Origin of the sequence: Streptomyces sp. SAI-170, assembly GCF_049739565.1 — a bacterium.
Taxonomy (GTDB): Bacteria; Actinomycetota; Actinomycetes; order Streptomycetales; family Streptomycetaceae; genus Streptomyces.
In genome coordinates, this window is sequence record NZ_JBMGQD010000001.1 from 1,140,710 (window position 1) to 1,195,694 (window position 54,985).

64 protein-coding genes and 3 pseudogenes (2 of these 67 cut by a window edge) are annotated in these 54,985 nt (G+C 69.7%); 38 read left to right on the forward strand and 29 right to left on the reverse strand.

Features of this window, described 5'->3' with window-relative positions; genetic code table 11:
• Nucleotides 1–164, reverse strand: the 5' end (the start) of a protein-coding gene (locus RKD23_RS05220; RefSeq protein ID WP_424852544.1) for a hypothetical protein. It extends 682 nt beyond the left edge of the window; 164 of the gene's 846 nt are visible here — the first part of the coding sequence; the start codon lies at nt 162–164; its stop codon lies beyond the left edge, outside the window.
• Nucleotides 165–1,186: 1,022 nt separating this feature from the next.
• A complete protein-coding gene (locus RKD23_RS05225; protein ID WP_424852545.1) occupies nt 1,187–1,750 on the reverse strand; it encodes a hypothetical protein in 564 nt (187 codons plus the stop codon).
• A 189-nt stretch (nt 1,751–1,939) separates the two neighbouring features.
• Here RKD23_RS05225 and RKD23_RS05230 point away from each other — a divergent pair, with 189 nt between their 5' ends.
• The gene (locus RKD23_RS05230; protein WP_424852546.1) at nt 1,940–2,239 is read left to right on the forward strand and encodes a DUF6233 domain-containing protein; all 300 of its coding nucleotides are present in this window, start codon (nt 1,940–1,942) and stop codon (nt 2,237–2,239) included.
• Here RKD23_RS05230 and RKD23_RS05235 read toward each other — a convergent pair.
• The 19 genes and pseudogenes from RKD23_RS05235 to RKD23_RS05325 form a co-directional block, all read right to left on the reverse strand.
• A complete protein-coding gene (locus tag RKD23_RS05235) occupies nt 2,202–3,068 on the reverse strand; it encodes a DUF7019 family protein (protein WP_424852547.1) in 867 nt (288 codons plus the stop codon). The genes RKD23_RS05230 and RKD23_RS05235 overlap by 38 nt on opposite strands.
• Before the next feature lie 197 nt (nt 3,069–3,265).
• Nucleotides 3,266–4,306, reverse strand: coding sequence for a SpaA isopeptide-forming pilin-related protein (locus RKD23_RS05240; protein WP_424852548.1), 1,041 nt, complete (start codon nt 4,304–4,306; stop codon nt 3,266–3,268).
• A gap of 36 nt (nt 4,307–4,342) precedes the next feature.
• Complete coding sequence (locus RKD23_RS05245; protein ID WP_424852549.1) at nt 4,343–5,089, reverse strand: DUF317 domain-containing protein; 747 nt, start codon at nt 5,087–5,089, stop codon at nt 4,343–4,345.
• Nucleotides 5,090–5,187: 98 nt separating this feature from the next.
• Nucleotides 5,188–5,676, reverse strand: coding sequence for a hypothetical protein (locus tag RKD23_RS05250; RefSeq protein ID WP_424852550.1), 489 nt, complete (start codon nt 5,674–5,676; stop codon nt 5,188–5,190).
• Between the two features lie 30 nt (nt 5,677–5,706).
• Entirely contained in the window at nt 5,707–6,564 is an 858-nt protein-coding gene (locus RKD23_RS05255) for a DUF317 domain-containing protein (RefSeq protein ID WP_424852551.1), read from the reverse strand.
• A 35-nt stretch (nt 6,565–6,599) separates the two neighbouring features.
• Nucleotides 6,600–7,228 (reverse strand): annotated as a pseudogene (locus tag RKD23_RS05260) (HAD family hydrolase).
• A complete protein-coding gene (locus tag RKD23_RS05265; RefSeq protein ID WP_424852552.1) occupies nt 7,225–8,382 on the reverse strand; it encodes an MFS transporter in 1,158 nt (385 codons plus the stop codon). Before RKD23_RS05265 ends, RKD23_RS05260 begins: the two are co-directional and overlap by 4 nt.
• Nucleotides 8,379–9,590: an ATP-grasp domain-containing protein gene (locus tag RKD23_RS05270; protein ID WP_424858162.1), complete on the reverse strand. Its 1,212-nt coding sequence runs from the start codon at nt 9,588–9,590 to the stop codon at nt 8,379–8,381. The genes RKD23_RS05265 and RKD23_RS05270 overlap by 4 nt, the downstream gene beginning before the upstream one ends.
• Before the next feature lie 94 nt (nt 9,591–9,684).
• A complete protein-coding gene (locus tag RKD23_RS05275; protein ID WP_424852553.1) occupies nt 9,685–10,917 on the reverse strand; it encodes an MFS transporter in 1,233 nt (410 codons plus the stop codon).
• Nucleotides 10,914–11,432, reverse strand: a complete 519-nt coding sequence (locus tag RKD23_RS05280) for a hypothetical protein (RefSeq protein ID WP_424852554.1) — start codon at nt 11,430–11,432, stop codon at nt 10,914–10,916. The genes RKD23_RS05275 and RKD23_RS05280 overlap by 4 nt, the downstream gene beginning before the upstream one ends.
• Complete coding sequence (locus tag RKD23_RS05285) at nt 11,429–12,283, reverse strand: winged helix-turn-helix transcriptional regulator (protein WP_424852555.1); 855 nt, start codon at nt 12,281–12,283, stop codon at nt 11,429–11,431. The genes RKD23_RS05280 and RKD23_RS05285 overlap by 4 nt, the downstream gene beginning before the upstream one ends.
• Nucleotides 12,284–12,326: 43 nt before the next feature.
• Nucleotides 12,327–12,737 carry a hypothetical protein gene (locus tag RKD23_RS05290; protein WP_424852556.1) on the reverse strand — a complete coding sequence of 137 codons (411 nt, stop codon included), beginning with the start codon at nt 12,735–12,737 and terminating at the stop codon, nt 12,327–12,329.
• A 13-nt stretch (nt 12,738–12,750) separates the two neighbouring features.
• Nucleotides 12,751–13,200 carry a hypothetical protein gene (locus RKD23_RS05295; protein WP_424852557.1) on the reverse strand — a complete coding sequence of 150 codons (450 nt, stop codon included), beginning with the start codon at nt 13,198–13,200 and terminating at the stop codon, nt 12,751–12,753.
• Nucleotides 13,197–13,658 (reverse strand): hypothetical protein, encoded by a 462-nt coding sequence (locus tag RKD23_RS05300; protein ID WP_424852558.1) that lies wholly within the window; start codon nt 13,656–13,658, stop codon nt 13,197–13,199. Before RKD23_RS05300 ends, RKD23_RS05295 begins: the two co-directional genes overlap by 4 nt.
• 260 nt (nt 13,659–13,918) lie before the next feature.
• Nucleotides 13,919–14,641, reverse strand: coding sequence for a hypothetical protein (locus RKD23_RS05305; RefSeq protein WP_424852559.1), 723 nt, complete (start codon nt 14,639–14,641; stop codon nt 13,919–13,921).
• Nucleotides 14,642–14,665: 24 nt separating this feature from the next.
• Nucleotides 14,666–15,355 carry a hypothetical protein gene (locus tag RKD23_RS05310; RefSeq protein WP_424852560.1) on the reverse strand — a complete coding sequence of 230 codons (690 nt, stop codon included), beginning with the start codon at nt 15,353–15,355 and terminating at the stop codon, nt 14,666–14,668.
• Between the two features lie 18 nt (nt 15,356–15,373).
• Nucleotides 15,374–15,853: a hypothetical protein gene (locus RKD23_RS05315; protein ID WP_424852561.1), complete on the reverse strand. Its 480-nt coding sequence runs from the start codon at nt 15,851–15,853 to the stop codon at nt 15,374–15,376.
• A complete protein-coding gene (locus RKD23_RS05320) occupies nt 15,850–16,401 on the reverse strand; it encodes a DUF4913 domain-containing protein (protein ID WP_424858163.1) in 552 nt (183 codons plus the stop codon). The genes RKD23_RS05315 and RKD23_RS05320 overlap by 4 nt, the downstream gene beginning before the upstream one ends.
• 167 nt (nt 16,402–16,568) lie before the next feature.
• Complete coding sequence (locus RKD23_RS05325; RefSeq protein WP_424852562.1) at nt 16,569–17,324, reverse strand: DNA-methyltransferase; 756 nt, start codon at nt 17,322–17,324, stop codon at nt 16,569–16,571.
• A 507-nt stretch (nt 17,325–17,831) separates the two neighbouring features.
• On the opposite strand from RKD23_RS05325, the gene RKD23_RS05330 reads away from it, so the two are divergent.
• A complete protein-coding gene (locus RKD23_RS05330) occupies nt 17,832–18,950 on the forward strand; it encodes a C40 family peptidase (protein ID WP_424852563.1) in 1,119 nt (372 codons plus the stop codon).
• A 557-nt stretch (nt 18,951–19,507) separates the two neighbouring features.
• Here RKD23_RS05330 and RKD23_RS05335 read toward each other — a convergent pair.
• Complete coding sequence (locus RKD23_RS05335) at nt 19,508–20,374, reverse strand: SDR family oxidoreductase (protein WP_424852564.1); 867 nt, start codon at nt 20,372–20,374, stop codon at nt 19,508–19,510.
• A 359-nt stretch (nt 20,375–20,733) separates the two neighbouring features.
• Nucleotides 20,734–21,363: a class I SAM-dependent methyltransferase gene (locus RKD23_RS05340; RefSeq protein ID WP_424858164.1), complete on the reverse strand. Its 630-nt coding sequence runs from the start codon at nt 21,361–21,363 to the stop codon at nt 20,734–20,736.
• A gap of 296 nt (nt 21,364–21,659) precedes the next feature.
• Between RKD23_RS05340 and RKD23_RS05345 the strand changes: the two genes are divergently transcribed.
• The 18 genes from RKD23_RS05345 (at nt 21,660) to RKD23_RS05430 (ending at nt 35,124) form a co-directional block, all read left to right on the forward strand.
• Nucleotides 21,660–22,352, forward strand: a complete 693-nt coding sequence (locus RKD23_RS05345; RefSeq protein WP_424852565.1) for a TnsA-like heteromeric transposase endonuclease subunit — start codon at nt 21,660–21,662, stop codon at nt 22,350–22,352.
• Nucleotides 22,353–22,554: 202 nt separating this feature from the next.
• Nucleotides 22,555–22,866, forward strand: coding sequence for a DUF6112 family protein (locus RKD23_RS05350; RefSeq protein WP_424852566.1), 312 nt, complete (start codon nt 22,555–22,557; stop codon nt 22,864–22,866).
• Entirely contained in the window at nt 22,866–23,534 is a 669-nt protein-coding gene (locus tag RKD23_RS05355) for a hypothetical protein (RefSeq protein ID WP_424852567.1), read from the forward strand. The genes RKD23_RS05350 and RKD23_RS05355 overlap by 1 nt, the downstream gene beginning before the upstream one ends.
• 15 nt (nt 23,535–23,549) lie before the next feature.
• Nucleotides 23,550–24,947 carry an SCO6881 family protein gene (locus tag RKD23_RS05360; RefSeq protein ID WP_424852568.1) on the forward strand — a complete coding sequence of 466 codons (1,398 nt, stop codon included), beginning with the start codon at nt 23,550–23,552 and terminating at the stop codon, nt 24,945–24,947.
• A gap of 78 nt (nt 24,948–25,025) precedes the next feature.
• On the forward strand, nt 25,026–26,498 hold the full coding sequence (locus tag RKD23_RS05365; protein ID WP_424852569.1) for an SCO6880 family protein: 1,473 nt from the start codon (nt 25,026–25,028) through the stop codon (nt 26,496–26,498).
• Between the two features lie 92 nt (nt 26,499–26,590).
• A complete protein-coding gene (locus RKD23_RS05370; RefSeq protein WP_424852570.1) occupies nt 26,591–27,097 on the forward strand; it encodes a hypothetical protein in 507 nt (168 codons plus the stop codon).
• Between the two features lie 34 nt (nt 27,098–27,131).
• Nucleotides 27,132–27,560, forward strand: coding sequence for a DUF6238 family protein (locus RKD23_RS05375; RefSeq protein ID WP_424852571.1), 429 nt, complete (start codon nt 27,132–27,134; stop codon nt 27,558–27,560).
• A 28-nt stretch (nt 27,561–27,588) separates the two neighbouring features.
• On the forward strand, nt 27,589–29,103 hold the full coding sequence (locus RKD23_RS05380) for a VirB4 family type IV secretion system protein (protein WP_424852572.1): 1,515 nt from the start codon (nt 27,589–27,591) through the stop codon (nt 29,101–29,103).
• An 18-nt stretch (nt 29,104–29,121) separates the two neighbouring features.
• On the forward strand, nt 29,122–29,247 hold the full coding sequence (locus RKD23_RS05385; RefSeq protein ID WP_424852573.1) for a hypothetical protein: 126 nt from the start codon (nt 29,122–29,124) through the stop codon (nt 29,245–29,247).
• 43 nt (nt 29,248–29,290) lie between these two features.
• Nucleotides 29,291–30,358: a hypothetical protein gene (locus RKD23_RS05390; RefSeq protein WP_424852574.1), complete on the forward strand. Its 1,068-nt coding sequence runs from the start codon at nt 29,291–29,293 to the stop codon at nt 30,356–30,358.
• Between the two features lie 17 nt (nt 30,359–30,375).
• A complete protein-coding gene (locus tag RKD23_RS05395) occupies nt 30,376–30,915 on the forward strand; it encodes a hypothetical protein (protein ID WP_424852575.1) in 540 nt (179 codons plus the stop codon).
• Between the two features lie 166 nt (nt 30,916–31,081).
• The gene (locus tag RKD23_RS05400) at nt 31,082–31,279 is read left to right on the forward strand and encodes a hypothetical protein (protein ID WP_424852576.1); all 198 of its coding nucleotides are present in this window, start codon (nt 31,082–31,084) and stop codon (nt 31,277–31,279) included.
• Between the two features lie 286 nt (nt 31,280–31,565).
• On the forward strand, nt 31,566–32,303 hold the full coding sequence (locus RKD23_RS05405) for a glycosyltransferase family 2 protein (protein WP_424858165.1): 738 nt from the start codon (nt 31,566–31,568) through the stop codon (nt 32,301–32,303).
• Nucleotides 32,296–33,423, forward strand: coding sequence for a hypothetical protein (locus tag RKD23_RS05410; RefSeq protein ID WP_424852577.1), 1,128 nt, complete (start codon nt 32,296–32,298; stop codon nt 33,421–33,423). Before RKD23_RS05405 ends, RKD23_RS05410 begins: the two co-directional genes overlap by 8 nt.
• 10 nt (nt 33,424–33,433) lie before the next feature.
• Nucleotides 33,434–33,892, forward strand: coding sequence for a hypothetical protein (locus RKD23_RS05415; RefSeq protein WP_424852578.1), 459 nt, complete (start codon nt 33,434–33,436; stop codon nt 33,890–33,892).
• The gene (locus tag RKD23_RS05420) at nt 33,889–34,233 is read left to right on the forward strand and encodes a hypothetical protein (protein WP_424852579.1); all 345 of its coding nucleotides are present in this window, start codon (nt 33,889–33,891) and stop codon (nt 34,231–34,233) included. The genes RKD23_RS05415 and RKD23_RS05420 overlap by 4 nt, the downstream gene beginning before the upstream one ends.
• An 89-nt stretch (nt 34,234–34,322) precedes the next feature.
• Entirely contained in the window at nt 34,323–34,460 is a 138-nt protein-coding gene (locus tag RKD23_RS05425) for a hypothetical protein (protein ID WP_424852580.1), read from the forward strand.
• Nucleotides 34,461–34,626: 166 nt separating this feature from the next.
• The gene (locus RKD23_RS05430; RefSeq protein ID WP_424852581.1) at nt 34,627–35,124 is read left to right on the forward strand and encodes a hypothetical protein; all 498 of its coding nucleotides are present in this window, start codon (nt 34,627–34,629) and stop codon (nt 35,122–35,124) included.
• Nucleotides 35,125–35,160: 36 nt separating this feature from the next.
• On the opposite strand, the gene RKD23_RS05435 is transcribed toward RKD23_RS05430, so the two are convergent.
• Nucleotides 35,161–36,030, reverse strand: a complete 870-nt coding sequence (locus RKD23_RS05435) for a hypothetical protein (RefSeq protein WP_424852582.1) — start codon at nt 36,028–36,030, stop codon at nt 35,161–35,163.
• A 330-nt stretch (nt 36,031–36,360) separates the two neighbouring features.
• On the opposite strand from RKD23_RS05435, the gene RKD23_RS05440 reads away from it, so the two are divergent.
• The 3 genes from RKD23_RS05440 to RKD23_RS05450 all read left to right on the forward strand — a co-directional run bounded on the left by RKD23_RS05440 (nt 36,361) and on the right by RKD23_RS05450 (nt 38,627).
• Nucleotides 36,361–36,798 carry a hypothetical protein gene (locus RKD23_RS05440; protein WP_424852583.1) on the forward strand — a complete coding sequence of 146 codons (438 nt, stop codon included), beginning with the start codon at nt 36,361–36,363 and terminating at the stop codon, nt 36,796–36,798.
• Complete coding sequence (locus tag RKD23_RS05445) at nt 36,795–37,649, forward strand: relaxase/mobilization nuclease (RefSeq protein WP_424852584.1); 855 nt, start codon at nt 36,795–36,797, stop codon at nt 37,647–37,649. The genes RKD23_RS05440 and RKD23_RS05445 overlap by 4 nt, the downstream gene beginning before the upstream one ends.
• Nucleotides 37,650–37,868: 219 nt before the next feature.
• On the forward strand, nt 37,869–38,627 hold the full coding sequence (locus RKD23_RS05450; RefSeq protein ID WP_424852585.1) for a hypothetical protein: 759 nt from the start codon (nt 37,869–37,871) through the stop codon (nt 38,625–38,627).
• Between the two features lie 38 nt (nt 38,628–38,665).
• Here the strand turns inward: RKD23_RS05450 and RKD23_RS05455 are convergent, their stop codons facing one another.
• Both RKD23_RS05455 and RKD23_RS05460 read right to left on the reverse strand, forming a co-directional pair.
• A complete protein-coding gene (locus RKD23_RS05455) occupies nt 38,666–39,163 on the reverse strand; it encodes a nucleoside 2-deoxyribosyltransferase domain-containing protein (RefSeq protein ID WP_424852586.1) in 498 nt (165 codons plus the stop codon).
• Complete coding sequence (locus RKD23_RS05460) at nt 39,160–39,294, reverse strand: hypothetical protein (RefSeq protein WP_424852587.1); 135 nt, start codon at nt 39,292–39,294, stop codon at nt 39,160–39,162. Before RKD23_RS05460 ends, RKD23_RS05455 begins: the two co-directional genes overlap by 4 nt.
• A 392-nt stretch (nt 39,295–39,686) precedes the next feature.
• Here RKD23_RS05460 and RKD23_RS05465 point away from each other — a divergent pair, with 392 nt between their 5' ends.
• The 4 genes from RKD23_RS05465 to RKD23_RS05480 are packed head-to-tail and all read left to right on the forward strand — an operon-like array spanning nt 39,687 to nt 42,066.
• Nucleotides 39,687–40,073 (forward strand): hypothetical protein, encoded by a 387-nt coding sequence (locus tag RKD23_RS05465; protein ID WP_424852588.1) that lies wholly within the window; start codon nt 39,687–39,689, stop codon nt 40,071–40,073.
• The gene (locus tag RKD23_RS05470) at nt 40,070–40,873 is read left to right on the forward strand and encodes a DUF317 domain-containing protein (protein WP_424852589.1); all 804 of its coding nucleotides are present in this window, start codon (nt 40,070–40,072) and stop codon (nt 40,871–40,873) included. Before RKD23_RS05465 ends, RKD23_RS05470 begins: the two co-directional genes overlap by 4 nt.
• Before the next feature lie 27 nt (nt 40,874–40,900).
• Nucleotides 40,901–41,251 (forward strand): hypothetical protein, encoded by a 351-nt coding sequence (locus RKD23_RS05475; protein ID WP_424852590.1) that lies wholly within the window; start codon nt 40,901–40,903, stop codon nt 41,249–41,251.
• Nucleotides 41,248–42,066, forward strand: coding sequence for a DUF317 domain-containing protein (locus tag RKD23_RS05480; RefSeq protein ID WP_424852591.1), 819 nt, complete (start codon nt 41,248–41,250; stop codon nt 42,064–42,066). Before RKD23_RS05475 ends, RKD23_RS05480 begins: the two co-directional genes overlap by 4 nt.
• Here RKD23_RS05480 and RKD23_RS05485 read toward each other — a convergent pair.
• Nucleotides 42,041–42,562: a hypothetical protein gene (locus tag RKD23_RS05485; protein ID WP_424852592.1), complete on the reverse strand. Its 522-nt coding sequence runs from the start codon at nt 42,560–42,562 to the stop codon at nt 42,041–42,043. The two genes, RKD23_RS05480 and RKD23_RS05485, sit on opposite strands and share 26 nt — an antisense overlap.
• A 104-nt stretch (nt 42,563–42,666) precedes the next feature.
• Here RKD23_RS05485 and RKD23_RS05490 point away from each other — a divergent pair, with 104 nt between their 5' ends.
• From RKD23_RS05490 to RKD23_RS05515, 6 genes and pseudogenes are all read left to right on the forward strand, one after another.
• The gene (locus tag RKD23_RS05490; RefSeq protein ID WP_424852593.1) at nt 42,667–43,434 is read left to right on the forward strand and encodes a DUF317 domain-containing protein; all 768 of its coding nucleotides are present in this window, start codon (nt 42,667–42,669) and stop codon (nt 43,432–43,434) included.
• Nucleotides 43,435–43,468: 34 nt separating this feature from the next.
• Complete coding sequence (locus tag RKD23_RS05495; RefSeq protein ID WP_424852594.1) at nt 43,469–45,259, forward strand: type IV secretory system conjugative DNA transfer family protein; 1,791 nt, start codon at nt 43,469–43,471, stop codon at nt 45,257–45,259.
• A gap of 210 nt (nt 45,260–45,469) precedes the next feature.
• Nucleotides 45,470–46,303, forward strand: a complete 834-nt coding sequence (locus RKD23_RS05500; RefSeq protein WP_424852595.1) for a hypothetical protein — start codon at nt 45,470–45,472, stop codon at nt 46,301–46,303.
• Between the two features lie 122 nt (nt 46,304–46,425).
• Nucleotides 46,426–46,953, forward strand: a pseudogene (locus RKD23_RS05505) (hypothetical protein); the annotation flags it as partial.
• A 106-nt stretch (nt 46,954–47,059) separates the two neighbouring features.
• On the forward strand, nt 47,060–47,542 hold the full coding sequence (locus RKD23_RS05510; RefSeq protein WP_424858166.1) for a site-specific integrase: 483 nt from the start codon (nt 47,060–47,062) through the stop codon (nt 47,540–47,542).
• Complete coding sequence (locus tag RKD23_RS05515) at nt 47,539–48,885, forward strand: tyrosine-type recombinase/integrase (protein WP_424852596.1); 1,347 nt, start codon at nt 47,539–47,541, stop codon at nt 48,883–48,885. The genes RKD23_RS05510 and RKD23_RS05515 overlap by 4 nt, the downstream gene beginning before the upstream one ends.
• Before the next feature lie 31 nt (nt 48,886–48,916).
• On the opposite strand, the gene RKD23_RS05520 is transcribed toward RKD23_RS05515, so the two are convergent.
• Nucleotides 48,917–50,191: an APC family permease gene (locus tag RKD23_RS05520; protein ID WP_424852597.1), complete on the reverse strand. Its 1,275-nt coding sequence runs from the start codon at nt 50,189–50,191 to the stop codon at nt 48,917–48,919.
• Between the two features lie 579 nt (nt 50,192–50,770).
• Here RKD23_RS05520 and RKD23_RS05525 point away from each other — a divergent pair.
• The 4 genes from RKD23_RS05525 (at nt 50,771) to RKD23_RS05540 (ending at nt 53,883) form a co-directional block, all read left to right on the forward strand.
• Entirely contained in the window at nt 50,771–52,039 is a 1,269-nt protein-coding gene (locus tag RKD23_RS05525; RefSeq protein WP_424852598.1) for a DNA cytosine methyltransferase, read from the forward strand.
• Nucleotides 52,039–53,175: a DnaB-like helicase N-terminal domain-containing protein gene (locus RKD23_RS05530; protein ID WP_424852599.1), complete on the forward strand. Its 1,137-nt coding sequence runs from the start codon at nt 52,039–52,041 to the stop codon at nt 53,173–53,175. The genes RKD23_RS05525 and RKD23_RS05530 overlap by 1 nt, the downstream gene beginning before the upstream one ends.
• A 13-nt stretch (nt 53,176–53,188) precedes the next feature.
• A complete protein-coding gene (locus RKD23_RS05535; RefSeq protein ID WP_424852600.1) occupies nt 53,189–53,374 on the forward strand; it encodes a hypothetical protein in 186 nt (61 codons plus the stop codon).
• Nucleotides 53,375–53,481: 107 nt separating this feature from the next.
• Nucleotides 53,482–53,883, forward strand: coding sequence for a hypothetical protein (locus tag RKD23_RS05540; protein ID WP_424852601.1), 402 nt, complete (start codon nt 53,482–53,484; stop codon nt 53,881–53,883).
• Nucleotides 53,884–53,902: 19 nt separating this feature from the next.
• On the opposite strand, the gene RKD23_RS05545 is transcribed toward RKD23_RS05540, so the two are convergent.
• A protein-coding gene (locus RKD23_RS05545; RefSeq protein ID WP_424858167.1) for an IS5 family transposase occupies nt 53,903–54,693 on the reverse strand; the annotation gives its coding sequence in 2 pieces (ribosomal slippage) (nt 53,903–54,378 and nt 54,378–54,693; 792 coding nt in all).
• Nucleotides 54,694–54,788: 95 nt separating this feature from the next.
• Here RKD23_RS05545 and RKD23_RS05550 point away from each other — a divergent pair.
• Nucleotides 54,789–54,985 (forward strand): annotated as a pseudogene (locus RKD23_RS05550) (ATP-binding cassette domain-containing protein); its annotated part runs 812 nt beyond the window's last position; the annotation flags it as partial.

Consider the following 54,985-nt stretch of genomic DNA (forward strand, 5'->3'; position numbering starts at 1 on the left):
TCGATCACGGCAGCGCCGCGAGATCGCTGCGCCTCCTGGAGATGAGTCAGGTCGTCGCGCAGCGTGCCAACGTGCTCCGCGAGCATTTGCAGTCCCTCGGCTATGACCCCAAACCGTTGTTGCTTCGGAAGGGTGAGGATCGCGGCGAGATTTCTCGGCTTCACGGCAACAGGCTACGAGCACTGGGGCGGACCGGACTATCAGTTTTCCCCATCGGATCTGCCCGCCTCACCGACCCGCAGCCATGTTCGAACCTCGGCGGTCAGGACAGTCCACGGCGGTTAGCGGTTCAGCGTGTCCCTGGGTGGACCCAGGCATCCGTCGGCACACTTGGTCAATGGCGCCACAACCTGACAACCTCGCGCGGGCAATCGCCGGAGCTAGTGCCACCATCTCATCATTCAGCCTGCTTATCTCGTGGATGGCCTATCGGCGTGCGAAGCCCAAGGTGAAGGTAAGGGTTGAAAGATGGGGTATCAGCCCAGTGCTGCGTGAGGGCGCTCGTGAGGGTGAGGAGGCGTGATTGTCGCTTTGGCTTGCGCCTGATGAACAAGGGTTCGACGGCGGCGGGAGCAGAACGGGTGCAACTCGTCGCTCACTTGAGTTGCGTACCACGCATAAGGTCCGAGCTCCTGAAGGCGGAACGGTTCGAGGAACCGTTGAAGGTCCCTGCCTTCGACGGAGTCAAGCTGTGGATGGACCTACCCGAGCGCAAGTTGGTTGGCGGGCAGGTGCCCCGATACGTACGCTTTCGGATCTTGCTCTCCGACGGCCGAACCGTGCGCAGTAAGAAGCTTTCGAACGTCAAGGATCCTCTGCCCCGGCTTTGAGGTGAAGCCTCTCCTGCACGCCGCCGCGATCTCGTAGCACCATGGCGAGACCATCAAGGCTCCCCTGGCCGGGTGCCGTGGAATAGCGCAGGGTCGGAACACTGCCTCTTTACCATGCAAACGGTGCTGCTTACTTTTGCGAATTGATAACCGTCACATGCCTCGCTGCAGGGCGCTTAGCTCACGAGTGGGCGTCGGCGGTGTTCTCCTGGTCGTTTTCCTCGGGCCATGTCGTATCGAACCCTGGCAGCAACGCGTCGCAGGTGATTCGCGGGCCCCTGTCGCCTTGATGCGGCTGTTTGCTGAAGGCGGCATGGCTGGCCTGGTTGGGCCTCGCATTCAAGGCAGAAGGCACCTCAGACCCGGTAGCGCCAGCGCCGTAGTGAGTCCCAGCGTGGTGGGGGATCGGGCTTCTCCCAATCCCACTCCTCGGCCTCCTCATCCCAGTAGGGAACTGACGGTTCATAGCGATAGGCGAGATACACCTGCTGCTGCATCCAGATGTAGGAAGCCGCATCTTCGTCGGCGCATCCACGGTTCAGGAGGTCCGCACCCTGCCATGTGTACTGGTAGATGAAGTGTTTCTCCACGTCTTTGAGGAGGCGAGCGCTGACGCCGGGCGGGCTGGGTTCGTGGATCTGCTCTAGTCCCCTGCGTTTCAGCGCCGCGATCCACCGACCCACCGGCAATTCCCGCTTACTGCGGTGTCCCGCGAGTCGAACTCGGAGGGGGGTCATGGTTTCCCCGGCGTACCGCACGTCGAAGGGATGCAGGGGTTCGCGCAGCAAGTACACCGTCCCCGCCCGCAGCTCGAGTTGGGCCGCACGCATGGCCGTGAGGAGCCTCCGCTCGTCTAACAGGTCAAGCCCTCCGTCGAAGGCTTCCAGCCACGCAGCAGCCTCATCGCGCACACGGGCCACAGCTGCTCGCACTTCATTCGGGCTGGTCCTCGACCTCATCCGCACAGATGACAAGTGGGCACAGAGGCAAGGGCATCGAACAGGCGCGCCCCGACCGCCGCCTCAGCCCCAGAGGCCGAATAGCGCACTCCTGGAATACCACCTCTTCACCAGTAGGACGGAGTCGAGGCGGCCGAGTACACGGTCTGGGTGACCGATCGGCAGCTGACGCCCATCAAGGGCGTGGATCTGTCCGGCGTGCCGACGCGTCGTCTGCCAGGTCATCCGCCGCGGCCGGCTCCCGGCTGGGTGGTCCGTCCCGCCCCCGAGCGCCGGGGGCGTACGGTCGTGCATGACGCCATGTGCCGGCACGCCGCGGGCGGCGGGACAGAGCTGGGCACGCTGGAGGCGGTGAACGCGCTGATGCGGGACAGAGCGCGCGCCTGCACCGACTGCGACGCCTCCGCCGTTCTCATTCCGGCGCTCGAACTCGGCCAGGAGCACGGATAGCGGCATGGGCCGACGGGCTCGACGGCGCTGGTGCCGGGCGCCGACCAAGCAGACGGCGGAACCACCCGGTGGCTCCTGCCTGGTAGCGGACGATGGTGTCCGGCCGCAGTGCCCGCACCCATAGAGGAGCACCAATCACGATCCGGTGTGCGTCGGCCATGCCCAACTCGCCGTCGAGATTCCACCGAGCGTCGTCCAGAACGACATCCGCGTAGACCTCGGCACACCAGTGGGCCTGACGGTCGTGTCCCAGCGTGTACCCGCGGGTCCATGGCTGGCCCTCGTGTTCATGGCCGGGACGCTGCCCCTGCTGAACCGCGATCTTCAGGGCTTCCACGGCACGGGACTGGTCGTCGTCCCACTGCCAGGTGTTCTCGGTGCCCCGGCTGCGCAACAGTTCCTCGATCGCCGGGGCGGCGGACGAGACCCAGCCAGCGTCGAGCGCGTCGCCGGAACGGAAGCCTTCGACGTGCTCCATGCTGCCGAAGAGGACGACGTCCACCGGTCGTCCCTCCGCGCAACGGGTGCGGATGTGGCAGAGCACGGCCTCGTTCGCGGCGTAGTTGCCAACGAACTCGGCGAACTCCACATGGCCCGTGCCCTGGACGTAAGGGGCGGAAGGAGGGGCGTCGAAGGTGGAGGCGGCGAGCGGCCCGAGCTTGCGCAGGAGTCGTTGTGCGATCCGCAGGCGGTTCCTGGCGCGATTGGCCTCACCGATCTGAAGCTGCGTCATGGGGAGGCTCAGGGTGAACGACCACTGCCAGCGGCGCTCCAGGGCAAGGCCGATCTCCTCGGCGACAGCGCGGACCCGGCGGTCGGACCAGTACAAGTACCGTCCGATGTCACCACCTCGTGTCACGAACCTTCCTCTGCTCTCGCACGCCTTCACCTTCGGCCGACTGTAGGGGTTTCGCCGGGCGGTGTGGCGGTCTTGGCGCAGGTGGACCCAGTGGGCACGCGGCGGTAGACGAGAGCAGGCCCCCGGGATGACGTCCCAGGGGCCTGCTGATGGTGGGTGATCTTCGGCTAGCTGGTCTCGCTGGTGTCGTCCGGCTCGGGCTCGGCCGACGTACGACGTCGGGTGACGACCAGGGCGACGGTGCCTGCGGCGATGAGGAGACCCGCGCCGCCGGCAATCCACGGGGTGGCGTCGGCGCCGGTGTGGGCGAGGGAGCCGGCCGGAGGCTTCGGTGTCGTGTCGTCGTCCAGCCCCACCGCTGGGGTGGGCGAGGCGACTGCGTCCGGCGTGCTGGTGCCCATCGGGGAGGGCTTCGATCCGCCGGTCCCGCTGCCGCTCGGCTTGTCCGCAGGTGTGGGCGGGGTGCCGGTGGGCTCGTGTGTCGGCTTGTTCGAGGGGTTGGGCTCCGGCCTGGTCGCGGCCTCCGCGTTGGTGACGGTCACGGTGACCGGCGCGCCTGGGCCTGCCGTGAATGTCTTCGACAGCTTGTAGAGGTCGTAGCCGGCGGGGGCCTGCACCTGCTTGACCCAGAATTCTGTCTTCCGGCTCGTCACGGGCAGCTCTCCCGTGGCTGTGCCCTGCGACCCGGTGGTGAGGGTGAGCAGGATCTCGCTGCCCGTACCGATGTTCACGGTGGATCCGGGCAGCAGCTTTCCAGTCTTGTCGTCCTTCGCCTGGAGGAGAACCTTGGTGGCCTTGAACGGGTCGACGATCGTCAGGCGGGCGGTGGCGCCCGGGGTGACGATGACGTCCTGGTCGGCGACTACGTCGTGGAGCGGGCTGCCGGAAAAGGTCTCCTTCAGCCGGTACACGCCGGGGGCGAGGTCGGTGAAGGTCAGCTGCCCTTGGGCATCGGTCTTGCCGGTTCGCGCTTCCTGGCCGGTGGCGTCGAGAAGGAGGAAGGCAGCACCAAGGAGGACGTCGCCGGCTGGGTCCTTCTTCACGATGGAGACGCTGCCCGTGTCGGAGACGGGGGCCTCGGTGGAAGTGGCGGAGGGGGTCGCCTCGGGCATCTGGGCGCTTGCGGCCGGGGCCCAGGTGAGACTGGCGGTCACCGCGGCAGCGACGGTGGCGGATCGGACGGCGCCGCGGACGGTACGAGCATGCATGAGAAAGGGGGATCCTTAAATCAAGTGGTGGGGAGGTCATCGGGTCCGGCCAGGGCCAGGTCCCGCAGGAGGGGGGACGATGGGTGAGCTGCCGGGTGGCTTCTCGACCGTCGCTGCGGCGATGTAGAGGCGGTTGCGGGTGTGGAAGGGAACGTCCCTGGCGGTGCGGTGTACCGGCTCGGTGGAGCTCAGCGAGGCGGTGAAGGCCGCGACGAGCGTGGTGGGCGTACCGAATGAGAAGCGCGCCTGCCAGTACGGCTCGCTCGGGTATCCGCCCCACGCTGTCCAGGTCGGTCCGTCGGAGCCGGTGGTGGTGTACCGGTGCCTCACGCCCCCGAGCCCGTCCGGCGCGAGGAAGATCTGCGTGCCATCGGTCTTGACGTCGTGGCTCCAGCCACGGGCGAACAACGGTGCGTACGCCTCGTGCGGCGCCGTCGCGTCCTCGTACAGCCGGTCGCGGTCGCTGTGCCGGTCTTCCAGGTAGAGGTCGAGCAGCTCGGCATGGACGTCGTGCAGCAGCTCGACCGGCGTAGAGGCGTCGAACGTGATTTGCCACGCCGCCTGGCCGAACGGGACACGGTTCGCGCCGATGGTCCACGTGCCCTTGCGGGGCTTGTCGGGCTGGGGGTCGAAGCTGGTCCACAGCCGCAGGCAGGGACTGGTGGCAGAGGCCGTTCCCTCCTCAGCCTGGTGTATTGACCAGTCCTTGTCGAAGGGGAAGGGCCAGGCAGTACGGGGACTTGCTGGGCCGGGTCCTGCCAGGTGGCGGGGAAGGACCTTCACGGTCTGGGCGGGGTCGAGATTCTTGAACGGGTCGGATGACAGGGAGTGGCTCCTGGAAAGGCCGCGGGGAACACTGGGGCAGGACGGGAGACTGCGGCTCACCGGGTATGGCCGCCGCTGCGGGCGGCCAGCGGGGCGGGAGCCTTGTGAGCGGTGCGGCCTGCGGTGCGGTGCGGCGCCGACGCTGCCCAGGCACCGGGGAACCAGACGGCGGTGTACTGCTCGATGGCATCACGTAGCCCGGTGGTGACAGCGCCCTCCCACGGCGGCATGCCGGGCCGGTGGTACGTGCCGAACGTGCCGTAATGCTTGCTGTTGGCCGAGGTGTTGTGGGCCTCGTCGCGGCGGTGAAAGGTGCCGTGGTCCACGAAGCTGAGCGCCACCGCATCGATCTCGCCCCTGTCCGCGTGGACGATTGCCAGGCGCAGGCCGCCGTACGTGTCCGCGTGCATGGTTCCGGTGAAGCTGATCCGCAGGCGTAGCGGTGCGCCCGCGACGGGGGTGGCGTAGTAGGTGCTGCCGACGACCGTGCTGTCGGGGAAGGGGAGGCACAGTTCGGCGAAGAACTCGGGGGCCTGTAGGGACAAGAGGTGTCTCCGGTCGAGGTCGGGCTGGCGTTAGCGGCGCTGGCCGGGCAGGGCTGGGCGGCTGGTTGTGCTCCAGCGCGGGACGCTGGGGGCGGGGAGCGTGGCCAGTCGGCGGGAGACGGCCCGCTGCACGTCGAGTGGGGTCGGGTGCGGCGGGTGTGACGGGTGGATAGGGGTGAGCAGAGCCTTGCCCTCGACGTAGCTGTAGGTGGCGTCCCGCCAGCGGGCCAGGGGCGCGGGGTCGGAGAAGCTCTCGGTGACAGCCTTGAGCAGGGCCACGGGCGTGTCGGTGGTGGCGGTGGCGTACCAGAAGGGGCGGTCTGCGGTAGTGCCGGCCCACAGCTGCCAGCGGGCTTCGCGGGTGGTCAGCTCCACTTCCGGGTCGAGGTCGCCGGTGGTGTACTCCAGCGCGGCCAGGCCGTCGGGCGAGTGGACGGCGAAGACGCCCCATCGAGGGCGGTCGATCAGCCAGCCCCGCTGAATGAGCGGGGCCACGGCCAGGAAGGGATCACGGTCCTTGCTCCCCGAGACGGGCCGGGCGAGGTAACTGCTGGGGCCCTGCTCGTATGCCGCAGCCAGGGCTGTGGTGAAAGCGGTCACGAACTCCGTCGGGCAGGAGTCGTTGAAGCACACGCCCCAGACAGGCGGGCCGAAGCGGTCCTTGTAAGCGTTGATGCGCCACAGGCCGTCGTCGTCGCCTTCGGGGAGGTAGCCGAGGCGGACCTTTCGGTCTGGGGCATTGAGGTAGGCGTTGCCGAGGTCGTCGTTGTGGAGTTCCCAGCCGAGGTTGCGGAGCGGGTCGAGGGCGGGGTCGCCGGTCTCGGTGGTCCGGGCGAGGTAGCGCGGGGAGACGTAGACGTCTCCGTCGATGTCGTCGTGGAGCGGCACGGGAGCGATCCAATGAGGGTGGGGTCTGCGGCGGGTCAAGTTGTGGGCAGCAGAGCTGCTTCCAGGGCGGCGGGCCGACCGGTGTAGTGCAGTGCGCGCAGTCCGAGACGGCGGGCGGCGTGGCAGTTGTCCTCCCGGTCGTCGACGAACAGGACACGACGGGGATCGACAGCGCCGAGCGCCTGGAGGGCGTGCTGGTAGGCGGCAGGAGCGGGCTTGCACACCTCCAGACGGGCCGAGTACAGGGTCTGGGCCATCAGGGGACGCCAGTCCTGGCTGTCCAAGACGTCGCTGAGGTGCCGGGGAGCATTGGACAGGAGCACCATCGGCAACCCGGTTTCATGGACGCGGTTCAGGACGTCCAGGACGCGGCCGTCGGTGGGGGTCCACATGGCGGTGTCGACGGTGCGCAGTTCGCGCAGCAGGCTCGGACTGGGTGGGAGCCGAGGACCTTGGCCCAGTACGCCAGGTCGCTAAGCTGGCCGGCGTCGTAGGGCTCGCGGGCGCTCCAGAAGGCTCGCTGGAAGGCGGTGAGGCCGTCCTCGGGCCATCCGGCGGTGCGGGCGAGGTTGAGCCACTGGCTGCGGGTGGGCTGGAGGCCGATGACGCCGTTGTAGTCGAGGATCACGGCGTCGGGGCCGGTGTGGGCGGTAGTGACGGTCAAGGGCGGGGTTTCTCCAAGGCGCGATGGGACAGGCCGGCGACGGCGGCTGCGAGTAGGGCGGGTAGCAGCAGGGCCGTGGACAGGGTGGTGGCGCTGGCGAGGGCGCCGATCAGGGCGGGTCCGGCCAGCAGGCCGAGATAGCCGGTGACGGAGACCGTCGCCACGGCCTTCGGGCCGCCGACGCCTGCGGCGGTGATGAGCGAGGGGACAGTGGTGGACAGCCCGAGTCCGAACACGGCCCAGCCGGTCAGGGCCAGCGGCACGCTCGCGGCCAGGGCGCCGGTGGCGAGTCCGGCGGCGGCGAGCAGCGCTCCTGCCCGGGCCACGGCGGGGGCACCGAAGACGGCGGTGAGCCGGTCGCCGGTCAGCCGTCCCAGCGCCATGGCCGCGCTGTAGAGGGCGAACGCAGCCGCGCTGACCGCGGTCGTGGCGTGCAGGCTGTCCAGGTGAACGGCGGCCCAGTCGGCCGCCGCTCCCTCGCCCAGCAGGCTCGAGGCGGCCAGCGCGCCCAGCAGCCACAGCTTCCCCGGCGACAGCGCCGGCCGATCCTCATCCAAGCGGAGCCGACCGACTCCACTGGGTTCCTCAAGTCGGGCCAGGGCGCGTGCTCTTGGTGCCGTAGCGAGTGCGGCAGTGGCCACTACCAGTGCGCTCGCGAGGAAGAGGATGCTGTGCGTGGTGTTCGCGGTGGCCGCAGCCAAGGCGGCGCCGCCGAGTGCGCCGAGGGAGTAGGCGGCGTGCAGAGAGGACATGATGGGTCGGCCGGCCGCGTTCTGGCAGTGCACCGCCGCCGAGTTGACCGCGACATCCAGGACACCGTGCACGGCGCCGAATACCAGCGCGGCCGTGAGCAGCGCGATGAATGTGTGGCATTGGCCCAGCAGGGCGAGGCTCCCGGCGAGCGTGACGGCACTGGTGGTGAGCAGGCCGGGTAGCCGTACGGGGCGGACGAGGTGACCGCCGACACGGAGTCCGGCGACCATGCCGAGCGCGGCGGCCAGGAGCACCAGGGACAGGCGGGCGGTGTCCAGATCGGCGGCCCGCTGGACCGCCGGCATCCGAGCCCCCCACAGGGCCATCACGACGCCGAGGCCGAGGAAGTAGCCGGTCAGCAGGCGGCGGCTGGCCCGCACGGCCGCGTCTGTTTCGCTCACGCGGCCTGGTCCGCGTCGGTGGGCTTGCTGACCTCAATGGTCAGGGCGCGAGCGGCCTGCTCGGCGCGGGCGTGCGCCACGGCCCCGGTGGGGCCGGTTGTGATGACGTAGCCGATGCGGGCGGTGAACATGTCTCCTCCGGCCTCGGGGAGGAGGAGATGGTCTCCGGGTTGGTGCTGGAAGTGGACGCGGTGCAGCCAGGGCGGGCGCGGGACGTCAGTGCGGAGGGTGGTGAGCGTGCCGGAGCGCTGTGGGTAGATCAGCCGGATTGCGGCGGCCGAGCTCCTTGTTGGGGTGAGGTCGAGCGCGCGGTCGCAGGCGACGTCGGCCGCGGCTCGGGCCAGGTCGATGCCGGTGGCGAGGCGGACCAGGTGGCCGATCATGTCTCCGGCGAGGCGGCCGTTGACCTCGATGAGGCGGGGCTGGCCGTCGACCAGCCGCATCTCGATGTGGCTGACGCCGTCGGTGATCCCAAGGGCGTGGATCGCCGCTCGGGCCGCGGGGGCGACGACGTCGAGGAGCGGGTTGGCGGCGTCCACCGAGTGCGCCAGCTCCTCGAAGAACGGGGGTGCGCTGACGGTCTTGCGGGTGACCGCGACGACGGTTGTCTCGCCCCGGTGGGTGACGCACTCGACGGAGACCTCCGGCCCGTCGAGGTATTCCTCGACCAGGACGCTCGTACTCTCGGTCCCCTGTGCGGCAGCTCGGGCAGCGAAGTCGTAGGCGCTGGCGAGCTGTTCGGGAGTGTCGACGCGGATCACACCAATGCTGGCCGCGTGCGCGGAGGGCTTCAGGACGACCGGGTAGCCGATCCGCTCGGCCGCGGTGTGCGCCTCCTCGCGAGTGCGCACACTCGCCGAGGCGGCCGACGGAAGCCCGTGGCGGCCGAACAGGGCTCGTGCGGTGGCCTTGTTGCGGCACGCCTGCATCACCTCGGGCGCTGTGGTCGGCAGGCCGAGCTGGCGCGCGAGGCGGGCGACCGGGACGAGGTACCACTCGGTCCACGTGAACACCCCAGCCAGGTCGTAGCGGTCGGCCAGCGCGCGGCCTGCGGAGGACAGGGCCGCCTGGTCGGTCGGGTCGGGCACGACCACGCAGTCCCGGATGTACGGGACCTCCCACGAGGGTTCCTCGCCGGTGATGAGGACGACGTCGTAGGCGGCAGCCACGGACTGCAGGCAGTAGCCGCGATATGCCTCGGCTTCCATGTCGGCCGCGGCCACGACCAGGACAACAGGACGGTCGGTCAAGGGCAGGTTCCTCAGGAGGATCAGGGTGGGAGGGGAATGGCTGGTCGGGGGGTCAGACGGGGGTGGCGCGCAAGGTGCGCAGTCGTGTGAAGGCGGTGGCGAGGCCGATGGCCTGCAGTACGGCTGCGGCGGTGACGGCGTTCCCGAGCTGGGCGGGCGGGAGGACCGCGACGAGCAGTCCAGCGGCGGGGAAGGGCAACAGGAGGAGCAGGATGGTCAGGCTGAGGGTGCTGCCGAAGACCTCGCTCGGGATCAGGTGGGAGCGCAGGGTGCGCAGGACGACGGTGAGTCCCCCCTCGCCGGCCATCAGAAGGGCGACCAGCAGCAGATAGCCGCGGTAGGTGCCCGCTTGGGCGACGGCGAGCGTGGCGCTGGCGGCGACGGCGGCTGCTGCGGCTCCCACCGGCCACAGTCCCCAGCGGTCGATCGCGCGGCGGGCGGCGGTGATCGCGAGCAGAGACGCGAGGGCGGCGATCGACCAGATCAGTCCGGCATCCGCGCTGGAACGTCCCAGCTCTGTCACCACGATCACCGGCATGGCGGCCTGGAGCAGGCCGATGGCGCAGTTGGAGACGACAAGACCGCCGACCAGCCAGGCGAGCGCCGGCAGCGAGCGCAGCGTGGTCCAGCCCGTGCGCAGCCCGCTCTGCCCCCACTCGCTACTGAGCGGGCCATTCCTCCCGCGGGTTCCGAGCGCGGCGGCAAGTACCGAGAAGCCGGCGAGCGTGCCGAGCATCACGGCTGGCCCGCCGTGCTCCAGCAGCAAGCCCGAGACCAGCGGTCCGGCGAGCATCGCCGTCTGGTCGATGCCCAGCAGCACGGACTGCACCTGGTGGGCGCGGCCTGCGGCCAGGCGGCTGGCCTCACCGCCTGCGGTCTCGGCTGCCACATAGCTGAATTCGGTGGCGACGCCGGTCAGTGCGGCGAGCGCCAAGACCGTGGCCGTCGCCGCCGGCGCTCGCTCGTCCACAACCGTCAGCAGGAGCGCGGAAGCGAGGACGATCACGGCCCGGACGACGCACGCAACGCGGAAGATCAGGCCCGTGCCGTACCGGTCGACGACGGTGCCGGCCACGGTGAACGCGCCCAGACGCGGCAGCCACTCCAGGGCGAAGGCCAGGCCGGTGAGGGTTGCGGAGCCGGTGGCCGCCAGGACCAGGAGGGGGATGCCGTAGGTGGTCATCGCGAACGCGGCACCATCGGCGGCGCGGGGCAGGTAGATGCCCCGCAGCAGGGCGGATGCCGCCGGGTGCCGTGCGGCAGGAGTGTCGATGTTGTCGGTCACGCGGCTGATCCGGCATCGGTGCTCTGAGACGCCTGGTGGTTCGCCTGCAGCCACTGGATGAGCAGGTCGCGCGGCTGGTCAAGGTCCGCTGCGGCCTGAGCACTCGGGGTACGGTCGCTGGTGGCGTCCGGGTGTCCGCCCTGCTCGGCATGGAGCGCAGTGTCGGCCAGGAGAGCGAGGGTGTGCTGGACACGGCTGGTGAAGTCGGCGACCGGCGCCGGGTACGAGTGGCGCCGCGCCCAGCGGGCGGCTGCGTCGTACACGTCCGCCAGTTCCACGCCGGGCGTGGACAGGCACAGGCCGACGCCGGATCGCACCCGCAGAAGACCGAGAGCGCGTGCCTGGTCGGTGGCCCGCCGGAGCTGGTGCGGGGGCTGGTCGGCGAGTGTGCGGGCCAGTCCGCGAAGCGGGACGGCGCCGTTGTCGTCGATCTCGGTGATCAGCCGGATCAAGGCCGGCGAGGAGAGCACGGTGCAGGCGTGCTGGACGTCGGCCGGAGCGAGGGAGGAGGTCATCGGCGCGGTCCTCCCGCCAGGAGGGCCGCCTTCGGGCGGGCCGGGGTGGCGTGGGAGAACAGATCGCCGTGGCGCCATGCCGGCCGTGAGGAGTGGCCGGCCCCGGTCCTCGCGGGTGTCGGCTCCGATGTCCGGGACGGCAGGCGTGACGGGTGGCTGGTCCACTTCTGCGGAGTCGGCGTGGCCGTTCGTCCCCAGAGCGGATGCTGTGCGGCCTGCGTGAGGGGCTGCCCGGCGGACCAGGCGGACAGCGCCCCGAACACGGTCCCGAGCGCGTCACCGGCTGCGGACAGGCGGTAAGGCTGCCCGACGCCGTCGGTTTCGACGAGCCCGTCGGCCGCGAGCTGGCGAAGCGGCGGATAGATGTTGGACCAGTCGCTGCTAGGCATGACAAGCCTGGCCAGAGCCCGGCCGCTGGCCTCGGCGCGGGCCTTCAGCACCCACAGGATCGCGGCGGCATGCCGGCGGGTGAGCAGCGTCAGGCTGTCCTCGATCTGCTCAATCGGCGGCAGCGGCCGCTCCGGCTGCTCCAAGTGTGCTTCGGCCCAGGCGACGATCAGCGGCAGGATGGGCAGCAACGCGGTCCCGCGGTCGGTGTGGCCGTAGGTGACGTGCCTGGCGGAGTGCTTGGTCCGCTCGACGAGACCGGCATCGCACAACGAGTGCAGCTTCGGGTGGAGCTGGCCGCTCTGCAGCCAGGGCAGCCGGTCCGCGAGCTCTGTGTAGCGCAGGGGCCGGCCGGACAGCGCCAGCAGGATCCGCACGTTCCATCGCGGGGTAATCATGGCGAGCGCCTCGGTGACCCGGGCGATGTCGGCGTCGGTTTCCGGGGGCAGACCGGTGGTGGCCAAAGGGGGAACTCCTGGGGTGAATGAACGGGAACAGCCCGCGGGGTCAGCGGCTGGGTGCAGGGCTCGCGGCCATGGCGGGCGCGGCAGGTACGGCATGCACCGGGGCGGTGGACGGCTCGGGCGGGTGGACGCGTCCGAGGCTGCGCAGCACTGCGGAAGCGGTCTTGGCCTGGACGTCTCGCACGGCGACGGCTTCGGCGAGCCGCCGCGCGCAGTCCAGGACGTGCGACACCTCGTGGGTGCCGATCTCCCAGTCCGGGGCGACGAGCTGGGCGAGACGTTCGCGGTGGAAGGCGATGCTCCGCTCTGCGAGGGCGATGTCGTGGTGGCTGCCGAGGAGGGCGGCGAGCATGCCCTGCGGCTGATCCTGTGCGTGGGTTTCGAGGGCGGCGAGCGGGGCGCCGTACAGCTCCTCTATCCGTCCGGCGAACTCGGTGGACGTCAGGTGGGGCACTCGGGTGGGGCTTTCAGGGTCGGCTGGCCCGGGCCGCCCCGGCACGCTGCGGTGCCAGGGCGGCGATGGCGGGGGGCATGGCGGTGGTAGCCGTCTGCTGGAGCGTGCGGAGGGGCTGGGGCCGCTGGCCGGGAGGCGGCATGGTGCGCATCAGGTTGTCCAGGGCGGCGCGGTAGCCGTCGCGGGACTCGAGCGCGGCCTCCAGCCACTGCGCGTCCATCCGCAGGTCGTCGGCGGACAGTTCGTCCATGTCGCGGTCGGCGGCCATGGCGTGGTGCACGCGGTCACGCACGCGGGCGACCTGCTCCTCGGCTAGGGCGAGGAAGGAGCGCAGCTCAAGGGCACGGGCCAGCGCGGCCGAGCAGTCCGGGCCGGCCGCTGCCGTGTACAGCTCGGCGACCGGGGCGCCGAACATCTCGTGCAGTCGTCTGTCGACGGTGCTGGGCTTGTCGCGGGCGCTCACCGCAGGCCGCCGCGCACGGGTGTCGGCGTCGTTGCAGGACGGGTCGGCGCGCTGGTCTGTACTGCCGGCCCCTTGCGGGCGCCGTGGCTGAATCGGGGCAGCCGCTGGGTGGTGAGGTCCTGCTTACCGGGGGCTGCCGGGTCCAGGAGCCACCGCACCACCATGGCCCGCCCGTCCCGCGCACCGACGGCGGCATTGACGCGCTGGGCGAGGTCCATGGTCGGGTCGTCGACCTCGCTGGGCTGGGTCTCCAGCGCGGCCAGCAGCGCGTCCTCCGCGCGCACGAGTGCCGCCTGGGACTCGACGAACAGACCGTGCCACTTGACGATGTCCGTGGCTTCGCGGTTGGCGGCCGGTGCCGCCGCAACCGCGGCCTTCAGCTCGTCCATGGTCATGGAGAACCGTGCCTCGATCTGCTCGGTGAGCACGCCCACGACATCCTCTGTGCCGTCGGACAAGAAGCACTCCTTTCTTCCGCGGGCACCGTGGCCGGCTGGGTCAGGGAAGGGGGAAATCAGCGAGCGGGCGAGTAACGCGGTTCTGCTGGAGGCGGGATGGAGCGCATGCGGAAGTAACCTCCGTACGTGAAAGGGGAAATGCTTAACAGATTCGGAGTGGGGGTGGTGTCCCGTTGGCCGAATAAGAGTCCGCAGATTCGCCGGTTTGGCTAACCGGCGATCGTCGCCTATATTTCGGCCCCGCCATACGGGGTTGAGCTTCAACGGCTGCGGCCCGAAGGACGCGTCGCAAGGGCGGGGACCACAGGGGTCAAGTGCCGGGTGAACCGGGCTGAGGGCCTGACCGGCGGCAGAGGTGAGGATTCGCCGGCGAGGCGGTCCTCGCACCACTGGAGTGCATCGTCGACTGAGTCGAAGCCGCCCTCACGCAGGGTGTGGGTCCACGCGCTGGTGTCGACCTCCTCGTGCAGTACGCGGAACGGAGTGGGACTGCGCTCGTCGAGGGCGCGGAGGACCACGACGGTGACCGCGTTGTCGGGGCCGTCCTCGGTGTAGCTGTGCAGAAGGGCGAAGTGGTCCCCATCGCGCATGAGCCGTTGCTCCAGCGCGCGGGTCAACTCGTCCGCCGGCGCGGTTCCCCTGCCGGGCAGCAGGCCGATGGCGTCGGGGGCGCATCCGCGGTGGATGAGCCATGCCTGGGCCATCGCGGGCAAGGGCAGTTCCGCGTGGTCGAAGCGGAACGTCTTTGTCTGGATGTCTCGCCGCAGGTGGAGGGCTACGAGCTGCGGGTCGCCGGGAGCGCCCCAGGTGACGGCTCCGTTGTGCAGCACGAAATAGCTGTGGACTCCGTCTGGGGTGTGGTGTTCGGCGAGCGCGGTGAGCATGCCCAGCTCGCTCCCGGTTGCGTGCCAGAACGCCTCTTCCGTTCGCTCGTCGGCGGCCTCCAAGCCGTCCAGGCGCAGGTCCAGTTCGGGGGAAGGCATAGATCCTTTGGGTAGGCGGCAGGGTCAGCGGCGGGGCCGTGCAGCAGCGGGCCATGTGCCGGGCCGAACGGGGGTCGGGGTGGGAGCCGTACTCGCCTGGCGGCTGCCGGTGAGGGCGGCACGGCCGGCGTCGGTCAGTGAGACCGGCTGTCCGGCGTGCAGCGGGTGGCTGGTGTCCCGGGAGACGAGGCCGGAGGACTCGAGCTGCTGGAAGCGTGCGTAGGTGATCCGGGTTCCGGAGGCGGTGACCACCGACAGGCGTCCGGTCAGGAGGTGTTGGTGCAGCTTGGCGCTGCCGGCGATGGCCAGCAGGGCAGCGTGGTCGGTGGGCGGCAGTGGTGTGCGTTCGCCGCGTGTGCTGCGGTTGGCTGTCTGGATCGCTTCCAGGGCCGTGATGACGCGAGCCGCGGCGGCGTCGCGTTCGCCGGCGGCCTCCCGCATCTGATCGACGGTGCGGTCGACCCGCGCGAGCAGAGCCGCGTCGGTGGGGAACTCGCCGCTGCTGAGGCGGTGCAGGAGGGTGCGGAAGAAGGTCACGCTGGCTTGGGCCCTGGCCAGCTCGCGGTGCAGGTCTACCAGGCGGGCGTGCGGCTCATCGAGGATGCCCCGGTCCCGGTGCGCCCACAGGGTGTCGACATCGTGGCCGGTCGCTGCCTCGATGCGGTGGTCGAGATCCGAAACAGCTCGGCGAACGAGCGCCGGATCAGAGGGCATAGGCAAGTGCTCCTTGTGTCAGCGAGCGTGGTGGTGTGCTGGGCCATGGGCGGGTCGGGGCAGGCCCGGCATCGTGGAGGGCAGGGGGCCCGGCTTCGGCATCGGGCTGTGTGCCATGAGCTGCGGCGAGCGGGCGCGGGCCGCGTGCGTACGCGCGCTCAGGGGCCGGCGGGTCATCCCCAGGCGACGACCGACTTCGTCGTAGACGTCGTTGTTCGCCCGCGGTCGGATGGCGACCACGTGGATCTCCCGTTGATGGACAGAGGTCTCAGGGGCTGGCCGCATGCCGTACACGACGCGCCAGTCCTTGCGGGCATCCACGAACAGCTTGCGGTAGCCCTCCAGGTCGCCGGTGAGTTTGATCCCGAAACGTTCGGCGTTCACCACTTCTTGCAGACGGGCGAGGGTGAGGTCCCGGATGTCGCTCGGGGCCTGCAGGAGGTCGCTCAGAGCCCGAGGGTCGAAGCTGAGGCCGAAGGCCGGCTGCCCGCCGCTCATGACGTCGGCTCGTCAGGCAAAGGCTCCTCGGCTCCCGCCGTGTCCGCCTTCTCCGTACGCGTCGAGGGCGGCGGCCCGGGCAGGATCCGGTGTGCGGGCCGGTCCGGGGAGGTCATGCAGGCCGACAGCGGGCCGCCGGGTGCGCGGATCGCGGCGATGGCGTGGGTGAGGAAGTCCCGGTGCCAGACGAACAGGCCGCTCAAGCCGGCCTCGGGGTCCTTGTGCTGCTGGTAGGCGAGCCACAGGGCGTGCAGCCACGCGACGACGTCGTCGTGCTCCTGCCACCGCAGACACCAGGGTGCGGCCGTGGTGACCTCCGCCCCGTAGACGGGGAGCAGGAAGTCGTCGGCCCAGTCGCTCAAAGCGTCGATTTCGTCCTCGTACGCTTCGCCTTCGAGTTCCAGGATCGGGCGCGGCTCCGGCCCAGCAGCCGGGCCCGGTCCGCCGAAGCCGGGCATGCCGAAGGCAGCGAACGACGAGGCGCCGCCGAGGACGGGGGCGGAGGCCAGATGGTCAAGCTGCTGTGCCTGCTGCGCCGACTGCTCCATCAGTCGCCGGACGCTGGCCTCGATGCCCTCCAGGTGAGGGTCCGGTACGCGAACCGGCTCCAACTCGGCACTGGGCAGGGGGTCTACAGGTTCAGACATGGAAGGGCTGGCCTCCTAGAAGCCGGTGGGAAGGGAAGCATCACGGAGCAGGCAGCGGCAGGTTGAGCTCAGGCCGTCAACGTCATGTGCTCTCGGGCGAGGGTTTCGCGGAGAGTCTCCGTCAGCCGGTCCGCAGCGATGGAGGCGTAGTGCTCTGTCTTCTCCACGCCGATGAAGTCCCGGCCCTGAAGCAGGGCCGCGACGCCGGTGGAGCCGGAACCGGCACAGAAGTCGAGCACGGTTCCGCCCTCGGGGCAGATCTTGACCAGCTCACGCATCACGGAGACCGGCTTCTGCGTGATGTGCTGGCGCTCCTTACCCGACGGCTGGGAGGCGCTGTAGAGCCCGGGCAGGTAGACCGGATTGCGGGAGCCGTCGATCGCTCCCTTCGAGGCCCACACGATGAACTCGCAGTTCTGGGTGAACCGGCCCTTCTGCGGCCTGGCCTGCGGCTTGTGCCAGGCCAGCACACCGCGCCACAGCCATCCGGCCGCCTGGATGGCATCCGTGGTGACGGGGAGCTGTCGCCAGTCGGTGAACAGCAGGGCCGTTCCCCCGCTCTTGGTCAGCCGGTGGGCTTCGGTCATGATCTGCGTCAGCCAGAAGCCGTAGCTGCGCTGGTCCATGTTCTCGCCGGTGAAGTCCGCCAGGCCGTGACTGGCGTCGGCGGATGTGTACTTCTGCTTCGCGCTGCGGGAGGTGCGCTCCTTGGCGGTCCGGCCGCCGGAGTTGTACGGCGGGTCGGTGATGACGGAATCGACACAGTCGTCCGGCAGGCCGGCGAGGACGCTGAGAGCGTCACCCTGGTGAAGGGAAAAAGGCAAAGAGGAACCCCGATTCGGGAAGGTGCAGAACAAGTAACCCGTCACATATCTGGGTCCAGGGGCCGGAATTGGGCATGCAGAAGCTCCGGGTGCGGACCGGGTAGGCGAGGGGAGTCCCAAAACTGTAGAGGCGATTCGGCGGCCGGCCAAGAAGTGCCGGACAGGGGTGCCGGATTCCGACCCCTCGCATCCGCTTTTTGGTCGGCCGCCAATCTGCGCCTACTGTTTTGGAACTGCCCGGCGCACCCCGCCGATGGCCCGTATTCCACCGTGCCTCGCGGAGGTGTTCCCCTGTTCCGGCATACCTAGGTCGCCCCCTGACCTGTCAGGCGAGCGGCAACTCGCCTGTTCCGGCCAGCCGACTGATCGCCCGCCCCGGCCGCCGCGTCCTTTTCCACCATGCCCCTGCGCAGGCGGCGGCCCGGACACTGCACCTGAAGGAGCGTCCATGACGTCTCGTTGCCCGCCTCTGCCCGAATCCGACACCGCGCGAGCGGGCGGGGCCGGTTGAAGGCGCTCGCCGCCGGCATCGGCGTCGTCTTCCTCTCCCCGCTTCTCCTCGGCGGTTTGGCCATGATGCTGGCTTCGTCCAGCGAAGCCGCCGAGAGCACCACCTCGTCCCTGCAGTGCCTGCACGGCCTGGACACCGACAAGGTCGTCGATCAGGTCACAAAGATCCTCGACGGCGCGGACGCCTCCCATGTCCGCGTCGAGGGGCTGGAACTGCCCACCGAGCAGATCCCGAACGCCCAGACCATCGTGGCCACCGGCATCGGCCTCCACATACCCAAGCGCGGGCAGGTCATCGCGCTGGCCACGGCCATGCAGGAATCCCGGCTGCGCAACCTCTCCGGGGGCGACCGCGACAGCCTTGGCCTGTTCCAGCAGCGTCCGTCACAGGGCTGGGGCATTCCCGACCAGATCCGCGACCCCGTCTATGCGAGTGAGCGGTTCTACAAGGCGCTGCTGCAGGTGAAAGGCTGGCAGCAGATGACGGTCACGCAGGCGGCCCAGGCCGTGCAGAAGTCCGGCTACCCGGACGCCTATGCACAGTGGGAGCCGCTCGCGACCGCACTGCAAACGGCCATCGCCGCCACGTTCCCCGGCGCCGGCTCCGACAGCTCCGGCACGGACGCCGAGGACACCGCCATGTCCGACTGCGGCACCGCGCAGGACGGAACCCAGTACGGGCCGATACCCGAAGGCGCCGTCCCGAAGCGCTACTCGATCCCCAAGGGCACTGACCCGCGCGCCCGTACGGCCATCGTCTGGGCGATGCACCAGCTCGGCACGATGTACCAGTGGGGCGGCTCCTGTACCGCTCCGCAGGGCCCGGACCCGATGGGCCGATGCGACTGCAGCTCGCTGATGCAGCAGGCTTACGCCAAGGCCGGCATCCAGCTCACCCGCAGCACGTACACGCAAGTCAACGAGGGCAAGGCCGTCTCCGTCAAGGCACTCAAGCCCGGTGACCTGATCTTCAGTCGCGGCACCTCGGCCCGCCCGGAGCACGTCGGCATGTACATGGGCGAGGGTCTCGTCATCGAGGCCCCGCGCACGGGCAAGCCCGTGCGGATCACGCCGCTGAAGGACTGGGATGTTCTGGCCGCCCGCCGCGTCGTCTGACGCCGGCCGGCCTTCCTGTAGGTTCCGAATAGAGATGTCGTTGTCCAAGTGATTTGTCATCAACTTGTCGTCCGACTCGTCCAGCTGAGTCTCTACTGCTGTCCTGTCGCACTGAGGCTGTCGGATTCTCAGTGCTTCTCGTTTGCGCTGGCGGATTCTCACTGCCGCGCGGTGAGCGACGATGTTTGCCCCGTACGTGGGGTTTGATCTCATTTCTCTGGTCCGGTTCTCGCTGTACCTGTCACGGTCGCTGCGGCAGGTACGCGGAGCCGGGGGTGGCGATGGATCTGGGCCTGGCCGATGTCGAGTGGGCTGAGGGTGAGGGCGGCGGCTGCGGAAGTCCGTGCTGGAGGCGGCGTCCCGGGTTCCCTTCGAGTCGGTGCTCCCGGTGCAGCGGTTCACGTCGCACCGCGGGCAGTGGCACTTCATGGGCTGGTGCTGGGCGGCGACGATGGAGTTGCTGGTGGGGTTCGAGTCGTGGCTGGAGCGGGACCGGGCCAAACTCCTCGATCACACCGGGATCCACGCTGCTGCGCCGTCCGCCACCTGCTGCGGCATCAGCGGGTCAGGAGCGGTGCCATGAGGTCGTGGGCGAAGTCGGCGACGGGGCGTGGGTCGTGCCCGGTTAACCGGCGCACTGAGTCGGTGGTGTCGGCATTGATGCCTTCCCGGAGCATCTGGAAGATGCCCACCACTCCCTCGGCAAGCCAGGACGGCAGGCCCGCCTCGAGCATGCCGGCCAGGGCTGCCTCGTCGGGTACAGCGACATACTCCACCGTCCGTCCGAGGGCGGTGGAGAGCCAGCGGGCGACCTCGGTGAAGGTGGGGGCCTCGGGGCCGGTGATCAGATGGGTCTCTCCGTCCCCGCTCTGCCCGGAGAGCACCGCGACCGCGCAGGCGGCCACGTCACGTGGGTCGATCATGGCGACGCGGGCGTCGGCGGCGGGCAGGAAGATCCGCCCGGCCTGCCCGATCGTCGGCAGTGAACCGAGGAGGTTCGACATCAGGAAGCTGGACCGGAGAATCACGAACGGGATCCCCGCCGAGCGCAGGCGGTGCTCGATGCGGCCGTGCTGATCGGCGAACGTCTTCGCGGCCCCGACCTCGGCACCGACCGTGGACAGCAGGACGATCTGCCGGACACCGGCCGTGGCTGCGGCCTCGATCGCGTTTGCCGCGTTCTCGACCTGCCGCGGGTCGTTGGCGCAGCTTAGGAAGGCCTGCTCGGCGCCCGCGAAGGCGTCACGGAGCGATTCGGGATCGGTGAAGTCCCCTTGCGCAAGGTCGGCGCCGGGGCCGAGTACGGCAGCGGCTCGTTCCGGGTTGCGGGTGAGCGCGCGGTGGGGGATGCCTCGTCGGCGCAGCTCGCTCACAACGTGTCGTCCGACGTTCCCGGTCGCGCCGGTCACCACTACGGTCGTCATCTCGTCGCGTCCTCACGCCGATTCCGGGCTGTCCACCCACGATGTGCGGCACGACCGTCCTGAGCCCGTCAGGACACGCGCACGTTCACTCGTCAGGACGCCCGCACAGGCTGCCCCGCCGGACTGGGAGTCCTGTCCGGCAGCACGATTCTGTGAAAGCCATGTTGATTGAGAACACCGAAGGCCAGCGTTCGCAATCAACAGGGCACCCCAGCAGGTCAGCAGCCCACTGTCTGCCAGACGCGCTACGACAGGACAACTGCGGCCTGGCCCGTGACCATATGACCGGGTCTGGGGACCAGATGCGGATCGAGGCGACGCCCACGATGCGCTGGCAGATGAGCTGGCGTTACCCCGCTCTAGGGGAGGCGGGCCAGCAAGTGGGCATCGAGGAAGCCCCGCTCGGAGGCCGGGTCGTGGATCAGCCGGGCGACCGTGACGAGCCCAGCCCCGGCCAGCAATTCGGCGAACCGGTCCACCGGCCAGCTATAGGCAGGCGTCACCTTGTGGTCGAAGCGGACGGGCTCCGGTCCGTCGGTCGCGAAGAATGAGACCAAGAGCAGGCCCCCAGGCGCCAGGACACGTACCTGCTCGGCAAGCAGCGCGGGCAGTTCCCCAGGCGGGGTATGGATCATTGAGTAGTGGGCCAGCACGCCGCCGAGCGCGCCGTCCTCGACTGGCAGGGCCTCCATCCGCGCCTCGTCGAACCGCAGCGCCGGATGGGCCCGCCGGGCGTGGTCGACCATAGCCGGGGAGAGGTCGAGTCCGAAGGCGTCCAGCCCCAAGTCGTGCAGCATGGACGTCAGATGTCCGGGTCCGCACCCGACGTCGGCCGCCCGCGGGATTCCCGTCCCGCGCACCAACTCGGCGAAGGTGCCGATCATGTTCCGCGCGAACGGCTGCGTCTCCAGCCCATTGGCAAACATCGACGCATACAGCTCGACGACTCCGTCGTAGGCCACCTTGGTTTGTTCCTGGTGCTCCACGATGGGAAGGAAGCTAACATCCGCGCGCCTTCGCAGCTTCTCCGGCCCCGTGCCGCCCCCGCCTCGGCGCCAGCGTCACGCTGACGGTCCGCGGTCCAGTCTTTCGTTTGGTTTGTCCGCCTTTCTGCTCGGGCTAGCGCTGGTGGTGGCCAGTGTCCTGGTGTCGAAGACATCGGACACGAAGGGGCGGCTATGGGGATGGGTGCAGGCGGCGAGGACGCGACAGATAGCCGACAGTCCGGGTCACGTATCGGCGGGGCAACAGACGGCTGGTCGAGGCCACGCTCGACCGGATTCCGGTGGTCGAGGTCGCCAGAGGACTGCCCGTACGCGAGTTCCGTTGGTACAGGGGCCGGAAGCACTATTCGGGCTGGTACCACGCCTCGACAACGGGCCGGATGGTGGCCTACGAGAGCCGGTTGGAGCTCGCCCGCATCCTGATCGCCGACTTCGCCAGGGACGTCACGGAGATCGCGGCCCAGCCCTTCCAACTGGTCGGCTGGGACGGTACGCGCGTCCGCCGCCACGTTCCTGATCTGTTCCTCGTCCATGCCGACGGTCTGGTGACCGTCGTGGACGTCAAAGCCCCCCACCTCACCCGCCTGCTGGTCAGCGACCTGCCCGTCTCCGTGCTGCGAGAGCTGGAGGTCCGCACCGGTCTCCCGGCCGGCCGTCTCGATCAAGCCGTGATCGGCGGCGACTTCCCCTTCAGCCCCAGGCGGCAGCGACGATGCCGGTTCTGTCCCCAGTGCCTCGCCGAGCGAAGGACGCTGGCTGTCGCACGCACCGGACTCGACCCAGGAACCGTCTATCCCAAGCTCAAGCGGCTCGAACGAGCAGGCTGGGTCACCAGCCGGCTCGAAGACGACGCCACCTGGATGAGCAGAGCCACCCCAGGCCGCGGACCCGGCAAGCGCCGCACCTTCTACACCCTCACAGCCGAGGGCCACCGCGCCGCCCGGCACGAAACCCAACACCGCACCGCGGCCTGAAGAAACCGACAGATCGGCCGGACAAAGCCCCGACAAAAGGCCCGGACAGCACCCTAAAACACCAGGTCACGTCGCCACCGGCCGACAAATCAAGTCGGAACCTACATGCCTTCCTCGCCGCTCGCGCACCTCTCCCCTCCTCTCACCTTTCTGTCCGCCAAGCCCTATTCGGCCTGCGTCCGCAAGGAGCACCGCCTCACCCGTGTCACCACTCGCCGACCACTTCCTCCAGCTCGCCTACGACCCCGGCATCTCCCCCAAGGGCGGCGGCCTTCCGGGCCTTGCCGTTCTGAAGAACGTCGTCAACAGCATCAACCTCTTCTGCATCGTCGCCGTCGTCGGCTCCCTCGCCGTCAGCCTCGCGGTCTGGGCTTGGGGCCACTTCACCGGTGGCCACCAGGCCGAGGCCAACGGGAAGAAGGGCGCCACCGTCGCCGCCGGCGCGGCGCTCGGGCTCGGCGCCGCCAACGGCATCGTCGCCTTCTTCTCGGCCCTGGGGTCGCAGGTCCACTGATGAAGAACCGATTCCCGGGCTACGGCATCAACTGGTCACCGAACCGCCGCATCGCCCTCGGCGCCCTCGTGCTGGCCTGCCTGCTCGCCGTCGCCGCCACCGCCGCCTACATCACCGGACGCGGCGAACAGCACCGCGCGCCCACCGCCTCCCCCACTCCAGCCGGCAGCGCCTCCCCGGCGACCAAGAAGCCGGTGGCGGAGACGGGCTCGGTGCCACCGCCGCCGAGGGTCTCCGACCCCGTGCAGTTCGCCAAGGCCGCCGCCGCGATGCTCTGGTCCTACGACACCCGCACCACCAGCCACGCTCAGCAGCTCGCCGGCATGGAGGCGTGGATGACCAAGGAGGGCCAGTACAGCGACTGGGCCTCGGTCTCCGCGCAGATGCCCGATCCGCTGTTGTGGTCGCGGATGGCGGACCAGCAGCAGCACGCCACCGCAACCGTCACCGAGGCGCACTACCCGGCCGCGTTCAAGCAGGCACTCGCCGATGATCCGGCCGCGATCACCGATGCGTACATCTACGCCGTGACCGTCACCGGCAAGCAGACCATCGCCTGGTCCAAGGGCGGCGGCGGTGCCGAGGACCGCTCGATCACCCTCGCCGTCCAGTGCCGGCCCTCCGCCGACTGCTCGCTCGTCGCCATCGCCCCGCGCGTCGCGCCCTGACCGGAAGGAGTCCTCATGGGGTTCTGTGATCTCCCCCTCGCGGACAAGGTCTGTGCGGTCGGCGAGGCCGTCGACTTCGCCTCGGATCCGGGCAAGGCCATCGGCGACTGGATGGCCAAGAGCGCCGGCGAACTCGCCGCCGCCGCCGCCGACCTGGCGTCCAAGGCCGTCGATGCCACCACCGGCGTTGACCTGAACGCCGGCTGGTTCCGGGACAACTACGAGACGCTCTTGCCCATCGGTCTGATCGTTCTCGTGGCCACGTTCTGCGCACAGCTGGTCCGGGCGGCATTCCGCCGCGACGGGCAAGCCCTGATGCAGGCGTTCACCGGCACCGCCTCCGGCGTGATCTTCACGTTCGCCGCCATCTCCCTGACCACGGTTGCGATCGAAGTGGTCGATGCCCTGTCCGCCGGCCTGTTCAAGGCCGCGAACATGGACATCGCATCCGCGGTCCGCCGCATCGTCAAGGTGGGACAGATCCCCGCGCTGTCCGGGCTCGGCTGGCTCGTCACGGTCTTCGTCGCACTCGGAGCCGCCATCGGCGCCGTCCTGTACTGGTGCGTGATGATGGTGCGCAAGGTCGGCATCCTCGTCATGGTGACCTTGGCGGTCTTCGCCGGAGCGGGCGGCGGCTGGGAAGTCGCACGCCGCTGGCGCAAGGGCTGGATCGAGGCCACCGCCACCCTCGTCGTCTCCAAGCTGCTGATGACGATCGTCTTCGTGCTCGGCATTTCCGCGATGGGCAAGACCGAGGCCAGCGACGGCCTGGCCGCGCTCGCGGATGTCCTCGCTGGCATCGTGATCATGATCCTGGTCTTGCTGTGCCCGTACGCGACCTTCAAGTTCGTGCACTGGGCGGCCGAAGGATCCGACGCAGAAACACTGCACCGGGCCGGCGGCGCCGGAGCCCAGCTCGCCAAGCAGCACGCCGAACGGGCAGCCAGGAAGGCCGCCTCGATGGCCGCCACCGCCTCAACCGGCGGTGCCGCAGCCGGAGCCGGCGCGGCAGCCGGGATGGCTCCAGAGGGACCCGATGCGATTCCCGGTGGGGGCGGATTCCCCGGCGACATCGCCTCCAGCCCGACCGGCGGCAGTGATGAGGGTTCGCAGGGCCAAGGCTCCGGTGTCTCGTCCGGCGGCAGCTCCGCCATGTCCGGCCTGGAGAAGGCCGTCCAGCCGCCGCCGACCAGCGTCACCGACGACACCAGCGGGCAGGTCGGTGGCAGCCCAGGGGCCGGCAGCACCGGCTCGGGCGCCGCGGCCGGTCAGGGGGGCGGATGGCAGACGACCCCGCCGACCACGGCCCCGCCACCGCAGGGTGCCCCGCCGACCTCGGGCTCGCAGACCGCAGGTTCACCAAACCTCGGCACGAGCGGGACGGCTTCCCCGCCACCTCCCAGCGGCCTCTGATCCACTGCTCGCCCTCTGGGAGCGGGTGGCGCCGAGCTGCCCGCCCCCAGATTCCCCCGCGCCTCCAGGACCCGCCCCTTGTCTGATCTCTCCGTCGCCCCGGTCACGGTGAAGTTCCCGCACCGGAGCCGCCGTGGCATCCTCCTCGGCCTCAGCCTGCCCCAACTCGTCCTCGTCTCCTGCGCGCTGGCGCTGTTGCTGGTAACCGTCGTCACGACCGGGCTGCTCGGCGCCATCGCCCTGACCCCACTGTGGGCGGCGGTCGCCGCCCTGGTAGCCGTGCGCCGCCATAGCCGCTCTCTGATCGACTGGGCGCCGATCGTCGCCCGCTACAGTCGGCGCCGCCGCACCGGGCAGACGCTGTGGCTTGCCCGGCCCGTCACCCGGCCCCGGCAGGACGGCCTGCTCCATCTGCCCGGCACCGCCGCCTCCCTGCGCGTCGTCACCCCTGGCGACTCGGCGAACGGCGCCTCAGCCGTCTACGACCCGCACCGGCAGACCCTGACCGCCATCGCCCGCGTCAGCAGCCGCGCCTTCGCCCTCCTCGACCCCGCCACCCAGCACCACAACGTCAACGGATGGGGACGTGCGCTGGCCGGCATCGCCCGCACCGGGCACGTCGCCACCGTGCAGGTCCTGGAGCGCACCGTCCCCGACTCCGGCGACACCCTCGCCCGGCACTGGGCCCAGCACGGACAGGCCGACGCCACGGTCGCGGGACAGATCTACTCCGAACTGGTCGCCTCCGCCGGGCCCGCCGCCGCCCCGCACGAGACCTACCTCGCGATCTCCCTCGACCTCAAGGCCGCCAAGCGCCTCATCGGCCAGGCCGGCGGCGGTCTGCCCGGCGCGTTCACCGTCATGCAGCAGACCACCGCCAGCGTCGCCCAGGCCGCCCGGAGCGCCGGACTCATGGTCACCGGGTGGCTGACCGCTCGGGAGATCGCCGCCGTTATCCGCACCGCCTACGACCCCAAGTCCCTTTCCGCGCTGCAGCAGTGGTCCGCCACCGGCCGTGCAGAAGCCGATCCCGCAGCCGCCGGCCCTGTCGTCCAGGTCGAGGAGTACGACCGCCTCGCCACCGACACCGCCCGCCACGCCACGTACTGGGTGGAGAACTGGCCCCGCACCGAGATGGGCGCCGGGTTCCTGCATGGGCTGATGTTCACTGCTGGTGTGCGGCGCAGCCTGTCCCTCATATACGCGCCGCAGGGGCTGGAGTCCGCGCTGCGCGACGTCCAGCGCAAGAAAGCCGCGATCATCGCCGACGCCAACGAACGCGCCCGCCGCGGCCAGGTCGACAGCGAAGAAGACTCCGTCGAATACGCCGACGTCAAACAGCGCGAGCGCCAGCTCATCGCCGGGCACGCCGACGTCGCCCTGACCGGCCTGGTCACGGTAACCGCCGACACCGACGCCCTCCTGGACGCGGCCTGCGCCCAGATCGAAACCGCTGCCGTCACCGCCGGCGTGGACCTGCGCCGCCTCAACTACCAGCAGCCCGACGCCTTCACCCTCGCATCCCTTCCCCTGGCCCGCACCGCCCTGTAAGCCGACCACCCGGACGCACACTGACACGGACCACCGAACACGAGAGACTCCTCGGCGAACTGCGGAGCCTGCTCGCCTCCTGTCAAGAACTGTTGAACCGCCACCGCACCCGCCTCGATCAGTACCGTGACAGCGACGGATACGTGATCGAGGAGAAGCAGGCCGACTACGACGAGGCCAGGATCAGCACCGCCTTCGAGGCCAGCGACCACCTCGACAACGTCCTGGACCGCCTGGCCGACCTCGTGGGCCCGCCCGCTCCCCGCGCCTTCACCCTCACCTTCGCCGGAAGTGAGCGGCACGACGGTCAGGCGCCGACCAGCTTCGTCGTCAACGCCATCAACCTCGACGACGCTGCCCGAGTGCTGGCCACGCTCCCCGGCTTCCTCGACTGGTACCTGGCCGACGCCGCCGCCTGCGATCACGGCGTGGACATCGTCCACGTGCCGGAACAGAGCCACCCCGGCGTCCCTGCCCCCGGCAGGTACGTCGACCTGCTGCCTGAGCAGGGTGCTTCGGCGGCTCCCGCAGGCATCGGCACGACCAGCACCCCTCCCCCGGCCGCCGCCCCTTCCCTACCTCCGAGCCTCAGCCGCTGACCGTGCCGCTGAACCGCTGCTCCCAAGGACTTTGTTGAACGCTTTCGCCACCACCGGGTCCGACGCGCACCCCTACCTGCGCGCCGCCACCGCCGGCCTGCGCCATCACGCCCGCACGACCGCCGCACCCGCAGACCGCGTGCACCTCGACACACTGCACGCCCACCTCACCGCCGCCCACCAGCTCCTCGACCGGCTCGCCGACGTCACCCGGCCCCCACACCCAGCCGCTGGACGCCTCCTCGCCACCGCACACCTACAGCTGTGGCAGGCAACCAACGCGGTACACGACGCCTTCCACACCGTCCCACCGACAGACGGCCCCCGCGAGCCCTGCATGCCCGAGCGCCTGCCCGAAGGGCCGCCGGTGCTGACCATCTGCCAGCGGCACCTGGCCACCGGGCACGCCATCCGCCGTAAGACAACCCCCGCCGACCTGCACGCCAGCACATGCGCCATCTGACCGCGCGCCGCCGAAACGAGCCCCACCCATGAGCCACCGGCCCGCCCGCCGCGCCCGTCGCGCATCAGCCTCTCCCCTGTTCACCCCCCACGGCACCGACCGCGCCAGCCGCAAAGCGGCCCGACGGCAACTCGCCGAGGCAGCCGCCAAGGCCCGCGCCCAAGCCAGTTCCCCCGAGCCCGGTGCCGTTCGCGCCGAGCAGGAAACGCCCGCCGCGCACTTCCCTCCCAGCGGGCGTCCAGGACCGGCATCCGCGCGAGGGAACCGGCTGAAGCTGCCCGCCCACCGGATGACCACGGCCATCGCCGCCGGCGCGTACCCGTTCCTCGCCGAAGGCGGTCTCGGCGCCGAGGGCATCTACATCGGCCGCGACGTCCACGCCGAAGCATCCTTTGTGTTCGACCCGTTCGCGTTGTACGGCCGCATCGAGGGCTTCACCAACCCCAACGTCCTGCTCGCCGGAGTCATCGGCCAGGGCAAGAGCGCACTGGCCAAGAGCTTCACCCTGCGCAGTGTGGCCTTCGGCTACCGCGTCTACGTCCCGTGCGATCCCAAGGGCGAGTGGACACCGGTCGCCCAGGCCCTGGGCGGCACGTCCGTCGCCCTGGGCCCCGGGCTGCCCGGGCGCCTCAACCCGCTCGACGCAGCGCCCCGCCCCGAGAGCATCCCGGAGGCGGACTGGGCAGGTGAGATCCGCAAGCGTCGCCTGCTGCTGCTCGGCTCGCTCGCCCGCACCGTGCTCGGGCGAGACCTGATGCCCATGGAGCACACCGCGCTCGACGTCGCCCTCGACGCCGCGGTCACCGGCGCCGCCGCCACCGGCCGCACCCCGCTCCTCGGCGACGTCGCCACCGTCCTGAACAACCCCACCGCGCTCGACGAAGCCGCCGGAATCATGTCCGGCCGCCTCGGCGACGCGGCCCGCGACCTCGCCCACGCCATGCGCCGCCTGGTCCACGGCGACCTCGCCGGCATGTTCGACGCACCCTCCACCGTCAGCTTCGATCCCAGCGCCCCCATGCTCACGATCGACCTGTCCCGGCTCGGCGGCTCCGGCGACGACACCGCCCTCGTCCTCGCCATGACCTGCACCTCCGCCTGGATGGAGTCCGCCCTCACCGACCCACGCGGCGGCCGACGGTGGATCGTCTACGACGAGGCATGGCGCCTGATGCGACACGTCGGTCTGCTCCAGCGCATGCAGGCCCAGTGGAAGCTCTCCCGCGGTCTGGGCATCGCGAACCTCATGGTCATCCACCGGCTGTCCGACCTGCTCACCGCCGGCGACGCCGGATCACAAGGACGCGCCCTCGCCGAGGGACTCCTCGCCGACTGCTCCACCCGCATCATCTACCGCCAGGAAACCGACCAGCTCCATGCCGCAGCCTCCCTGCTCGGTCTGACCTCCGTGGAGGTGGAGGCCATCGCACACCTCAACCGCGGACGCGGCCTGTGGAAGGTCGCCGGACGGTCCTTCATCGTCCAACACCTCCTTCACGCACAGGAATTGGCGCTGTTCGACACCGATGCCCGCATGCATTGAGAGATCCAGGATCGCTCGATGCTCATCGACAGCCGCTTCACCAAGGTCGGCTACTTCCGCCGTGCCGCCACGTCGCCCACCACGTCTCCACGCCCGCCCGTGCCCGCAGCGAGCAACGCCTCGCTCCCGGCGCGCCATCGGTGATCCGACCGGCCTCCCTGCCGCCGTCCACCGCAGTCCTTCCCCCATGCCCCAGCAAGGAACACTCATCCGTACTGCCCACCGAACTCTGTCCCTGATCGCCGCGGCCCTCACGGTCGCCCTGGCCGGAACCGCCTGCACCAACAGCGACACCGACAACGGGGCGCCGAAGCCGACGCCCAGTGTCACCGCCGCGCCGAAGCCGGCCCCGGCACTCACACCGGCGCAGGCGCGACAGGCCATCGTCCACTACTCGCAGACCAACAACCGCGCGAACATGCAGCAGGACCGGACGCTTCTCGACACGGTGGAGGGCGGTCCCCTCTATGCAATGTCGCTGGCCGACTTCAAGCAGGACGAGGCCCTGCCCGAGACGGACCGCGAGCCGTACCGGCCGTGGTCGTACGACCTGGCGGCCACCGACCTCTACATCCCCCGCCTGAAGCACGGGCAGCAGCGGTGGTTCGCCGCGGTCAGCCGCGGCGGCAGCCGGCAGCAGTACGCCCGCGTGCTGATCCTGGCCGAGAACACCAAGTCGCAGCGGTGGGAGATGGTTGCCGCCGTCGACATCGACGATCCCAAGCTGCTCCCCAAGATCGTCCTCGACCAGGACGGGTACGCCACCGCGGTCGACGCCTCCTCGACAAACCTCGCCGCTCCTGTGCGCGTGCTCCGCTCGGCCGTCACCGACAACTTCACCACCGGAGGCGAGGTCACCGGGAAGAAGGTCTTCACTTCCACTGAGTCCTCCCGGCGGCAGATCAAGGTCCATGACGAGACGACCCGGAAGTTCGGCCCGCGGGGAACCACCCGTTTCGCGCCCGCTGACCCGCAGTTCACCGACGCGTATGCGCTGAAGACCACCACGGGCGCGCTCGTGGTCTTCTCCCACACGCACACCCAGCACGATGCCGTCGCCTCCCCGGGCCTGGTGATCGTGCCGGAGAAGGAGGACCGCGCCTGGCTCGGCACCAGCCCGACGCCCTCCGTGACCTACACCTTCACCTGCTCGGACATCGCCGGGGTCCCGAGTGTGCCCGAGCCGTCCCGTCTCCTCGGCTATGGCTGCCGCCGCACGGACGCCGAGGCCACGGGCCCGAGCACCGCTGTCTGAAAGGCCCGCCGCGCCCGATGCGAGATCCCGACTTCGAGCTGTACGACAACGTGGGCCGCGACGCCGACCAGATCGCGGCAGCCCGCTATGGCATCGCCACCCGCCACGACCTCGTGCGCTGGGCTAGGCGGGACGCCGAGCTCTTCCTGGACCAGCACCCGCTGCCGAAGAACCCCTTGCCGAGCCCTGACCTGTCCCCGTACCTCGACGCGCTCGCCGCCGCCGAGACACCCGCGCAGGCCAGTGCGGTCACCGAGCATCTTCTGGACGCCGCCGAACCGGTGTTCCGCGCAGTGAGCGACTACCTCGTGGCTGCCGCCCGATGGCGCGGCCAGAATCGCGGGGCAGAGAGGGGGTCACCGCCGCACCTGCTGATGACAGCGGCGAGCCGCTGCTTGTCCGTGTTGGCCATCGCGGACGAAGCCGACATGAAGGCGCTGCGTGCCGAGTACGATCCCACGCCGCCGCTCCCGTCGGCAGGCCCGGCCCAGGCGTCGTCCGGCCTGCCCCCGACTCCGCCGCCCGCTCCGCCCGCCGGCCCCGCCCCGAACCGGTAGACCTCAGAGCTCTGGAAGGCACCCTCTGTCGACTCGCTGCTTCATCGCCCGCCCTACCAGGACGGGATACGACGGCATCTACGTTCATCTCGACGGCCAGCCGAGCGAGAAGCTGCCTCTGCTCCTTGCCGCCTACCAGTACCGGTTCGGCCGCGACGCCGAGGCCATGGCGCGGCACCTCGTGAACGGCGTCGCCGTCGGCTGGGAGGAGCTGGGCACCGACCTGCTCAACGGAGCCCCGCCCGAGATCGTCACCGCCCTGACCGGCGGAGAGCGGTGGTCCCAGCAGCGCCCTGGATCATCTGATCACGCCCGACGGCTCCCGGCCGACCCGCATGGTGGTCACCAAGAAGACCGCCGCTGACCAGGACATGCAGTGGGGCTACATCCTTCGCCCGACAGGGATCGAAGTGATCAGCGTGGTCCACGCCGACGCCGGTCCCCTGATCGCCTGGGACACCGACCCCCACACCCCGTTCAGCGACCACCCGGGCCACTGGCCGGCCCCGTCGAAGGCCCCCGTCGCTGCATCCGCAGCCCGTCCACCGCAAACCGCACCGGCTCAGTCGACGGGCCCTCGGCCCAAGGCCGCCCGCCGCTGACCCGCTCTCCCCTGCTCGTTTCGGAGATCTCCCCTGCCCACGCCTTCGATCACGGTCGTCATCGCCACCCACCTGCGCGAAGACCGCCTCAACTACCTGACCGCCATGCACACAAGCCTCACCCGGCAGCCCGTGCCGTGGGAGGCCGTGATCGCCCTCGACGGCGCCGACCCCGCTCGCCTGCCCGCCCCACTCGCCGCCGACCCACGCATCCGCACCCTTGCGCTGCCGCGCCCGGTCGGCGCCGCGTGCGCCCGCAACCTCGCCCTCACCCAGGTCCGCACCCCGTACGTGAACTGGGCGGACGACGATGACGAGTTCACCGATAGCGCCATGCGGGCCCGGCTCACCGTTCTGGAATCGACCGGCGTGGGCTGGTGCGCAGGCTGGAGTCAGGACCTGCACCCCGACGGCTCAACGACCCTGTGGCGCTGTCCCACGCCGCCCGGTCGGCACGCAGCCGGGGACGTGTGGACGTACTGGCACTCGCCCGACACGACCATCCCCATCGGGCCGACCACCATCCTGGCGCGCACCGAGCTGGCGCGCGCCGCCCCGATGGGCGGCCTCATCCAGGGCGAGGACTATATGACGGCCGTCGGCATCACCAGCCTCGCGCCCGGAATCCTGCTGCCGCTGCCGGTCTACCGCTACCGCAAGCACCCCGGGCAGATGACCGCCCAGCCGGGATATGACCAGCTGGAGGCAGCCGCCCGCGAGCACGCCTGGCAGTACGGCCGGAGCCTGCGCTCCGCGACCCGCTCGGGGCTGGCCGACCGTGGCTGACGCGCAGATCACCCTCGCTTACAGCCGGAACGTCGGCATCGTCGCCATCGCGACGGGCGAGCAGTACGAGGTGGCACAAACCGCGCTGGTCAAGGCAGGGTTCCATCGTGGCGAGGCCGGGGTTTATCGCCTTCCGTCCGAGCCGGCGGATACGGCCCACATCGCCATGGCCGGCCTGATCCGCTCTGCTGAAGCGCACCGGATGGTGGTGACGACCAGCAGCCGTCGGTTCATCGGGGACGCCGCCCGAGACATCGCCGGCCTCCTGCCCGGCCGGTGGGACACGAAGGTCGAGATCTACTCCCATCCCGTGTGGCAGCAAGACCTCGTGCCGTGGCTGTGGGACAGCGGCGAACTCGCACAGGTCGTTCACAACGAACAGATCCCCTACGCTGCCACCCTCACCGACGCGGCCTTGGGCACCACACTGCTGCTCGTCGAGCATCCCGGCAGCCAACTCGGCTACCTCCTCGGGGCCTTCGCGCCCGAGCTGTTCGGTGAGGGGCACGGTGATCCGCACGCGCCCAGCAGCATCGTCCTGCCGCCCTTTCCCGGCCGCGCAGCACGGGCCATCACCGAGCGGTACCTGCCCGCCTACGACCACGCCGTCCACGTCCGCCGGACCGCTGCCGTGACCGAGGCCCTGGACCTCATCCGCGCCCAGTACGACACCTGGACCGCGCTGCGCATCTCCCGCCACGACAGCGCCACCACGCCGCTGGCCGTCGATGCGCTCGGCGCGGCCACGGCCGACTTCCTGGACTGCGCCTGGCGGGAGTTCCCCACCGTCCTGGACCACGCTCCGGCCGTGCTCGACCGGTGCCGCCCTGCCACCACCCCCTCCCCGCAGGACGCCCGAGTCCTCGACGACCTCACCACCGCGCTCCTCGAAGCAAGCGACACGCGCAGCAGCGACGTACACCTTTCGCGGACCGAACATCACCAGCAGACCTGGCGGGCGATCGAGTTCTGGCTCGCCCACGCAGACGTCTTCCTCCGCCAGGCCCGCGCGGCTTCCCCGCGCGCACGCTCTGCCTGCCCATCAAGGCGCCACCCCTCGCCCTGCCACCGGCACGTCCCGCTCCCCGCCGCTGACCTGCGGCGCCCCTCACCGTGTTGAGACCCACTCTTTGGATCCTGGCAACCAATTCGCTTTCGGCACCCACCCCCAGCACGGCTTCGTCGCGGCCTTCACGTCATCCGTGCCCGCTCACCTGGCTGACTGGTTCCTCACCCGGGAGCGCTTCGAGCCGGTGCCCGACACACCGGGCCTGTTCCGGCTCACCGAACCCGAGCACGACGGAGCGCGCCGTACCCGCCAAGCCGTCCAGGACCTGCGCCGCCTCGGCTTCGCCGTACAAGCCGACTTCGCTCTGGACCTGGCGCCTACGGCCCGGCCGCCGCGCCCTGCCCCCGCCAACGGGCTGATGCAACGTCGCAGCCGCATCGCGCAGGCGGCCGCAGGCCGGTCGTCCCAGCGCCGGTTGGCGCCCACCGCCGTCGTGCCGTCCGCGCGACCGATACCTCCCAAGCCCGCGTACGCGCCGACCGTTCATCTCACCGCCTCCGCGACCGGGCGGTCCCGGTGAAGCCCGCAATCGAGCCGATCAAAATCACCAGAGGGCGGGGCGGCGAGGTCGAAGTGGCAGGCGTGCTCGATTCCTTCGCCGCAGAGATTCTGCGCCGTGCCGGCTTCCTGTTCGAGCCCACGCTGCGCGGGCACTGGATCCGGCTCCCGTTCGACCTGGGGCCTGACTGGGAGAACGAGCACGCGACCTGGGCGGCGAGCATGCTCACCGCCGCCCGCTACCCGGTACGTCTCGACCCTGACCTGCGTGCCGACGCGCCCGAGAAGGTGACGCCCGCTGGACCGGCACGGCCGCCGGCCATGACCGCGCAGGCCCCTCCCACACGCCGAGCCAGCCGCTGAAACTGCAAGAGGTCGTCGAGGCTCGTACCGCGGGCGATGTCTCCGAGACGCTGCTCGCCGCGACGCAGCGCGGACATGGCGCGGGGCCAATGGTCCGCATGCAGGGGCTGCTCGGCGTGGCCGCGCAGTTCGCGAGCGCGCTGGAGACCGTGCGGGTCCGGCAGATCGCCGCCCGGCTCACGGTCCTCGTTCGGCAACTCGACTTCTCGCCCAGGAAGTACGCGTAATCTCCGAGGATCTCGGTGCCACCGTCGCCGTCCTGTCACCGCACCGCACCCCCCGCCCGTCGGGCAGCCGCTCACCTCCCGCCCTGCTCACCACGCCCCCGGCGACCCCGCCGCGCACCACGGCCCCCGCATTCCCCTAACCCCCTGACCTCAAGGAGACCCATCTATGGCTGTCCGAACGAAGTGGAGTGTCACCCACTCCTGCGGCCACGAGACAACTCATGACCTGTCCGACCAGGCCGCGGACAAGCGCGCCGGTTTCGCACGCTGGCTCGCGCCCCGTGACTGCACCGACTGCTGGAAGGCCACGCGCGACGCCGACTCCGAGTCCAGGGAGCAGTGGCTCGCCTCCAAGCACGCCGAGGAGCAGCACGCCGCCGCCGAGTGGGCCGCCCAGTTCGACATGCCGCCGTTGGAGGGTCCGGAGCGAGCCCTGGACTGGGGTGAGCGCTCGCGCCACCAGCTGATGGTGGCCGCGCACACCGCGCTCGTCGTCGAAGGCACCTGGGACGAGGCGGACTGGGCCCCGCTGGAGGAGAAAGCCCGCACCATCACCCTGGCCGGATGGTGGATCGACCAGAGGGACGCAGAAGGCGCTGACCTGCTCGAACTCCTTGAGGCGGCAACCGAGGCAGACCGCGGGACGGAGAATCCGTACCGCTGATGTCCGCGGCCAATCGCCCGGCGGGTCGTGACACTCCTAGACTGCGCGTTGCTTCCGCCGTTTCTCAGGAATCACCTCAAGGAGACGGTCGGCAAGTCCGTCCGCGTGATAACTCCACAGGCCGGCCTCTGTCACGAGGTGGCGATAGCGACTGAAGTCCGCCTCCGGATTCGCGGTGATCAGCGTCGCGACACGCTGCAAAGTCACGTGTATTTCGCGCGCTTGACGTAGCGCCAAGTGCAACCGCTCACGCAAGTGATCATCCGGACTCGGATATGTGGGTGGCGGCACGAGATCGAAGTTGGCGCGATTCCCTTCTGTCAAGGCGCCATTAATAAGCAGAGGAATGAACGAGCACTCACTGTGATGCCGTTGGAGCGCTTCCATGACCTTCAAGTGGTCGTCCCTGAACTCCGTACTGATCCAAACCGCGTGACTTGCGTTCACTTCGGCTGCGCAGGTAATTAGGCGCCCCAGGTGGTCCGCGTCTGTTCGCTCCAACTGATTCTCGATGACAACGAAGCGATCACGGCCATCCACTTGCGTCTTGGCGAGGATATCAATGCGGTAGCCCGCGATCTTCTGCTCCGTACCCACCAGCGTGAGGGGGTTCTCGAACCAGGCAGCCCGTTCGAGTATGTAGAGTCGCTCCGCAAGCCATGGAGTGAAGTCGGCCGCCTCGTGGCCAAAGTAGTTGCGTATGTTTTCGACTGGGCGCAGCCACTGAGCGCGCTTCTCGTCCGTACCTTCGGGTTCAGCAGCATCAACTATCGCCGGCTCGACTTCCTCCTCTGTCCGCCCCTCATCATGCAGTAGGTAGTCGCTGCACTCGAGCTCGGTGTGCGCGGCAGCGAAGGACTGGCCCAGCAGGGTCCAATCAAGTGCGGGGGAAGCATCGATAGTCATGTTGCGGAACCTTAGCCTCCGCCACCGACAATCCCTTCCGTCTCCCCATCGTAGTAGTTGACGGCGGCCCAGCCGCAGGCAGCCACAGCCGGACGTTCACCATCATCCAGGATTGGACCAACTGGGGAACGCACAACGGCGGTTGACGGTACGACTTGTTTCACCGTGTGCAGTCTGGAGCTGCGCGGCCATCTCTCCTGTTGGTCCGGACGAAGTCAAGTTGCGGAGCGGCAGGGCCGGAATATAGGCGACGATCGCCGGTTAGCCAAACCGGCGATCGGCCGGACCATTGTTCCTCCACCGCCACCCCGCGCTGCGTGGAAGGAACCCATGCTCCCGCCGTCCTGGACCCCTGCGAACCCGCCGGTCCTCAAGCCGATACCCGACCCGCTCACACCCGAGCGAGACATCACCCACCAGCACTTCCAGCCCGGCGACCAGGTCGTCGTCCTCAAGGGTGTGGTCGCCGGCGACCTGTGGGGCGATGCCATGCAGGTGGTGACCCCGTCCTGGCACACCCCGACCGACGAAGACGGCTGGCGGCTTCGTGACCCGGACGGCGGTCAGCAGACCTACATCACCGCCCACCCCCGCTACCTGGTCCACCTCTCCCGCCGCTGCCCGGACTGCATCATCTACATGCGAGCGCTGAGTGACTACCTGCTGCCGAAGTTCTCCACCACGGAAGAGGTAACCGACTGCGGCTGGTACACCACCACCGCCTTGAACCAGCTCGTGCACATCTGCGACGCCCGGAGCGACCGGTGATCCCCCGCGTCAACGAGCGCACCCACACCCCGCACGGCCCGCTCAGCGAGGCACTGGGACGCCTCGTGACACCGGAGGTAGGGCTGACCGAGCACACGGTGATCGCCCACTGGCCGGGCCTGGACACCTACACCCTGGACGGCGAGCAGGCGCAGTGGACGCCGTTGCAGTGGGCCGAGCACCTCGAAGGTCCCCTCTTGGCGCACCCGTTCGCGGCCGGCCCCGGCGGGGACCGGCGCGCGGTCTTCCACCTCGACGCGCGGCTCCACCCCGACGACCGCGACCTGTCCGGTGCGGAGTGGGCCGAGGTCGCCCACCGCCTCGCCCGCGCCGCCGGCGTCGAGACCCCCGGCGACGAGGACGGTTGCTCCTGGATCGCCGTCCAGGGACAACCAGGACGACTCGACCTGATCGCCAATCTCATCCGGCTCGATGGCACTTGGCAGCAGCAGCCTTCCAACCTCCTGCGGCGCATCACCGACGAGGCCCGCCGCATCAAGCAGGATCTGCGCCTCATCCCCGTCACCGCCGCCCCCAGAGAACCATCCATTGCCCCAACCGTGCCAGCAGCGCCCGCGCAGCTCGCGGCAGTTCTGGCACAGCTCGCCGACGAGCACACCGGCCCGCTGGCAGCGGCGCGAGGACTCGTCGAGAACGTTGCACACCGGATCGCCCGGCATCCGGGTTCAACCGGCCCCTCCGCGGCTCGGGGCCTGGAGCTGATCGCCCTCCGTCTGCACGGCATCCAGCACGACCTCACCGCAGCAGCAGCCGGCCTGAACGCTGGCCTCAGACCTCCGGATGTTGCAGCACCGGCCGCCGCGCGGCACACCGCACGCCGAACGCTGTAGGGCCGGGGCACATCACGTCGCCTGTGACGAGGACTTCGACGCCGAGCACCGCCCGGTCCCCGACCTCCCCTGAGCGCCCCAGTCACCCACCCCGCTCGCCCGCATCCCGCGACGCGCTCACCGCCCGGTAACCGGTCCACCGCCTCGCCAGCACCGCCAGCACCGCCCCCACCGTTGCCGGGCTGCGCCACCAACCCCCTGCTCCCTCCCAAGGAAACCATGCACGACCACGTTGACAGAGAGCGCCTCGCCTCCTTCGCCGACGTCCTCGCCGGGGAACTGCCCGACACCTGGGCCAGCGCCTACCACTCACTCGAGCACAAGGACGACCTCACCGAACTCACTGAGCGAATCTGGGACTTGGACCTCGTCGCCGAGTCCCTCGCCCAGCACCCCCTTCAGCACGCGGTCGTGCTGACCCGACAGGACGGTGCCCAGCTCGCCATCCTCGACCGGCACGACGAGCGGGACGGATTCCTCATCGCCGCCGTCGCCCCCCGCAGCCTGTCCGACGAGGCGTACAGCGGCGTACCGGAACCGAACGGCATCGCCCTGAGCGACGACCCCTTCCTCAGCGCCGAACTGATCGCCGGCGACCTGCTGGCACGCTACGACGCGGCGCTCGCCCAAGCCCGCTACAACGCAGCCGCAACTGTCCATCCATCGCAGCCGGACCGGATCGTCCTGACCTGGCAGTCCGACGGCAGCCTCGCCGCCATCAACGTCAGCGACACGGCCTCGGCCGTTCTGACCCGCAACGGCTTCGTCCACAACGAACAGACCGGCATGCACCGCCTGATGGGCAACGACACCTTCGAGCAGGCCCGCGCTGTACGCGACGCGGGCCAACAGCTCAGGGCCCAGGGCATCGACGTCGCGCTCCAGCACCCCTCGGGCCGGATCGCGCCTACCGTCACTTCGTCGACGGCACCGCCGGCCCCGACCGCAGTCCGGAGCACGACCACCAGGGGCCGGTGAGACAGACCACCGGGCCATGAGCGCCGGAGGGCACTGAGTCAGCGCTGCTCAGCGGAAGACACATTGCGTTCCGCGGCTGCCATGTCCGTGTCGAGAAGTGCTCGCACCTGATGGACAGTGTCCTCCAGCGTGCTGTGCACGGTCAGCCCCGGCCTCGCGAGGCTGAGCTGGACCACGACGTTGTTACGGCGGACATACGCTGGGTCGGCGCCGACAGCGAGCGGCGTCGGCCCGGCAGCCATCATGCCCAGCTCGTACAGGGCGATCGGCTGATGCGACTCCGATGCGGGCAACCAGAACAGCACCAGGGACGCGCGGTGCAAGTGCCGGTTTTCCCACCGCACTTGCTGCGCCTCTGCGTCCGGATCGTCCACCGGGAAGCTGGACCTGCGCGGGTTCAAAACGGCCACGTCCATGTCGCTGAAGCTAAGGGCCGCCTCATGCTGCCAGTTCGCGTATTGGCCGATGCCGCCCGCCAAGAACACCGACGGCAAACCAGCCGGGGCGTACTCGTTCGGGGCCTCGATGTACCTCACCGGGCCGCCAGCGCACCGTGACTCGGACAGAACGCAGCAGGAAGGGCACCGAGCGTGCCGTAGGTCCAGCCCTCCGGCAGCTGCACGGTGCCGTCCGCCGCCACGACGAGCAGGGTCGAGTCGCGAGACATGCAGGCGCCCTCGGTGCCATGCCCATATGCGCAGCGCACCGCCAGCGTCACGTCCCCCAGCCCGGCCCGCCTGCGCCTGCCGTCGTCCGGACCGCAGTCTCCTCATTCCCCAACTCTATGGAATGGCACGCCGACGAGTCGATGCCCCCAGAGCCCGGAGACCGTTCGACCCCACTTTGTCTTATGGAGCTTCCGTAGCAACCCACACACCTCCACCCGTCTCCGCCCACCGCAAGCCGCGTCTGGCCGTCCTTCTCTTCCGCCGCTACCTGCGCGCCTGCGTTGTCACTGGCCCCGCTCGCGCCGTCCCCTCGGCTGGCAGTCGTCCCGAGGCCGCGCTCGATGAGTCCCGGCGCCTCGCCCATCACCTCTGGCCACCCACCAGGAGGACCATGCACCCTTCCCCTCCGTACGCAGTCCGGCTCGCAGACGAGATCGCCCGTCAGATCCAGGTGCTCAACAACCACCTGGCCCAGCTTCCCGCCGGCCAGGCAACACAAGTACTCGGTCGCATCCTGGACGCCGAGGACGGCCTGCTGGGCCGCGTCACCTCTCTGGTGATCACCGGCTCGCACTTCGCCAAAGACCATGCCGAGCGCGGCGCCCTGCCGGCCGAGGTGTGGCTCGCCCTGGGCCGGGCCGCCAACCAACTGGATGACATCGGCCTGGACCTCGACGAACACGCGGACACCATCAGAGCGCTCGACACCGGGCCGACCACCGGTGCGGCTGCGGTGCAGCCGGCCGCCTCCGCGCTGGTGGTACGGCGGCGCCGATGAAGAAGAAGCAGTGGACCGGCTGGGGGCCAGGCGAGCAGGCCGAGCAGCACTACCTGGTCGAGCCGCGAGCCCTCGCCGGCGGGGGCGACCTGCGTCACGTATCCGAGTTCCTGCGGGCGTCCGGGTGGAAGGACAAATCCAAGTCCGGCGGCCCCCTGTCCCTGGAGAGCCCTGACCACGAGATCCGGATCGCCTACGACCCCTACGCCCTGCCGGGCGGCTGGACGATCCACGGTCGGGCGAGCGGACACCAGGACGAGTGGACGGTGACCCTGGGCCGGCAGACGCCGGTGGAGATTGTCGCCGGGCTGACCGACGCCCTCACCCGCCCACGCTCCGCGCACGCCCCGAACGTATGGGCCCCGTTGCGGGAGCAGCGGTGGACCAGACCGCCCAATGACGAGCACGTCACCGCAGTCAGCGCCGACGGATCGGCCTGGATGCAGTTCCGCCAGCATCCCGACGGCCACGCGATGTGGTGGTCCGGAGCCCAGGACGAGCAGGGCCACGGCTGGACTGCCTCTTTCACCGCCACCACCCCAATGCACCTCATCGAGAGCTTTTCCACCGCGCTCGCCAGTCCCGAGCCCGTGATGCGTCCGCGCGGACGCGTGCCGTACAGCGCGCGGATCCGGACCACCTCCGTGTCCGTCCTGCCCTCTCAGCTCAGCGCCTGGCAGCAGGCCCGCATCACCGCCGCCCGCGCCGCCACCTGGGCCCGCAACTCCGTCCGCAACATCCGGCCTCACACCACCGCCCGTCCCCGTACCGCCGCCGGCAGCCCCCGTTCGCGCCGCTGACCGACACCAACGCCCCCTAGGAGACCTGTGACCGTGCTGACCGCGGACGACATCCGCACCGCCACCGACACCTTGGCCCGGCTCACCGAGTACCTGCGCGACACGCCGGATCCCGGCCAGGCGCTCGCCCTGATTGAGCCCCTGCTCGACGAATACACGGGGCTGCCCATCCAGCTCGGCGACACCCTGCGCGCCTTCGCCCGCGCCATCCTCGACCACCCGGACACCCACCACAGCCCGGCCCTGCATACGCTGATAGCAGAGCTGCGCACCGCCGCGTGGCAGCAGACCGATCAGTACGACCTGCACTACACCCTCGATGAACTCAAGGCCCTCCTGACCAAGGCGCCCACGCAGGAGCACTGCTCGTGCCGGTGAGTGAACGGCAGCTCGCCGCCTTCGCCGACAAGCACGCCTGGCGGATCCCGTTCGACACCACCCCGCGCCACCTCGCCGGCCCCGGTGACGCCCGCCACGTCACCCATGGCCTGGCCGCCGCCGGATGGACCCGCACCTCCGATCCGCTGAGCCCCGAGATCGTCCTGACGAGCCCCGATCACCGGTACATCCTCCAGTTCGACCCGCAGTCCGCCACCTCCGCGTGGTGGCGGCTGCGGGCCGAGCCCACCGACCCCGAGCCGAGCTGGTACGCCGAATTCGGCGAACTGGTGCCCGCCGAACTCATCGGTCACCTGACCGACGCCCTGCTCGACTCCCCGCCGACCGAGCAGCCGGATGCACTCCAGGTGCTGCGCGCGGCCAACTGGGAGACCGACGAGCAGGGCACAGCCCACTCCCCTGACGGCATGTGCCGCCTTCAGCTGCGGCACCTCGGCGGGCACGATGCCCCGTCGTGGTGTATCGAGACCCGCGACCGCGGACACGACGGCTATGACGGGCCGCTGATCTGGCACGCTTATCTTCACAGCCGCACTCCGACCCACCTGGTGAACGCCTTCGTCACCGCGCTCGCCAGCAGCGACCCTCTCCAACGCGGGATGCATGACCGCACCGCCCACTACGGCGTCGTGCAGCAGCCCAGCCCGTTCACACAGCAGCAGGTCGTCGAGGCACACACCGACCGACTCCGCGCGATTCGCGCCCAGGCCCGCGCCGCCCGCCAGCATCAACGACTCGCCACCACCGCCGCGGCGTCCGCCGCGAGCGCTACCCGTCCGGCCGCACGCCGCTGAACCGAGAGGACCGCAACCCATCTCCTTCGACCCGCTCGCACACCGCGAGGCCCTGCAACACCTCGACGGCTACATCCGCGACAGCAAGAAGATCCTCGACGCCTGGGACGCGTACTCCGACGAGCACACCGACCTCGACGGCTGGCCGTACGACGACGACACGTACGGACGGCGTCAGAGCCGGCGCGACGCCGACACCGCCGCCGCGTTCGAAGCCGTCCGCGACGGTGCTCATCACCTCCTGTCCACCGCCGACGTGCAGCTGGTCTCCTTGCCGCCGTCCTCGGGGCAGACCCGCTGGGTGTACCAGCTCGGCGTCCTGCGGGGCGCACTCGAGAGGCTCGACGCCCTGCACGAGGAGTGGCTGCGTACCCGTGGCAGTCTCCCTGCCGACGCCAAGCCAGGAACCCCCGCGTTCGACGATGCCCTTGCCGCGCACTATGCCGAGTGCTGGAGCTACCTCGACGACTGGGCCATTCACGGCCATGTCCTGCACGAGATCAACGCTGCTGCCCAGTACACCCCTTCGCCGCTAGCACCACGGCCGACGACGCGGGCAGCTCTCGCGGCAGGGCGGACCCACGCGGTGCGGAGGTGACCATGCCCAGCGCCGAGACCGTGGAGGTCGACTTCATCGCACCGCGGCATCTGGCTGGGGGTGGTGATCTCGCCTGGATCACCGTGCCCCTGCACCGCGCCTGCGGCTGGAGCCACGGCAACGACCCCCTCATGCCCCGCGTCATCCTCTCCAGCCCCGACCAGAAGGCGCTCCTGCGGCTGGAACCCGACCCCGACAGCCAGTGGTGGACGCTCCAGCACGCCCCCGAGCCGGACCGCCCCGCCTGGTACGCGAGCTTCGGCGCCCGCACCCCGGTGGAGATCATCGCGGGTTTCATCGACGCCCTGACCGATCCCACCGCCGCCCCGGCCCCCCCCCAAGACGCCCTGCACCCGCTGCTGAACGCTGGCTGGTCCGCGGCTTACAGCCATCACCGGTTCGCTTCCCCTGACGGCACGGTGAGCGTCGACATCCACGAGACGACAGGCACCTGGTGGATCGGCACGCTCCTCGAACACGCGCAGCCTCCGGTATGGCAGGCCCGCTTCGGCGAGCACACACCGCCCCATCTGATCGCCGCGTTCACCACGGCGCTCGCCGACCCCCGTCCGGTGCTGCGTACCGGCATTCCACATCTGCCGACGCGGGACCCGGATCTCGTCACCCATACGCGCCAGGAAGTACCCGCGGTCCAGCTCGCCTCCGCCTTGGAGGACCGCATCCGCACGCTCGCCGCCCGTCACACCACAGCGGCGGCAGCCCCAAGCGTCCCTCGGCGGCCGCCCGCCGGCCCCAGCCACACCCGCTGAGCCCCTTCGTCCCCGCACCGAACCACGTAGCCCATTGCCTCCTTCCTCCAGCAACTCCACCGACGGCTACGACATCGCCTTCCGACTCTTCCTGGGAGTCCTCGCCGTCGCCGTTCCCCTGTCCCACCTGGCGTGGCTGTGCGGCAACATCACCGCCTACCTCACAGTCGGCGCCTGGGCGCCGTACAAGCCGAGCGCCACCCTCCTCCACCCCGACCAGCTCTGGCCCCACGCCGGAGAAACGTCCCTGCTGATCAGCACGCGGATCATCCCCATCGCCATCCTGATGACACTGGGCAGCGTGGCCGGCGTTCTGTGGGCCCGCCACAAGAACAGCGGCGGCGGCCGGAAGAAGAAGATCACCGGGATGGCCAAGCCGAAGGACATCGAGCCACTGATGGCCAAGGCAATCACCGCCAAGGCCCGCAGCCTGCGCCCGAGCCTGAAGAGCGCCAAGCACATCGACGCCCGCGACACCGGGATTCTCCTCGGCAACCTCCAAGGCACCAAGCACGAAGTCCGCATGGGGTACGAGGACGTCGCCGTCGCCATCATGGCCCCCCGGTCCGGCAAGACCACCTCCCTCGCCATCCCCTCGATCCTCAACGCAGCGGGCCCGGTCCTGCTGACCTCCAACAAGGCAGCGGGCGACGCCTACACCGCCACCCTCGACGCCCGCGCCGCGGCGGGACGGGTGTGGTCGATGGACCCGCAACAGATCGCCCACGCGGACCGCGAAATGTGGTGGAACCCCCTGGCCGACGCCAAGAGTTTGGAAGGTGCCGGCCGCCTGGCCGGCCATTTCCTCGCCGCTTCCGTGGACGCCTCGCAGCAGGGCGACTTCTGGTCCAAGGCCGGATCCAACATCCTCAGCCAGTTGTTCCTTGCCGCCGCCCTCGATGAACGGCCCATCACCGACGTCATGCAGTGGCTCGCCTTCCCCGCCGACCGGACCCCGCTGGACATCCTGCGCGACCACGCCTTCACCGCCGTCGCCGCCCAGCTCAAGGGCACCGTCGAAGGCCCGCCCGAGACCCGTGACGGCATCTACGAGACCGCCCGCCAGTATGCCGCCGCCCTCCTCAACTCCGAGATCGCCGCCTGGGTGACCCCGCAGAAGGACGTCCCCGAGTTCCGGCCCGCCGAGTTCGTCACCTCCACCGACACCCTCTACCTGCTGTCAAAGGACGGCGGCGGCGGAGCCTCAGCACTGATCGCCGCGTGCGCGGACTCCGTCATGCGGGCCGCGACCGCCCAGGCCGAACGCGCCGGCGGACGCCTCGATCCGCCGATGCTCGCGATCCTCGACGAGGCCGCCAACGTCTGCAAGATCAGCGACCTTCCGGACTTGTACTCCCACCTCGGCAGCCGCGGGATCATCCCCATCACGATCCTCCAGTCCTACCGCCAGGGCCAGAAGGTGTGGGGCGACGCCGGCATGGACGCCATGTGGTCCGCCTCCACGGTGAAGGTCATCGGCTCCGGCATCGACGACCCCGACTTCGCCGACAAGCTGTCACGGCTGATCGGCGACCACGACGTCGAGACCACCTCCACCTCCACCTCCGAATCCGGCAAATCGACCTCCGTGTCGATGCGCCAGGAGCGGATCCTGCCCGCCGACGCGATCCGCGCCCTGCCCAAGGGCACCGCCCTGTGCTTCGCCACCGGCATGCGCGCCGCCATGCTCGACCTGCGCCCCTGGTACCTCGAACCGGGCGCAGACGAACTGGCCGCTGCCTCCGACCGCGCGTCGAAGGCCATCACCACCCGCGCCATCGCCAAGCACACACCCCAGCAGGCCGACTACGGCACCGCCACCTGACCTGCCCCCACCCGGCCAGGCGAATCCCTTCGTCGTCAGCGGGGCCACTCGCGCCACCTTGGCATCGCGAGCCCGCAGGCGACCCGCCACCACCCCGGAAAGCCTCCAGCACCCTGCCAACGGACGGACCGCGCATCCACCATCCGCGGCCCACCAGATCACCCACTCCAACTGGGCCAGGCAAGCCCACTCCCACCCAAGAGCTGCCCGATGACGACACCGCCCGACGACGCCCTCCTGTTCGACGTCCATGCCCCCGCGCCGCCCACCCCCGTGGAGCGGCTCCTGGCGCTCGCCAACCTCTACACCCAGCACAACGACCGGATCGACCTGCTGTTCTACGGCCGTGCCGATCTCGTCCCAGACACCTACGCGGCCTCTTCCCTTCATCTGGAACGCGAGGCCCTTACCTCCATCAAGGCGGTCCGGCAACAGCCCCTGCCCGCCATCGAGCCGGTGTCCAGCGCCATCGTCCGGCTAAAGCAGATCGCCTACCTGACCGGCGGCGCCACGCGCTACCTCACCGCCGCCCGGCAAGCCCTGCCTGCAGACGAGGCTGAGCATGCGCGCCCCGATCGCCGCCACGGGTTCGGGCAATTCATATGGCTGGCCCGTGAACTCACCGCCCTCGCTCCCCAGGCCATCGTCGAGTCTGCCGCCCATATCGCCGCCAGGCTGCCCGACAGGGCGCGCAGCAACACCACCGTGTCCGGCATGGACGCGGCCAAGCGCGAGCTCTTGCTCGAAGTCGCCCGCGGCCACGTCATCGTCAGCCAGCAGTACGCGGAGCGCGGCTACGGCCGCACCGGGACGGTGGACGTGGAGGTGCTGCGCCGCTTGGAAGACCAGGGCCTGGTGACCTGTGAGCTCGCGTCCGCGCCTCCGTTCTTCCCCGGCGGACCATCGCTTGATCGCGCGCGTCTGACCGCCCTTGGAATCTCCGTCCTCAGCACGGTCCTCCATTCCCCCCTGCACGTCAGTCTGCCCGCGGCCGGCCCCGTCCCCGCTCCGGCCGCAACCAGCACCGTCCGCGCACATCGCTGACAGCGGCCATCCGTTCCCCGGAGCCTGCCAGCCGCCTCCTCCGTTCATTCAAGGAAGTTCCGATTCCCGCATCGCCTACGCTCACCTGCATTTCGCTCGGTGCCGGCATTCAGTCCAGCGCCATGCTCGCCCTCTCCGCCAACGGCATGCTCCCAAAGGTTGATTACGCCATCTTCGCCGACACGGGATGGGAACCCAGGGCCGTCTATGACCACCTCGACCGACTGGAGAGGGAAGTAGCCGCTCCCGCAGGAATACCGATCCTGCGTGTCTCCTCCGGCAACATCCGCAACGACGCCCTCAATCCGACGCACCGCTTCGCCTCCATGCCCCTGTACATCCTCAACAGGGACGGCCGACCTGGGATGACCCGGCGCCAGTGCACCGGGGAATACAAGATAAAGCCGATTAAACGACAAGTTCGGGAACTCCTCGGATACCCCTACCCGCAGCGCATCCCGAAGGACGTCTTCGTCGAGCAGTGGGTCGGCATATCCACTGACGAATTCCACCGCGCCAAAGACGCCGACGTCCGCTACATGCACAACCGGCATCCCCTCATCGACATGGGCTGGTCGCGCACTGACTGCATCCGTTACCTGAACTCACTCGGCCTCGGCGACACTCCGAAATCCAGCTGCCTGGGGTGCCTTATGTGGAATCGAGTGGGTCTAGCTTGGAGTCATGGTCGATGTCCCGTGGGGCAAGTACCCACACCTGGCAGCGGATCAAGAAGCCCGCAGGTGGTTGCAGTTCATGGCGAACATCGGGCGGGCACCGAACACGATCGACGCGTACGGCCGAGCCGTGGACGACCACCTGCGGTTTTGCGCCGCGGAGGGTGCGGAACCGCTGTACGGGAAAGCGGACACAGTGGCGGCGTGGATCGGGGAGATGCTGGAGCGCCCGCATGCTCGGCGACGTGGGAAGGGTGCGAGTCGAGCGGGCCCGGGGCTGGCGAACGCGACGGTGCAGCAGCGGCTCGTGGCGGTTCGGTCCTTCTACGAGTTCCTTGTCGAGGATGGGCTGCGGGAGCGTAACCCGGTCCGCCGCGGGCAGGCCGGCAGGCGGGGGCGGCGGCCGAAACAGGGTCTGGTCAGGCGCATCGAGCAGGCTCCGTGGATTCCGACGGAGGCTGACTGGCAGCGGATCTTGGAAGCAGCCCGTTCCGAGCCGTTGCCGTCGCTCCGGAGCACTGGACGCGCGACATCGCGGCGGAGTACATCGCCGACACGATGACCGCGAACGTCGGACAGTGGGCCGGGCACAGCCGCAACCGGGCCCGCTTCGGCCAGCCGCTGAGCCCGCGCGGGAAGGCGACCCGGATCGACAGCGTCCGCGGCTTCTTCAACGACCTGATCGAATGGGAGTGGATCAAGCCTCGGTTCGACCCGCGGCAGGTGCTGAGCATGCCTCTGTCGCTACGGGCCTTGATGGGACCCAACCCGCGGATCATCGACGATGCTACCTGGGCCAAGCTCATGGCCGCCGGGCTGACGCTGAACAGCGAGGACCTCAAGCCATACGGAACCCCGAGGGCCCGCTCCGCGGGCTGGCAGGCGACCTACTACCCCGTCGAGATGGTCCGGTCCATGGTCGGCGTCTGGCTGTTCGCCGGGTGCCGCATCGACGAACTGCGCCGCCTGGACCTGGAATGCATCACCTGGGACGAGGGAACCGACGAGCGAACCGGGGAGAGCTACCCGATCTGCCTGCTGCACATCCCGCAGAACAAGACCAGCGGGCCCTTCGCCAAACCCGTCGATCCGCTGGTCGGGGAACTGATCGACGCCTGGAAGCTCGTCCGCTCGCCTCAGCCGGACCTCGCGGACCGCAAGACCGGCCTGCCCCGTCAGCACCTGTTCTGCCACCGCGGCCAGCTGGTCGGCAGCGCCTACCTCAACGAGAACATCATCCCGGCTCTCTGCCAGAAGGCTGGCATCCCCGCAGCGGACTCCCGCGGCGCCCTCACCAGCCACCGGGCCCGCAGCACCATCGCCACCCAGCTCCTCAACGCCCGCGACCCACTCACCCTCGGCGACCTGCAGCAATGGCTCGGCCACAAGCATCCCGCCAGCACCCGCTACTACGCCAAGATCCTCCAGCGGACCCTGACCGCCGCCTACCGGAAAGCCGACTACTTCGCCCGCAATGTCCGCACCATCGAAGTCCTCATCGACCGTGACAGCATCCTCACCGGTGCCGCTGCCGGCGGCGAACAGCCCTGGAAGTACTACGACCTCGGCGACGGCTACTGCAGCTACGACTTCTTCGCCAAATGCCCCCACCGCATGGCCTGCGCCCGCTGCCCCTTCTACGTCCCCAAGGAGTCCACCAAGGGCCAGCTCCTCGCCGTCAAAGAAGGCATCAACACCATGCTCGAACAGCTCGACCTGACCGATGACGAGCGCGAGGCCCTCGAGGGAGACCGCGACGCGGTCACGGCCCTCACCCAGCGGCTGGCCGACATCCCCACCCCAGCCGGCCCGACCCCGAAAGAGCTCGGGACCGACCGCGCCTTCATCCCCCTCACTTCGCTCATGGGCACCGTTCCGGCACGCACCGATCAGCGAGAGGAGTGAAGCCTTGGACAGGACGAGGCGAGCAGGCGCCTCAGCTCGGGGAGCCGTTGACCGTGGCTTTCCTCACTCCGTACACGGCAGCTCCGAGTACGAGGACGGCGGCGCCGGAGATCACGGAAACCACCGGCAGAGCGAAGGCGAGGGCCCCGCACCCGGCGAGTCCGACGAGGGGCACGAGACGGGGCGGACGCCCTTCTCCAGGGGTGAGAGTCCACGCGGCCGCGTTGGCGACGGCGTAGTAGGCCAGGACCCCGAACGAGGAGAAGCCGATCGCGCCCCGCACATCAACCGTCGCGGCCAAGATGGCGACCACGGCACCGACGACCAGTTCGGCACGGTGGGGAACCTGGAAGCGGGGGTGCACCGCCGCCAGCGCATGCGGCAGGTGACGGTCGCGGGCCATGGCCAAAGTGGTGCGCGAGACCCCGAGGATCAGCGCGAGAAGCGACCCGAGCGCCGCAACGGCCGCCCCGACCCGCACCACCGGGGCCAGCCCCGGGATGCCCGCGGCACGTACTGCCTCGGCAAGCGGCGCGGCGCTCTGAGCCAGACGGTCCGGTCCCAGCACGGCCAGGACGCCCACAGCAACAGCCGCGTACACGACGAGGGTGATCCCCAGCGCGAGAGGGATCGCGCGGGGAATGGTGCGGGCGGGATCCCGAACCTCTTCGCCGAGGGTGGCGATCCGGGCGTAACCGGCGAAGGCGAAGAACAGCAGGCCGGCCGCCTGGAGCGTCCCGCCGACGGTCACGTCCGCGCCGATGTCCAGGCGTGCGAAGTCCGCGGTGTCACTGGTCAGGCAGGCGGTCACCACGGCGGCCAGGACCGCGAGAACGACAGCGACGATGACACGGGTCAGCACCGCTGACTTCTGCACGCCGCTGTAGTTGAGGGCGGTCAGCGCCACCACCGCGGCGACCGCGACGGCGTGGGCCTGGTCCGGCCACGCATAGAAACCGACCGTCAGGGCCATCGCAGCACAGGACGCAGTCTTGCCGACCACGAACGCCCAGCCGGCCAGATAGCCCCAGAAGTCACCCAGGCGCTCACGGCCGTAGACGTAGGTCCCCCCGGACTGCGGGTAGCGGGCGGCCAGCCGGGCCGATGACGTGGCGTTGCAGTACGCCACGATCGCGGCCAGCGCCAGGGCGAGCAGGAGTCCGGAGCCGGCGGCGTCGGCTGCCGGGGCGAACGCGGCGAAGATGCCGGCCCCGATCATCGACCCCAGGCCGATCATCACCGCGTCGGGAACCCCCAGGCGGCGCTTCAGCTCATCCGAGCCCGTCGAGGCCCCCACCGTGTTCATCACTTGCTCCTCCACTGCACCAGCCGTCGATCTCGGCGCACGGTAGCCGAAGAAGGTGTCCAGCAGGGGTGGCCGGACCGCAGCCCCTCAGCGGGAGCGGGCCGGTCGCGATCCCGACGGCTGCACCGCACACAGCGGGGCAAGCAACAGCCCAGCGATTCCAGGCCCTATAGAGCGGCCTGCACACATCACCAGAAAGGTCACAACACTGTCTCGATTCTCAATAACTTGCCCCTTCCACGGAAACGCCCAATGGCGGCACATCAGGGACACAAGCCCGGACGAATGGCAGGACGTCGTCGCCTTCGACGCGGCCATCCGCCGGGGCAACGCCCGTGCGAACGCCAGCGGCAACCAGCTGCTCGGACAGGCGTTCCTGCACCGCTCCCGAGTCCCCCTCGACCGGGCCCCCATCGATCACGTCACCGCAACCGAATGGGCTGCACGGCAGAAAGAACCCGCCGATGGCCAGGCCGACCTGGATGAACTGGAGCAGGGCGTGGTCGACGGGTGCTCGCCCTGGGCATGCCGAGGTACTGCGGACGCAGAGCCAACGCCGGACGACTTCGGGCTGGCCACTTGATCCTGGATCTGTTCGCAGGACCCGGTGGTTGGAGCCATGCTCTCTCGGCGCTCGGGGTGCGCGACGTCGGCCTGGAGTGGGACGAGTGGGCCTGCAAAACCCGGGCGACAGCAGGTCAGTTGACGCTGCGCACGGACGTCGCTCTCTATCCGGTGTGGCCGTTCGTCGGGCGGACCCAGGGGCTGATCGCCAGTCCGCCGTGCCAGGCGTGGTCGACGGCCGGCAAGCGGCTCGGGTTGGTTGACCAGCCACTCGTCCACCAGGCGGTCGCTGACCTCGCCACCGGTCGCGATTCCCGCGAGAGGCTGCTCGCCGCCTGCCGGGACGAGCGGTCCCTGCTGGCCGCCGAGCCCATGCGCTACCTGCACGCGCTGAATGCGGCGGGCGAGCCGGAGTGGGTCGCGATGGAGGAGGTCCCGGACGTCCTGCCACTGTGGCGCCAGTACGCGGCCGTACTGCGCGGCTGGGGATTCTCCGTGTGGACCGGCATCCTGAACGCTGCCGATTACGGCGTACCGCAGACCCGCCGACGAGCGATCCTGCTCGCATCCCGAGTCCGCACAGCCCAGCCACCCCCGCCGACCCACGCCCAAGTCGCCGAGCCGGAGACGCTATTCGGGCCAGGTCGCGCTCGCTGGGTGAGCATGGCCGAGGCCCTCGGCTGGGGAGCCACCGACCGTCCCGTGCCCACCGTCTGCGCCGGCGGCGGCCCAGGAGGCGGCCCCGAGCCGTTCCCGTCCGGCTCCCGCAAGACTCTCTCCGACGCGCGTGCCCACGGCTCCTGGAGACACCGGACCGAGCCAGTCGTGTTGCAATCCCGCCGGGAGGGAGCGGGGTGGGCTGCCCCGGACGGCACGCGTGACAACCGGCCCGGCGATGCCCCAGCTCCCGCGTTCGCCGCGGAGGCGCATCGCTGGTCGTGGTCCCTGCGGAGCAACAACCAGGCCAACGCCACCATCCGGCCTGTCGAGGAGCCGGCGGGGACGTTGTTCTTCGGGCACCGCGCGAACGAGTGCACCTGGGTCGCCGAACCCATCACTCCACAGCGCACGGATGAATCCGAGGCCACACCGGAGCCGATACGGATCACCGCCCACGAGGCCGGCATCCTTCAGACTTTCCCCGCCGACTATCCCTGGGCCGGGAACAAGGGCCAGGTCTTCAGCCAGATCGGCAACGCGGTCCCGCCGCGCCTGGCCGCCCACATCCTCGCCCCTCATATCGGCGTCCCGTTCAACCCCGACGACTTCACCCTGGCCGCTTGATGCCCCACAACCCCAATGGCGAGGACGAGGCGCCGTACGAACCGACGGAGCGTCCGCCGGTGCACTATGCCGAACAGGCTCTCCTCGGAGCCCTCCTGCTCGACCCCACCCTCCTTGAGGGCCTGGCCGAACTCGAGCCGGCGTCCTTCGGCAACCCCTTCCACTCCGCTCTCTTCGCCGCGATACGCACCGCTTCCGCGCTTGGTGAGCAAACACCCCGGGCCGGACTGGACTGGTTGAACACCGTGCTAGCCCAGGCCCAAACGGAGACTGCTGGCCTGGCTCCTTCGTTCCTGCACACCCTGATCTCCGCCTGCCCCCGGTCGAGCCACGCGCCTGCGTACGCGGCGATGATCCGATCCGAGCACGCCCGGCGCACCATTCGCCTCCACGCCGAGAAGCTCGCCCAGGCCGCCGCGGACAGCACGGTCCCGGATCGCCCTGGACACGCCCTCGAAGCTGCGGACGCACTGGAGCGACACCTGGACGAACTCGCAAGCCGTTTGCCCTCCCACTCCGGCCCTATGCCCCGCACGCCGCCACCGCCGTCGGACCCGCCGCCGACGGACACGGAAGAGGCTCTGGAGGCCGAGCAGTGGCTGCTCGCAAGCGCCGTTGCCTGGCCCACACAGGTGAAGGAGATGCGCTGGCTCAGCGCCGACGACTTCCTCCACCCCGTCCACGCCGAGCTGTGGCCGTGCGTGGCCACGCTGGCCCACCGAGGGGATCCGGTGGATCCGGTCACCGTGCTGTGGGAGGCCCAGCGCCGCGGTGTCCTGGCCGCCGGCATCACCTCGGTCGAGGCCGTCACTCTGCTGTCGATGCCTGTCGGCTCCCCGGAGTACTGGGGCGAGCGGCTCGTCGAACGCACCCTGCTCGCCCGAGCCCGCCACGTAGCCAACCGGGTCACCGCCTACGCCGACGACCCGGCAAACAGCGTGCATCAGCTGGTCACCGGCAGCCGCCGGGCGCTCGCCGACCTGCACGCCGTCCGCAGCCGCTGGCAGCGGGCCACCCGCCCACCCGCAGGCCCAACCGCGCAAGGCGAAACCACAGCCGCCTCACGTGCCAGCCCGCGCAGACCTCCCGTCATCCCGACCACCCCCGCCCGGCCCACCCCCGGCCGGGTCCCGTAGCCGAAAGACCCTGATGTCCCGCACTCCCACCGACGCCCATGTGCACTTCACCCTCCACCCAGAACACCACCCCGGCGTGATCGCCGCCACCAGCGGCCCGACAGCCGACGCCGCGCGCTCCCACCTGCACGACTTCGGATGGCACAGCACCAGCCCGACCACCATGGTCCTGGCCCGCATCGACCGGGAAGAGCCTTAGAGCTCGTAACACGATCATGCGACCCAGTCCCAGCAGTCGTGTCGTGGTGGACAGTGGGAGCGTGGCCCTGGATCGTGGGCGATGACCTGTGTGGGGAAGAGGGCTGGATGAGCGTGGTGTGGGCGGCGACGTCGCCGGAATCGGGACTGTTCCATCCGGTTGAGAGACGTTCAGAGATGAAGGATCTGTCAGACCGCTTCAACGACCTGCGTTCCCGTGGTCAGGGGTACGTCGAAGTTCGGTCGCCGAACCGGGAGTTCCCGGTGCTGATCCTGACCTTCCGAGATGATCACGCGGTCGTCCATCTGATGAGTGACACCGAGCGGATGTCTCTGCTCGTAGGAGACGGCACCGTGCCCTCGGGTGCCGAGGTCGAAGTCCCGATTATGGATGACCTCGCCGCGTTCACGGGCGACTTTGTCCTGGATATCGATCGGGCGTGGGACCTGGTGCACGACTTCACCCAGACGCGGGCGGCCGGCCCTCTGGGTGAGTGGTGTGAGTTGTAGCCAAGAGCTCGTGACACGGTCATGATCGGTGCTTCATCAGTCGCCTCCAGCAGATGAGGCTGCAGGCCAGGGAGACGAAGGCGTCGTGGAGTTCGGTGCGGCGTTCCCATCGGACGGTGAGTCGTTTGAAGTGGTGAAGCAGGGCGAAGGTCTGCTCGACGACGTAGCGGAGCTTGCCCATGCCCTGGATGTTCGGGGCGCCCTTGCGGGAGATGACAGGCAGGATCCGGCGCTTGCGGAGTTCGTCGCGGTTGGGGTTGGAGTCGTAGCCCTTGTCGCCGAGCAGGGCTTCGGGACGTTTGCGAGGGCGGCCGGGGCGGCCCGCCACCGGCGGGATGCCATCGACCAGGGCGAGGGTCTGGGTGACGTCGTTGACGTTCGCCGCGGTCGTGATGACCTTGAGCGGATTACCGCGGCCGTCGCAGATCAGGTGGTGCTTACTGCCCGTCTTGCGCCGGTCGACCGGCGACGGACCGGTGTCGGCACCCCCTTTTTCGCGCGGATGTGAGAACCGTCCACGCACGCCCGTGACCAGTCGAGTTCGCCGGCCGCGTTCAACTCGGAGAGCAGGATCCGGTGCAGTTGGTCGAAGACGCCGGCCTGCTGCCACCGCTCCAGGCGACGCCAGCACGTCTGCCCGGAGCCAAACCCCAGCTCCAGCGGCAGGTGTTGCCAGGCGATGTCGTTGTAGAGGACGTAGAGGATGCCCTGGAGGCAGAGCCGGTCTGCCACCGGCCGTGGACCCGGTGACCGCTCGGGCCAGGGTGGCAGCAGCGGCTCAATCAGCGCCCACAAGTCGTCGTCCACGATCCACGGCCGAGTACTCACACCATCACGAACGGCCGAATCGTCTGACCGGTCACGCCCGACCAGGGCATCTCAACAAGATCGTGTTACGAACTCGTAGGGTGAGTCTGGCCGTGGCCGGGACCGCCGTCATCGCCGTCCGGTCCGGCTCGGCGAGCCTGGGCGCGCTGGTCATGAACGTCAACCAACTGCACGAGGAGTCCCTCTACGTCCGCGACCACGCCCGGTTCCTAGACGAGGCGGCACGGCGCACCATCCCCAGCGGGGGCGACCCCGTCCCGGCACGGGTGAGGCA

What these genes read in the sequence shown, in the direction of transcription:
- RKD23_RS05240 (WP_424852548.1), bottom strand. Translation starts at nt 4,306, where the DNA reads ATGCATGCTCGTACCGTCCGCGGCGCCGTCCGATCCGCCACCGTCGCT.
- RKD23_RS05270 (WP_424858162.1), bottom strand. Translation starts at nt 9,590, where the DNA reads ATGGAAGCCGAGGCATATCGCGGCTACTGCCTGCAGTCCGTGGCTGCC.
- RKD23_RS05280 (WP_424852554.1), bottom strand. Translation starts at nt 11,432, where the DNA reads ATGACCTCCTCCCTCGCTCCGGCCGACGTCCAGCACGCCTGCACCGTG.
- RKD23_RS05305 (WP_424852559.1), bottom strand. Translation starts at nt 14,641, where the DNA reads ATGCCTTCCCCCGAACTGGACCTGCGCCTGGACGGCTTGGAGGCCGCC.
- RKD23_RS05310 (WP_424852560.1), bottom strand. Translation starts at nt 15,355, where the DNA reads ATGCCCTCTGATCCGGCGCTCGTTCGCCGAGCTGTTTCGGATCTCGAC.
- RKD23_RS05315 (WP_424852561.1), bottom strand. Translation starts at nt 15,853, where the DNA reads ATGAGCGGCGGGCAGCCGGCCTTCGGCCTCAGCTTCGACCCTCGGGCT.
- RKD23_RS05320 (WP_424858163.1), bottom strand. Translation starts at nt 16,401, where the DNA reads ATGGAGCAGTCGGCGCAGCAGGCACAGCAGCTTGACCATCTGGCCTCC.
- RKD23_RS05335 (WP_424852564.1), bottom strand. Translation starts at nt 20,374, where the DNA reads ATGACGACCGTAGTGGTGACCGGCGCGACCGGGAACGTCGGACGACAC.
- RKD23_RS05355 (WP_424852567.1), top strand. Translation starts at nt 22,866, where the DNA reads ATGAAGAACCGATTCCCGGGCTACGGCATCAACTGGTCACCGAACCGC.
- RKD23_RS05360 (WP_424852568.1), top strand. Translation starts at nt 23,550, where the DNA reads ATGGGGTTCTGTGATCTCCCCCTCGCGGACAAGGTCTGTGCGGTCGGC.
- RKD23_RS05380 (WP_424852572.1), top strand. Translation starts at nt 27,589, where the DNA reads ATGAGCCACCGGCCCGCCCGCCGCGCCCGTCGCGCATCAGCCTCTCCC.
- RKD23_RS05385 (WP_424852573.1), top strand. Translation starts at nt 29,122, where the DNA reads ATGCTCATCGACAGCCGCTTCACCAAGGTCGGCTACTTCCGCCGTGCC.
- RKD23_RS05390 (WP_424852574.1), top strand. Translation starts at nt 29,291, where the DNA reads ATGCCCCAGCAAGGAACACTCATCCGTACTGCCCACCGAACTCTGTCC.
- RKD23_RS05395 (WP_424852575.1), top strand. Translation starts at nt 30,376, where the DNA reads ATGCGAGATCCCGACTTCGAGCTGTACGACAACGTGGGCCGCGACGCC.
- RKD23_RS05400 (WP_424852576.1), top strand. Translation starts at nt 31,082, where the DNA reads ATGGCGCGGCACCTCGTGAACGGCGTCGCCGTCGGCTGGGAGGAGCTG.
- RKD23_RS05425 (WP_424852580.1), top strand. Translation starts at nt 34,323, where the DNA reads ATGGTCCGCATGCAGGGGCTGCTCGGCGTGGCCGCGCAGTTCGCGAGC.
- RKD23_RS05430 (WP_424852581.1), top strand. Translation starts at nt 34,627, where the DNA reads ATGGCTGTCCGAACGAAGTGGAGTGTCACCCACTCCTGCGGCCACGAG.
- RKD23_RS05435 (WP_424852582.1), bottom strand. Translation starts at nt 36,030, where the DNA reads ATGACTATCGATGCTTCCCCCGCACTTGATTGGACCCTGCTGGGCCAG.
- RKD23_RS05440 (WP_424852583.1), top strand. Translation starts at nt 36,361, where the DNA reads ATGCTCCCGCCGTCCTGGACCCCTGCGAACCCGCCGGTCCTCAAGCCG.
- RKD23_RS05450 (WP_424852585.1), top strand. Translation starts at nt 37,869, where the DNA reads ATGCACGACCACGTTGACAGAGAGCGCCTCGCCTCCTTCGCCGACGTC.
- RKD23_RS05460 (WP_424852587.1), bottom strand. Translation starts at nt 39,294, where the DNA reads ATGTCTCGCGACTCGACCCTGCTCGTCGTGGCGGCGGACGGCACCGTG.
- RKD23_RS05465 (WP_424852588.1), top strand. Translation starts at nt 39,687, where the DNA reads ATGCACCCTTCCCCTCCGTACGCAGTCCGGCTCGCAGACGAGATCGCC.
- RKD23_RS05470 (WP_424852589.1), top strand. Translation starts at nt 40,070, where the DNA reads ATGAAGAAGAAGCAGTGGACCGGCTGGGGGCCAGGCGAGCAGGCCGAG.
- RKD23_RS05490 (WP_424852593.1), top strand. Translation starts at nt 42,667, where the DNA reads ATGCCCAGCGCCGAGACCGTGGAGGTCGACTTCATCGCACCGCGGCAT.
- RKD23_RS05500 (WP_424852595.1), top strand. Translation starts at nt 45,470, where the DNA reads ATGACGACACCGCCCGACGACGCCCTCCTGTTCGACGTCCATGCCCCC.
- RKD23_RS05510 (WP_424858166.1), top strand. Translation starts at nt 47,060, where the DNA reads ATGGCGAACATCGGGCGGGCACCGAACACGATCGACGCGTACGGCCGA.
- RKD23_RS05515 (WP_424852596.1), top strand. Translation starts at nt 47,539, where the DNA reads ATGACCGCGAACGTCGGACAGTGGGCCGGGCACAGCCGCAACCGGGCC.
- RKD23_RS05520 (WP_424852597.1), bottom strand. Translation starts at nt 50,191, where the DNA reads ATGAACACGGTGGGGGCCTCGACGGGCTCGGATGAGCTGAAGCGCCGC.
- RKD23_RS05530 (WP_424852599.1), top strand. Translation starts at nt 52,039, where the DNA reads ATGCCCCACAACCCCAATGGCGAGGACGAGGCGCCGTACGAACCGACG.
- RKD23_RS05535 (WP_424852600.1), top strand. Translation starts at nt 53,189, where the DNA reads ATGTCCCGCACTCCCACCGACGCCCATGTGCACTTCACCCTCCACCCA.
- RKD23_RS05540 (WP_424852601.1), top strand. Translation starts at nt 53,482, where the DNA reads ATGAGCGTGGTGTGGGCGGCGACGTCGCCGGAATCGGGACTGTTCCAT.